Source organism: Ideonella paludis, assembly GCF_018069865.1.
GTDB classification, from domain to species: domain Bacteria; phylum Pseudomonadota; class Gammaproteobacteria; order Burkholderiales; family Burkholderiaceae_C; genus Ideonella; species Ideonella paludis.
In genome coordinates, this window is sequence record NZ_JAGQDG010000006.1 from 283,788 (window position 1) to 338,916 (window position 55,129).

The following is a 55,129-nucleotide window of genomic DNA, read 5'->3' on the forward strand; positions in this document are numbered from 1 at the left end:
GAAGAGCGCTTGCACCAAGGCGGCATGGCCACACTCTGGCGGGTCTCCATCCTGCCCGACACACCGCAAGGCGCCAAGCTGGCCGCTAAGGTGACGCCGGGCATGCCGCTGATCATGAAGGTGCCACGCATCAAGGGCGGCGAGGACCCCGCCACCATCGTGGGCTTCGAGGTCGAGCGCATGATCATGCCCACGCTCACGGGGCCGCATGTGCCCAAGTTCGTGGCCAAGGGTGACTTCACCCGCCAGCCCTTCATCGTGATGGAGCACATCCCCGGCGCGAGCCTGCGGCCCCGGCTGGATGACGCGCCACTGTCGCTGGACGAGGTGGTGGAACTGGGCTCGCGGGTAGCCGCGGCCCTGCACGAGCTGCACCGTCAGCATGTGGTGCACCTGGACATCAAGCCCAGCAACATCCTCTTCCGGCCGGACGGCACTGCCGTGCTGATCGACTTTGGCCTGTCGCGACACGACCACCTGCCCGACCTGCTGGACGAAGAGTTCACCCTGCCCATGGGCACCGGGCCCTATATGTCGCCCGAGCAGGTGCAGTTTGTGCGGAATGACCCGCGCTCTGACCTGTTTGCCCTGGGCGTGATGCTCTATCACCTGACCACCGGTGAGCGGCCCTTCGGGGCGCCCAACTCCGTGCATGGCTTGCGCAAGCGCTTGTTTGTCGAAGCCGTGCCACCGCGTGCCATTCGCCCGGACTGCCCACCCTGGCTGCAAGAGGTCATCCTCAAGTGCTTGGAGGTCAAGCCCGAGAACCGTTATCAGAGCGCGGCGCAGTTGTCACTGGCCCTGCAAGACCCGACGCAGATCCCGCTGACCAAGCGGGCCGAGCGCATGACCCGCAGCGGCGCCCTCACTCGCCTGAAGCGCTGGTTCTTTGCCATTGGCTCCGAGCCGGAGACGCGCGGCGTCAGCGCGACCCAGGTGGTCAACCAGAACCCCATCATCATGGCGGCGGTGGACGTTGAAAACGCGGCGCCCGAGCTGATCGAAAAACTCCGCGAGACCGTCAGCCGCATTGTGCTGACCGAGCCCGGCGCACGCCTGGCCTGCGTCAGTGTGATGAAGATTGCCCGCATTGGCATGGACGAGCTGACCGACGAAAAAGGCCAAAGCGTGCACGTCAAGCAACTCATCAGCCTGAAGCACTGGGCCCGCCCCATCAGCAAGTCGCTCAATCTGCAAGACGGCCGGCTGACCTTTCATGTGCTGGAAGCACCCGACGCTGCCTCGGCGATCGTCGAGTTTGCACGCCGCAACCAGGTGGACCACATCGTCATGGGCGCACGCGGCCAGTCCGCCCTGCGCCGCTACCTGGGCAGCGTCTCTTCCCAAGTCGTGGCGGAAAGCGATTGCACGGTGACCGTGGTGCGCGCCAGTGCCCCCACCGAAGACGCGGGCCAATGAGCGCGCAAGACAACCCTTGTGTGGGCTGCGGTGCGTGCTGCGCCAGCTTCCGCGTGGACTTTGCGCGCCAAGAGCTGCTCAGCGAAGGCGGCAGCGTGCCGGACGGCCTGACGGTCGACTTGAACGACTGGACCTGCCGCATGCGCGGCACCGACCATGCGCAGCCGCGCTGCGCCGCACTGACCGGCCAGGTGGGCGTCAACGCCCAGTGCGGCATCTATGAGTGGCGCCCCGGCCCCTGCCGGGAGTTTGGCGCGCTGTCGCCCCTCGGACGGGGCGATGAGGCCTGCGCCCGGGCACGCCAGCGTCACGGCATGGCCCCTCTGCCCGGCTAACCCGCCGCCACGTTCACCCCGTGTTTTCCCTGGGTGTTGGGGGCAACCGACACCATGAGGCAGCCATTGGCGCTAACTTCGCGCCCATGGATAAATACTTTAGTTGTCAACTAATTGACATCAGCCCGCCGGTGCGCACCGGCTCGCCGGTGTTCCCTGGCGACACGGCCTATCAGCAGCAATGGGGTGCCACCATTTCACCGGGCTGCCCGGTGAATGTGGCCAGCCTGACCCTCTCGCCGCATGTGGGAGCCCATGCAGACGCGCCGCTGCACTATGACCCGCAAGGGCCCTCCATTGGCCAGGTCGACCTGACACCGTATCTGGGCCCCTGCCGCGTCATCCATGTGATGGGCTGCGGCCCTTTGATCGAGCCCCAACATCTGCAGCATGCCTGGGCGGATTTGCCACCACGCGTGCTGGTGCGCAGCTACATCCGGCAGCCGCAAGACCACTTTGACACTGCCCTGCCCGCTTTCGCGCCCGAGACCATCACCGCGCTGGCCGATGCGGGCGTGCTGCTGGTGGGCATCGACTCGGCCAGCGTGGACCCGGCCGACAGCAAGACCCTGCCCAGCCACCAAGTGCTGCGCCAGCGGGGTTTGCGCGTGCTGGAAAACCTGCTGCTCGATGACGTGGCTGAGGGCGACTATGAGCTGATCGCCCTGCCCCTGAAATTGATGGAGGCCGACGCGTCGCCCGTGCGGGCGGTGCTGCGACCCCTGGCTTGAAACTTGAAAGACAGCGATGACACTCACACGACAAGACTGCCTGGCGTTGGACGCCGCCGACCCCCTGGCGCCGTTGCGCGCCCAGTTCCAACTGCCTGAGGGCGTGAACTACCTCGACGGCAACTCGCTCGGCGTGCTGCCGCGCAGCACCGGTCAGCGGGTGGCCGAGGTGATCCAACAAGAATGGGGCGAAGGCCTGATCCGCAGCTGGAACAGCGCTGGGTGGATCACCCTGCCGCAGCGCGTGGGCGACAAGGTCGGCCGCCTGGTGGGCGCCCAGCCGGGCGAGCTGGTGGTGGCTGACTCCACCTCCATCAACCTCTACAAAGTGCTGAGTGCGGCGCTCAGCATCGCCCGCGTCAATCACCCCGAGCGCAAGGTCATCCTCTCTGAGCGCAGCAACTTCCCCACCGACCTCTATATCGCTCAGAGCCTGGCCGCTCAGCACGGCATGACGCTCAAGCTCACTACGGCCGAGCAATTGGCCCAAGACCTGAGTCAGGACGTGGCGGTGCTGATGCTGACCCATGTGAACTACCGCAGTGGCCGCATGTTCGACATGGCCAGCGTCACCGCCCAGGCCCATGCCGTGGGGACGCTGACGGTGTGGGACCTGGCGCACTCGGCCGGCGCCGTGCCGGTCGACCTCAACGGCGCGCAAGCCGACTTCGCCATTGGCTGCGGCTACAAATACCTGAATGGTGGCCCGGGCGCTCCGGCCTTTGTCTGGGCCCATGCACGCCACGCCGACCGCTTCTGGCAGCCGCTCTCGGGCTGGATGGGCCATGCCCATCCCTTCACCTTCGACACCCAGTACGCCCCAGCCGCAGGCATCTCGCGCTATCTCTGCGGCACTCCGGCCGTGCTGGCCATGTCGGCGCTGGAGTGCGGCGTGGACACTTTGCTGGCCGCCGAGCCGCTGGGCGGCATGGCGGCACTGCGGGCCAAGTCGCTGCAGTTGACCGACCTGTTCATCGCCCAGGTGCGCGAGCGCTGCGCGGGCCACGCCCTGCCGGTGGCCACGCCGCCCGCGCACAGCGAGCGCGGCAGCCAGGTCTCTCTGGCCTGCCCTGAACACGGCTACGCCGTGATGCAAGCCTTGATCGCGCGTGGTGTGATCGGCGACTTCCGCGCCGGCGACGGCACCGCCGCCGAGCCCGACTTGCTGCGCTTTGGCTTCACGCCGCTGTATGTGCGCTTTGTGGATGTGTACGACGCGGTCACGGCGCTGGCCACGGTGCTTGACAGCGGCGAATGGCGTGAAGCCCGCTTCAACCAAAAAGCCGCAGTGACCTGAAGGAGCGCGCCATGACTTGCCCTTATCACGCCCCTCACAAGGGCCCTGAAGCTGCGCCCACCGGTGCGGAAGCCATCGTCCACGAAGAAGGCGCACAGCTCGATTTCTCGAGCAGCATGACCTACGGCGATTACCTGCATCTGGACGAAGTGCTGAGCGCCCAGCACCCGCTCTCACCCGATCACAACGAGATGCTGTTCATCGTGCAGCACCAAACGAGTGAGTTGTGGATGAAGCTGATGCTGCACGAGCTGCGTGCCGCCGTCAGCCACTTGGCGCAAGACGAGCTGCCGCCGGCTTTCAAGATGCTGGCCCGCGTCTCCAAAATCATGGAGCAACTGGTGCACGCCTGGGACGTGCTGGCCACCATGACGCCGCCTGAGTACTCGGCCATCCGGCCCTATCTGGCGCAAAGCAGTGGCTTTCAGAGCTGGCAGTACCGCTGCATTGAGTTCAGCCTGGGCAACAAGAATGCCGCCATGCTCAAGCCCCATGCGCATCGGCCCGACCTGCTGGCCCCGGTCGAGCAAGCCTGGCGCGCCCCGTCGCTGTACGACGAAGCGCTGCGCTTGCTGGCCCGCCGCGGCATTGCCGTGCCGCGCAGCCACACCGAGCGCGACTGGACCCAGCCCTACACCGCCAGCCCCGAGGTTGAGGCCGCCTGGCTGCAGGTCTATCGCAACCCCCAGGCTCATTGGGACCTGTATCAACTGGGCGAGGAGCTGACCGATCTAGAAGACGCCTTCCGCCTCTGGCGCTTCCGCCACCTCACCACCGTGCAGCGCGTCATTGGGGTCAAACGCGGCACCGGCGGCACCGGCGGCGTGAGCTACTTGCGCAAGATGCTGGACGTGGTGCTGTTCCCTGAGATCTGGGAGCTGCGAACCGACTTGTAAACCGGCGGCTGCCCAAGGGATGCGACCGTTCAAGCGCGCTGGGTAGGGACTCCCCTATTTGCACCCCCGCGCTGCCGCCGCTGCTCCTAGAATCCGCGCTTCACCCGCACACCTGCCACCCGCTTTCACCCAAGGCGGTGGCCCAACGGAAGCCTGACCATGGACACCCGCACCGCCCCCGCCCGCCTTCGCATTGCCCGCTTGCGCGAGGCCCTGCAAGCCCACCACCTGCACGGCGTGCTGGTGCCCTCCAGTGACCCGCACATTTCCGAGTATCTACCCGGCCACTGGCAGGGGCGTGAGTGGTTCTCGGGCTTCAGTGGCTCGGCCGGCACCTTGGTGGTCACCCTGACAGACGCCGCCCTGTTCGCCGACGGCCGCTACTGGGAGCAAGCCGAGCGCGAGCTGCAAGGCAGCGGCATTGAGCTGGTCAAGATCCCCACGGGCGCTGCGGTGCACCACCTCGACTGGATCGCCAGCCACCTGAAGACCGGCGAGACCCTGGGCGTGGACGGCATGGTGCTGGGCCTGGCCGCGGCACAGCAATTGCGCGCCGCCACCGACCGTGCAGGCATTGTGCTGCGCACCGACCTGGACCCTCTGGCCAGCGCCTGGGACGAGCGCCCTGCCCTGCCCGCCGCGGCCATTTATGACCACGTGGCGCCTTATTCACCCATGAGCCGCGCGGCCAAGCTCGACATCGTGCGTGCCGGCATGGCCCAGCATGGCGCGACCCACCACTTTGTCTCGACGGTGGACGACATTGCCTGGATCACCAACCTGCGCGGCTCGGACGTGGACTACAACCCCGTCTTCCTGGCGCACTTGCTGGTCAGCACCACAGGCGCCACGCTCTATGTCGGCGCGGGCAAAGTGCCTGCCGCCTTGGCGGCCCAACTGGCCAACGAGGGCATCACCCTGGCCGACTATGCCCAAGCCAGCAGCGGCTTGGCCGCATTGCCACGCGACGCCCGGCTGCTGATCGACCCCCGCCGCGTCACCCTGGGCCTGCGCGAAGCCGCCGCCCAAGGTGTGACGTTGATCGAGGCCATCAACCCCAGCACCTTGGCCAAGAGCCGCAAGACGGCTGAAGAAGCGGCCCACATCCGCGAAGCGATGGCCGAAGACGGCGTGGCCATGTGCCACTTCTACGCCTGGTTCGAAAAGGCCAAGGCCAGCGGCGAGCGCATCACCGAGATCACCATCGACGAGAAGCTCACCGCCGAGCGCGCCCGCCGCCCCGGCTTTGTGGGCCTGTCCTTCCCCACCATTGCCGGCTTCAACAGCAACGGCGCCATGCCGCATTACCGCGCTCTGCCCGAGCTGCACTCGGTCATTGAGGGCAATGGCTTGCTGCTGATCGACTCTGGCGGCCAGTACCTGGGCGGCACCACCGACATCACCCGCGTTTGGCCCGTGGGCACCATCACGGCCGATCACCGCCGCGACTTCACCCTGGTGCTCAAAGGCACGCTCAACCTGAGCCGTGCCCGCTTCCCCAAAGGCACACCCTCGCCCATGCTGGACAGTCTGGCCCGCGCGCCGCTGTGGGCCGAAAGCCTGGAGTACGGCCACGGCACCGGCCATGGCGTGGGCTATTTCTTGAACGTGCACGAAGGCCCGCAAAGCATCAGCAAGGCCATCCCCGACGCCCACATGGCCATGCTGCCCGGCATGATCACCTCCATCGAGCCCGGTCTCTACAAGCCCGGCCGCTGGGGGGTGCGCATCGAGAACCTGGTACTCAATGTAGAAGCGCCCAGCAGCGAGTTCGGCGACTTCCTGCAGTTCGAAACCCTGACGCTGTGCCCCATCGACACCCGCTGCATCGACATGAGCCTGATGCGCGCCGATGAAATCGCTTGGCTCAACCAGTACCACGCCATGGTGCGCGAGCGCCTGGCCCCGCGCCTGCAAGCCCCCGAGGACCGCGCCGCGCTGGCTTGGTTGATGGAGCGCACGGCCGCCATTTGATCGGCGCTGCCCCTGACGCAACAAACCCGGCCTTGGCCGGGTTTGCGCGTTCTGGGTGGCCCCTCTGGCCCTCAGTTCAGCGGGTTGCCCCGGCGTGCACCGGGCTCCTTCTCTTCTTGGCGGCGAGGCTGGGGCTGCTCACGGTTGAGCGGGTTGCCATTGGCTGAGGGCGCAGGGCGCGGCTCAGGCGGCCGCACCATCTGCACCTCCGCTTGGCGCGGCGGCTGCACCGGCATGGGCCGCGCCTCTGGGGCGGGCTGGGGCGGCATCACGCGCTGCGGCTCGGGCCGGGGCATCTCCACCACCCGCGGCGGGTTGGGCAGGGCACGAGGCACCTCTACGCGTGCAGGCTCAGTGCGCGGAGCCTCCACGGCCAAGCCGGGTCGCGTTGGGTTGGTGAAGCTCGGCGCCACCGGTGCGGGCACGGGGCTGGCGGGCGGCTGCACCACCTGCACCGGCGCGGTGCCGCGCGGCACCTCCGGACGGACGACACCGTTGCTCCTGCGCTCACCGATGGCCGCGGCACGGTCTGCGGCCACGGCATCACGTTCGCCCTGGGTTTCATAAGGCGGGCGCAGAACCTGGGCTTGCGCCTGGGGCACCGCGCTGACTGGCTTGGCAAAAGGCGGCGCCACAGTGGCTGGCGCCACGGTCACCGCCTGCGGTGTGGTGCCAGGTGCCACTGCGCCCCCCCCCTGCGGCTGAGTGGGGGCCATCAAGGCCGGGCCAGTCTGCACCCCCACGGGCCGCAGCGTGACAGCGCCCGGCGCCGTCGGCGACACATTCACCGCCGGGCGAGCTGAGGGTTGGCTGACCGGCGTCACGGCGGCTGCAGCCGCCGACAAGCCAGCGGGCACAGGGGGCGCCACGGTCACCCACTGAGGGCCTTCACCCGGGCGGCCACGGCCACGCATCACTTCTTCTGCAGGGCGCGGCGCCACACTGCCCACCTGGGTGGCCGCCAAGGCATTGCTGGGCACGACGGAGACCCCCCCGGCCACGCCTTGGTTGGTGTACATCACTGGCTGCCCTGGCGGCGGCACGGGCCGCGTCGGGTTGGGCACGTATGGGGTGTTGATCGCATGCACATAACGCGGGGTGTAGCCGTAGTAAGGCTGGTAGTACTCACGCGGCGCCAGTGGCACCCAGCCCACACTCGGGCCGATGCTCAGGCTGACGCTCAGGTGAGAGCCGCCGACCCAAGCCACCATGGCGGGTGCATACACCGGGCGGCGCACATAAGCGCCCGGCACCCAGCACCACGAGCCGCCCCAGAAGGCCCACCGGCCGTAATGGAAGGGTGCAAAACCCCAAGGTGCGTTGTCCACCCAGGTCCAGCCCCAAGGCGCCACCCAGGTCCAGCGGCCATCTCGATACGGGGCCCAACCGCTGCGCACGGTGGTGGGCACCCAGATGGTGCCGTACTCGGGGTGGCGGTCCCAGCGGCCATAGCGGTCCAGGTCCTCCACACCCGTCATCTCCGGCAGCGCGGGGCGGCCAGACTGCGCATAGCTCGGCGGGCGCAGGTCTTCGGTCTTGGCCCAGCGCTCAAAGTCGTCACCGGGCAAGGTGGCCCAGCTGTAATGAGTGGCTTGGCTGCGCTGGTCCACCCAGAACTCGGCGCGCTGGCCGTTGCTGAGCGTTAGCACGCTGTCCCGGGCGTCAAAGCGCATCTCACCGTTGTAGACGGCCGCAAAACTGCCCCGGTCGGAGTGGTCCACGCGGTAAAGCCCCGTGGTGCGCGGCGAAAAGCGGCCCACGCTGGTTTGCAACTGCACTTCGTCCACCACTTCATGCTCGCGCACCCGCACGCTGACCCCGCCGGCACGGACCAGCAGCTCAATGCGCTCGTCGTCCAGGCGCAGCACTTCCATGTCAGTGCGCTCATCGAGCCGAATCGTGGAAGACCCCACCTGGACGACCAAGCGGCCGTTGGCGTCGGTGGCCAGGCGCTCACCGCTGGTCAGCGGGCGGTTCAGCACCGCAGAAGTCCATTCCTTCTGGCCGCGCTCCAGCAGCCATACCTGGCCCTTGGTTTCGGCCAAGCGGCCCACCCGCCCTGGGGGGTCGTCCACCGCACGCGCCGCGCCAGCACTTAGCACCAGCGCACTGGCCAGCAAGGTCCACAAAAAAACAGCTTTGGTTCGCATGGCGAGATTCTCCTTAGGCGCCTAACGCGCCAACCCCTTCGCACGGCGACGGGCTTTACACCGAGCAACGCGCCTGACGCCCGACAGGGCAGGCTCAATCCAAGTCCAGCAGTGCCCGCGCTGGTGGGCGTCAGTCGTCCGACGCTGGATCCAGACCAGGGAAAAGCACCTCGGTAAAGCCCAAGAGCGTCAAATCGCGCATGCGCGTGGGATAAAGCCGCCCGATCAGATGGTCGCACTCGTGCTGCACCACCCGGGCATGAAAGCCCTCGGCCTCCCGTTCAAGGGGCTGCCCCTGCGGGTCAAAGCCGCTGTAGCGTATGCGCCGAAAGCGCGGCACCTGCCCGCGCAGCCCCGGCACCGAGAGGCACCCCTCCCAGCCCAACTCTTCCTCGGGCTCGCCGTTCGGGCCAGCCAAGGGGGTGATCACCGGGTTGATCAACACCGTGCGCGGCACCGCCGGCGCATCGGGGTAGCGCTCATTGCGCTCAAAGCCAAAAATCACCAGCTGCAAGTCCACCCCAATCTGCGGCGCCGCCAAGCCCGCCCCGTTGGCTGCCGCCATGGTCTCGAACATATCGGCAATCAGCGCATGCAGCTCGGGCGTGTCAAACGCAGTGACGGGCTGAGCGACGCGCAAGAGGCGAGGGTCGCCCATTTTGAGGATGGGGTGGGTGGGCATGAGACGATTATCTGCGGCGGAGTGAGGCCCGCACCACCCCGCTATCATCCCCCGCACCCCAGCCCTCTCTTTGCCCCGCCATGCTCCGAGCCGCTGCCTTCCTCTTGCGCCCTTATCGCGATGACGACGCCCCCGCCATGAGCGCCGGGGTTCGGGAGTCGGTGCAAACGGTGGGCCGTTGGATGAGCTGGGCCAAGGCCGATTTTTCGGACTACGACGCGCTGTGCTGGTTTGCGGCCTGCAATGCGGCAAGAGCCGCTGGTGAGGCGCATGAGTTCGGCATCTTCACGCTGGATGGCCAGTTCGTGGGGGGCTGCGGCCTGAACCAATTCAATGCCGTCAACAAGTTTTGCAACCTGGGCTATTGGGTGCGCAGCTCGAAACAAGGCATGGGCGCAGCGACCTCGGCGACGCTGGCCCTGCGCGACTTGGCCCTACAGAACCTCGGTCAGGCGCGTGTGGAGATTGTGGTGGCCGATGGCAATGAGCCCAGCCTGGCCGTGGCGCGGCGGGCGGGTGCGGCTTATGAGGGCCTGGCTCGCCGTCGACTGCAACTCCATGGGCAGGCGGTCGATGCCCATTTGTTTGCTTTCACTGCTTCTTAACTCATGATGAAAAACACCTTGATCTTGCTGACCCTGAGTGTGGCCCTGTCTGCGTGCCAAGCCTTGGGTGAGGTGGCCTATGACTTGGCGCTCGACGCCCAAGGCGATCAATGCAACTCGACGCTGAGCTATGACGCGCAACGTGCGTGTAAGGCCAAGGTCGAGACCAGCCGCCAACAGGCCGAGAAGGTGCGCGCTGAAGGGAGCAATGGCGGCCTGGAGAGGCCCGCGAAAGGCAAGGACTTGTGCTTCATGCGGGCGGGCGAGCGGGTGTGCCCAAACTGAGCCTGCTGAGCTCAGCCGCAGGCCTCCACATTCACACTCACCAAAGGCTCGGCCCTGGCGCCGCCGTTGATCATGCCGCGCAGCGGGGCCACGTCGGCATAGTCGCGGCCCCAGGCCAGGGTCACGTGGTCGGGGCCGACGACCAGGTCGTTGGTCGGGTCCAGGGCCACCCAGCCATGCAAGGGGCACCACACCTCGACCCAGGCATGAGAGGCATCGGCGCCCACCAGCTTGGGCATGCCCGGCGGCGGCAGGGTCAGCAGGTAGCCACTGACGTAGCGGGCTGACAAGCCCAAGGCGCGCAAGGCGCCCATCATCACGTGGGCTAAGTCTTGGCACACCCCTTGGCCGCCGGCCAGCGCCTCGGGGGCCCGCGTGTAGACCGTCGTGCTGCCAGGCACATAGGCGATGCGCTGGTGCACCAGCTTCATCAGACGCTGCGCCCCGGCCAACAAGGGCACATCCGGGGTGTTGAAGGCCTCGCGTCCAAACGCTGCCAACGCAGGGCTGAGGGGCACGCAGGGCGAGGCCAGGCTGAACTCCACAGCCTCCGAGCGCGTGGCGCCAGCGTGATAACGCAGACCTTCAGCCACTTGCGACCACGCCGGGCTGAGCTGTGGTGACAGACCCGGCACCCAGCCGACGCCCGCTTCAAAACGGCTGGTGACCCGCAGTTGCTCGTGCCGACGGGAATGGCTGAAAGCCAGCCAGCGGTTGCCAAACACATCCTCATGCAGTTGGCCCGGCGGCACAGGGCCGCTCTCGCCCACACCCGCTTGCAGCCACTCATCGGGCGCTGGGCTGATGTGCAATTGCCAGCCGCGCACTTGCTGGCGCGGTGTGCTGCGCGGCAACAGCCAGCCCAGGTGATGACCCAGCTCCACGGGTGGCGCGTAGTCGTAGCGGGTTTCATGCACCACGCTGAGCCAGCGCGCCGGGGCAAAGCTCAAGGTCTTGGGGCTGAGGCTGCTGCTGCTCGTCATCATCACTGCTCCGTGCCACCAAAGCTGAACGAGCGCCGCAGCGGGACCTCGGGGCTGAAGCTCATGCTGACATGGGCAAACAAGCGCTGCGCAATGGCGTCTGACAAGCCGGCCATCTGGGCACTCGCCACGCACAGGGCTTCGCGCAACGCCGCTACACCAGCCTGGTCACCCATGCTTTGCGGCAAGACCCAAGTGCTGGGATTGGGCAGGCGCTGAGCCCAGGCCTCGGCCCAGTCGGGGTCGTGCTGGGCCAGGCGGCGCAGGCGGTTCTTCAGGGTGCTGGCCACCCAGGCCAGCGAGCGCGGGCTGTCGGCGTCGTGTACCAGCAGGTGCAGCAGGGGCAGCATCTCGCGCCGCCCTTGAAACTGCGCCCTGAAGGTGATGGTGGCATCAAACAACTGCAGCAGCGCGGCGGCGCCTTCATCCAGCTCCGGCAGGCCGTGGGCCAAGCCGATGTCCAGCACCTGAGCCAGATAGTCCATGCGCTCGATGTGCCGGCCGACACTGAGCAGGCGCCAGCCATCGTCGCGCATCATGCGGTCGGTCTGGGCGCCGGTGATGGCCGCCAATTGCATGGCCGAGAAAGTCAAGACGGCCAGAGTGTCCGGCGGGTTGGCGGCCTGCTGCGCCAAGGGGCCCAAGCGCTGGCGGACATTGGCCTCGGCCTCATGGATCAAGGCCCAGTGCTCAGACGCTAAGCGGTCGCGCAAACCTGAGGCACAGGCTTTAAGGCACTGCAGGTTGTAGGCTAGGCTGACGCTGCCATGAGGGTCGCCCAACTGCTGGCTCAGGCTGCCCACCAAGGCCGGCACCGAGGGCCACGGCGGCGCTTCTTCGTCCACCAAGCCGGCCATGCGGGCCATGTGCTCCAGCGCAGCCCACAGCGGGGCGGGTGCGTCGGTGTGAGAGGCCACCATCAAGCGGGCCAGCGCCACTTGGGCATCAGCACGCTCGGTGTAGCGGCCCAGCCAGAAGAGGTTTTCTGCGGCGCGGCTGGTGACGATGCGCGGCGCCTCGGCCAGGGCGGCCGGGCTCAGCGGCTCGCGCAGCGGTGGGCGCAAGTCGGCGGGCTCAGGCGTGGCAGGCCCCGCATGGGCCATGGCGGGTTCGCCCACCACCCAGGCGTCAGCACTGGCGCTGCCGCGCTGCATGGAGAGCCAAGGGTCATCGCCCCCATCGCCTTGAGCGGCAATGCGCACCAGCCCGCCAGGCACAGCCTGCCAGCCGCCTTGGCCGTCAGACAGCACAAACACGCGCAGCACGGCGGGGTGCGCTGCCAAATGGCCGCCGCGCCACACCGGTGTCTCAGACGGCCGAACGCGGGCCTGCAAGGTATGGGCGGCCGGGTCAGCGCTGATGGCCTGCACCCATTCGGCGCGGGCGGCGGGGCTCAGTGCATCGGCCACCCGGGGCGCAAAGCTGTGGGTGGTGCTGCTGGCCGTGAAGGTGGGCGCCACCACAAAGCCGCTCAAGTCGCCTTTAAAGGTCTGCCAGACGCTGCCCTCGCCGCACCACCAGGCCTCGGAGGCCGGCAGGCTCAGGGTCTCGCCCAGCAAGCGCTCGGCCACGCCAGGCCAAAAGGCCGCCAAGCCAGGGCTCTCCAGCCAGCCAGCCCCGGGCGCATTGGCCACCACCACCTGGCCGCTGCGCATGGCCTGCAGCAGGCCGGGCACGCCCAAGGTGGAGTCGGCGCGCAGCTCTAGCGGGTCCAAGAATTCATCGTCCACCCGGCGCAGCACCACATGCACCGGCTCCAAGCCGTGCAAGGTCTTGAGGAAGACCCGGTTGGCCCGCACGGTCAAGTCGGACCCTTCCACCAAGGTCAGCCCCAGGTGGCGGGCCAAGAAGACCTGCTCAAAATAGGTTTCGTTATGCCGCCCGGGCGTCAGCAGCACCACGCGGCTGCGCTCGCCCGCCGGGCTCAGGCGCAGCAGACCTTGCATAAAGGCCCGGTAGGCGCCATCCAGCCGCTGCACACGCAAGGCCTGCAAGCTGCCCGGAAACTGCGGCCCCACGATGGCGCGGTTCTCCAGCAGATAACCCAAGCCTGAGGGAGCTTGGGTACGCTGGGCCAGCACCCACCATTGACCTTCAGGGCCGCGGGCCAGATCCAGCGCCAACACATGCAGATGAACGTCGCCCAGGGGCCGCACACCATGCAAGGCGCGCAGATATTGAGGGTGGGCCAGCACCAGTTGGGGCGGCAGCAGGCCTTCATTCAGCAGCAGGCGCGGGCCATAAACATCGGCCATGGCGGCGTTCATCAGCCGGGCGCGCTGCACCGCACCACTGGAAATTTGCGCCCAATCAGTGGGGCTCAGCAGCATGGGCAGCAGCTCCAGCGGCCAGGGGCGCGTGGCCTCATGGCCATCGCCAAAGACGTTGTAGCTGGCGCCGTCCTCCCGCACGCGGTGACGCACCTGCGCCGCGCGCGCATTCAAGCCTTCAGGCTGGGCCACGCCGCTGGCCGCAAAAAACTGTTGCCACAGCGGCGCGGTGGTCGCCCCGCCTTGGCACCACTCGCTGTAATGCAGCGGCTGGCCGGGCAGCACCCAGGGGTGCAGCCAAGCCAGCGCATCTTCAGCAAGGGGTGACAAGGACGATCGCGCGCTCATGCCCACATCATGCACGCCTTCGGGCCGGGGCTTGGAAGGCGGCGGTGCAGCGTGGCTCAATGGGACACAAGAAAGTCGCGGCTGATGCCCATGCCGAGGTCGGACACCCGGTCCAAGAACTGCGTCAGGTAGGCGTGCAGGCCAGTGGCCAGGATCTCGTCAATCCGGCTGTAGGCCAGCTCGGCCTGCAAGCGGCCAGCGCGGCGCAAGGTGTCGGTGGACTGGTCGTTGGCCACCAGCTTGAGGTTTTCCAGCACGCCATTCATGCAAGCCGCCAAGGAGCGCGGCATGTCCGGGCGCAGGATCAGCAGCTCGGCCACTTTCTCCGGCTGAATGACGTTGCGGTAGACCTTGCGATAGACCTCGAAGCCAGACACCGAGCGCAGCAGCGAGGACCAGTGATAGAAGTCGTACTCGCTGTCGTCCGTCTCGGGCGCAGCCTCATCATGCGGCAGCAAGCCGGCCGCCGCCTCTGCAGCATGGAAGTCGCCCTTCAGGGCATGGAACTTCACATCCAGCAGGCGCGCGGTGTTGTCAGCCCGCTCCAAGAAGGAGCCAATGCGCAGGAAATGGAAGGCCTCGTCCTGCAGCATCGTGCCTACCGTCACGCCGCGCGAGAGGTGCGAGCGGAACTTAACCCACTCGAACAAGGCGGAAGGGTCGCGCGTGAGGAGGCCATCAGCCAGCAGGCGGTTGAACTCCAGCCACGTCTGGTTGGTGGTCTCCCAAACCTCGGTGGTCAAGGTGCCGCGCACAGCGCGGGCATTCTCGCGGGCGGCCTTGAGGCAGCTCAGGATGGACGAGGGGTTGCGCTCGTCGCGCACCATGAACTCGGTGACATCGCGCGGGTTGACGGTCTTGTAACGCTGGGCATAAGGGGCCGTCAGCTCAGAGATGCTCAGCACCCCTTGCCAGCCCAGCTCGGCACTTTCAGCCGACTGCGGCAGCAGCGAGGTTTGCACATTGACGTCCAACATGCGCGCGGTGTTCTCGGCACGCTCGATGTAGCGCGACATCCAAAACAAATGGTCGGCGGTTCTTGACAGCATGGTTTTCTCCTTAGGACCGCTCGTTCAATCTTCCAACACCCAGGTGTCTTTGGTGCCACCACCTTGGCTGGAGTTGACCACCAGCGAGCCTTCTTTCAGGGCCACGCGGGTCAAGCCCCCCGGCACCATCTGCACCGTCTTGCCCGAGAGCACAAAGGGCCGCAGGTCGATGTGGCGTGGCGCAATGCCGGCCTCCACAAAGGTCGGGCAGGTGGACAGCGACAGCGTGGGCTGGGCGATGTAGTTAGACGGATTGGCCAGCAGTTGGGTGCGGAACTCGGCGATCTCCGCCTTGGTGGCGGCCGGGCCCACCAACATGCCGTAGCCGCCAGCGCCGTGCACTTCCTTCACCACCAACTCGCCCAGGTGATCCAGCACGTACTGCAGGTCTTTGCTGTCGCGGCACAAGTAGGTGGGCACATTGTTCAAGATGGGCTTCTCGCCCAAATAGAACTCCACCATCTTGGGCACATAGGGGTAGATGGATTTGTCATCGGCAATGCCGGTGCCCACCGCATTGGCCAGGGTGACGTTGCCCGCCTTGTAGGCGCGCAGCAGGCCCGCACAACCCAGGCGTGAGTCGGGGCGGAAGACTTCGGGGTCCAAGAAGTCGTCATCTACGCGGCGGTAGATCACATCCACCCGGCGTGGGCCGCGCGTGGTGCGCATGAAGACGAAGTCGTCTTTGACGAACAGGTCTTGGCCTTCCACCAACTCCACACCCATTTGCTGCGCCAAGAAGGCGTGTTCAAAGTACGCCGAGTTGTACATGCCGGGGGTCAGCACCACCACGGTGGGCTCGTTCACGCCTCCGGGCGACACACTGCGCAGGGTGTCCAACAGCAAGTCGGGATAGTGCGCCACCGGGGCAATGCGGTGCTCGGAGAACAGATCGGGGAAGAGCCGCATGGTCATTTTGCGGTTCTCCAGCATGTAGCTCACGCCGCTGGGCACGCGCAGGTTGTCCTCCAGCACGTAGTAGCTGCCGCTGCCGTCTGGGTTGGCAGCGCGCACGATGTCGATGCCTGCGATCTGCGAGTACACACCACCGGGTACGTCCACGCCCATCATCTGAGGGCGGAACTGCGCATTGCGGGTGATCTGCTCTTCCGGGACGATGCCGGCCTTCAGAATTTCTTGGCCGTGATAGATGTCGTGGATGAAGCGGTTCAAGGCTGTGACGCGCTGGCGCAGGCCTTTCTCCATCTCGCGCCATTCATGGGCGGGGATGATGCGCGGGATCAGGTCAAACGGGATCAGGCGCTCGGTGCCCTCGCCGGCGTCCTTGTCGCCATACACCGCAAAGGTGATGCCGACGCGGCGGAAGATCAGCTCGGCCTCTTCGCGCCGGGCGCGCATCACATCGCGCTCTTGTCGGCCCAGCCAGCGGTCGTAGGTGCGGTAGTGGTCGCGAACCGTGGTGCTGGTCGCGTGCATTTCGTCAAAGCTTGGTCTCATAAAGCGGTCTCCTGCCCGATTGACTGTAGCAACATCCGAGCCAGTTCCTGCCGAGGGCACACCCTAAAGGTGCATAAGCTTTGCAAACGCCGGTGTGTCAGGGCTGCGCCTGCCAATGCCAGTAACGCTGACGCACCACCCGAGTGCAAGCCCCACCCTCGGCGCCCCAAACCCAAGCACCACAGTGGTCGCTGCGCACCACAGGGATGCCTGCCTGGGCATAGCGGGCCAGCACGGCGGGGTGCGGGTGGCCAAAGCGGCTGCGGTAAGCCACCTGGATGATGGCCACGCGCGGCCTCACCGCCTGCAGGAAGGCGGCAGTCGACGAGGTTTGGCTGCCGTGATGCGGCACGACCAGCACCTCGGCCGGCAAGAGGTGAGCACTGTGGGCCAACAGCAGCGCTTCTTGCTCGGCCTCGATGTCGCCCGTGAGCAGCGCGCTGCGGCCTTGGGCATCTGTGACCTTCAACACACAGCTCACGGTATTGGGGCGGGCCAGCGGTGCTGGCGGGCCGGGCTGCGGGTGCAGCACCTCAAAGCGCACGCCATCCCACAGCCAGTGTTGGCCCGCCTCGCAGGGCAGGTGCCGCGCGGCTTTGCGGCGCAGGCCATGGCTGGGCTCCAGGCTGCTGCGCATTTGCAGCACCGGCAGGCCTTCCAACACGGCATCAGCCCCGCCCACATGGTCGGTGTCGCGGTGGCTCAAGATCAGCTCATCCAACTGCCGAATACCCTGGGCTCTCAAGAGCGGCAAGACGATGCGCTGGCCTGCGTCAGCGTCTCGCGCGAACTTGGGGCCAGTGTCGTGAAGCAGCGCATGGTGCGCCGTTCGGACCAGCACCGCACTGCCCTGCCCCACGTCCAAGGCCAGCAACTCAAACTGACCGGGTTCGGGTTTGTTCAGGGGCGGCATCAGCAGCGGCAGCATCAGCAGGCCGGCCAACACACGTCTAGGCCAGTGGCCGGGCCACACCACGCCCAGCGCGCCGATGAGGCCCAGCCCCACCGCCCACCACGGTGCATCGGCCGCCACCCAGCCCGCGCCGCCCCATTGCGCCAAGTGCCCTAAGGCCCACAGCAGGGGCGCCACGGCCCAAGCCGCCAGGCACCAAAAGCCCGACCACAGCATGCCCAGCAAGGCCAGCGGCGTGACCACCAGCGTGACCCAAGGGACGGCGAAGAGATTGGCCACGAAGCCCACCAGAGAGACCTGGTTGAACAAGATCAGCGACAAGGGTGCCAAACCCAAAGAAGCGACCCATTGCGTATGCCACGCTTGGGCCATGCTTCGGCGCAGGCGCTGCGCCCAGCCGAGTGGGGGCTCAGGCGAAGCCTCGGCTTCAGCCAAAGGCGGCGGCTCGGGCGAGGACAGCATCAGCAGGCACACCGCCCCAAACGAGAGCCAGAAGCCGGGTGCCAGCAGCGCCCACGGGTCGCACATCACCACGCCAACCGCCACCCACAGGGCCAGCAGCCAGCCCGGCCAGTTCACGCCCAGACTTTTGAGGCCCGCCCCCAGCGCCAACATGCCCACCGTGCGTTGCGCGGGCACGCCCCAGCCGGCCAACAAGGCATAGCCCACCGCCAAGAGCACACCGCCCCAACGCGCGGCCAGCGGTGCAGGCCACCACAAGCAAAGCCGGGCACTGCGCCGCCAGCCCCAGCCCACGGCGCGCGAAGCCATCCAGGCGAACAAAGTGATGTGCAGACCGCTGATGCTGATGAGATGCGCGATACCGGTGCGCCGAAAGACCTCCCACTGCGGGCCTTCAATGGCCGCTTGGTCCCCCACGCTCAGCGCGGCCAGCACGGCAGCGGCTTGGGCATCGGGCACGGCCAGCAGCACGCGGTCGCGCAAGGCCTGGCGGGCTTGCTCGATGGGCGCGTCCCACAGGCTGGCGGTAGCCAAGAGCCGGGCTGGCAGGGCCGATGGCGCGCGCACAGCCCCCACCGCGCCCAATTGCCGCTCGAACAGCCACAACTCGGCATCAAAGCCGCCAGGGTTCATCACGCCATGCGGGCGCTTCAAGCGCACCGGCAACTGCCAGCGCTCCCCCGCCTGCAGGGCCTCTGGTGGGCCGGCCAGCAGGGCATCCTCTTGCCAGCCGCGCCGCCATGTCAGCCACAAGCGCTGAGGCACCTGCACCACCGCAGAGGGCGCGGCGAGGTCTTGCGCCTGCTCCACCTCGAACACAAACTGCACGCCGTCGGCGGTGACTTGCGGCATGTCCACCACCTTGCCCACCAGCAGCAGCTCTTGGCCTTCCAACTCAGGTTGAAGCACGGCCTGCAAGCGGGCAATGGCGCGGACCTCGGTTTGACCCCAGGCCAGCAAGGCGGTGCCCACCACCATGCACAGCACCGCCAGGGCTTGTGCACCACCGCTGCGCCAACGGCGCCAGGCCCACAGCGCAACAGCCCACAGCCATGCGCCCAACAGCATGCCCGCCTGAGCCCACGGCCCAGACCAGCAGCGCGCCTGGGTCAGTTGAGCAAAACAACCACCCAGTGCTGCCAGCGCGACCAGGGAGAGCACCCATGGCCATCGGATAAGCATCCCCCAGTGTAGGATGACCGGCTTTCAGATTTCCCCTTGGAGAAACCCCATGTCTGTTGCTGCTCGCCTGAAGGAATTGGGCATTGAGCTTCCCCCCATCGCCATCCCTGCTGCGGCCTATGTGCCCTTCGTGCAAACCGGCAATTTGGTCTTTTTGTCCGGCCACATTGCCAAGAAAGACGGCAAACCCTGGGTGGGCCAGTTGGGCCTGACCATGGCCACCGAAGAAGGCAAGGCCGCTGCCCGCGCCATTGCCATCGACCTGCTGGGCACACTGCAAGCCGCCTGCGGCGACCTGGACCGTGTGGCCCGCGTCGTCAAGGTGATGAGCTTGGTCAACTCCACCTCCACCTTCACCGAGCAACACTTGGTCACCAACGGCTGCTCTGAACTGCTGGGCGAAGTGTTTGGCCCCACCGTCGGTGCCCATGCCCGCAGCGCCTTTGGCGTGGCGCAGATCCCTATGGGGGCTTGCGTCGAGATTGAACTGATCGCCGAACTCAAGGCCGACTGACCATGCGTCTGCCCTCTTCACGCCTCGTTTTGCTCGGCATCACCGCAGCCGCCTGGGGCGCGGTGGGGGCCGCCTTGGTGTCGCAGTTTCATTACGATATGCAGCCTTGCCCTTGGTGCACGCTGCAGCGTCTGATCTTCTTGGTGATAGGCGCCCTGACGGCCCTGGCCGCCGCCCTGCCCCACGGCGCTGGCCGCAAAGCCTTGGCTTGGTTGGCCACGCTGATGGCCGGCTGTGGCGTGGCCGCGGCCCTGTGGCAGCACAAGGTGGCCGCACTGGACACCATGGGCTGCGCCCAAACATTGGCCGACAAAATCCTCTCCAAGCTGGGCTTGTTTGACCTGGCCCCGGATGTGTTCGCGCCCACGGCCTCGTGCGCCGAAGCCTCGGTGGACTTGCTGGGCGTGCCTTATGCGCTGTGGAGCTTGGCCTTGTTTGCCTTGTTTGGCCTGACCACCACCGCCTTGGCCCTGCGCCGACATGACTGAGCCGACGACCGACTTCATCCAGGTGGTGGACGGCGCCTTGAGCGCGCCTTTCTGCCAAGCCCTGATCGACGCTTTTGAGGCCAGCCCGCACCGCGTGGCGGGGCAAACCGGCGCGGGGGTGGACGAGAGCAAGAAGATCAGCACCGATCTCTACCTCAACCAACACCCCGAGTGGCGCCCCGCGCTGCAAGAGATCCAAAAGGCCACCACCCTGCATTTGGCCGAGTACTTCAAGCGCCACCACTTTGCGCTGATCGCGCCCATGGCGCTGACAGTGCAACACCCCGAGACGGGTGAACCGACCGCGCTGACCCACGACAACTTCGACACCGTGGGTGCCCCCCAGGCCATGGACCTGATGCGCACGCTCTACCGCTTAGGCCCCATCCAGATGCAGAAGTACCCGCAGGGCCGGGGCAACTACAACTACTGGCACTGCGAGCATTACCCCGACAACGCCCGCTGCGAAACCCTGCACCGCAGCCTGCTGTTCATGTTCTACCTGAACGACGTGGCTGAAGGCGGCGAGACCGACTTCTTCTACCAGCAACGCAGCATCCAGCCCCGCACCGGCCGCATGGTCATGGCTCCCGCCTACTTCACCCACACCCACCGGGGGCGCGTGCCGATCTCGGGCGATAAGGTCATCTTGACGAGTTGGGTGTTGTTGAATCGGGCGGAGGCTTTGTATGGCTGAGGTCGACCGATAAACTACCAGCCTCAACCGGAGCCCGCCATGCCAGACCGCGTCGAAGAACTCGCTGCCCAAGGTTTCTCATTGCCACCTGCCGAGAGGGTGCGGCTGCTGGATTTGTTGCTCGATTCGCTGAATCAGCCCCGTTCAGACGCCGAAGACGAAACCTTGAAGCTGGAGATTGCGCGCCGCGTCGCCGCACATGAACGCGGAGAAGGCCGTCTCTACGAGATGGATGAAGTCTTGGCCGAAGCGGCCCGCATCGCGCCTTGAAGCCACTACTGCTTCGGGAGGAAGCGCGCGCCGAGTTGTTGCGTGAGACGCTTTACTACGAGGGTCAGCGGCCAGGCACTGGCAAGCGCTTCAGGGAGGCCGTGGCCCAGTCCTTCGGCCTCATTCGACGATTTACATCGGGCGGAGCACCCGGACCTGCAGGGACACGTAAGTCCAAGGTGCGCGGCTTTCCGTTCACGGTCGTCTACAGAGACGAGCCCGAGTCCATCATCGTCTTTGCCATCGCACCCGATAGGCAGCAAACCGGCTATTGGCTGCCGCGCATCAGTGATAAAGGCTGAGGCTGCGAGCGCGCTCCAATGACCACCGCCAGGGCCCAAGACAGCTCAATCTTCCGACTCCACCTACCGGTTTTGGCGATGTGGGGCTAGTCTCCTTTCCGTTCACAACCCTGTCGGGCACCATGGCCACCGTCTCCTGCTGTAGCGAAAACAGCCATCAGCGCAATATCCTCACATCGCCAACTACGTGCGTCAGTCATGAGGCCCTGCCGCAACCTTGGCCAGCGACTTGCAGGTAACCGACATCGTCAAGACCTCGGTGCTCAAGCCCGCGATCACGACCATCGAGCAAAGTCTCGCGACCCGCACCATGGGCCAGTTGCGCCCCGATGACGCCCAAGCCTTGCGCGATATCCTCGCTGAGGTCATTGCGTTTGACCCTTAAGGTCATTGATTAAGTTCCGGTGCCATATTGGCCAGACAGCCAACGCCTCGTTGCATCAGCCCAGCCTAATTGGGGGCCAAAGGTTCGAGATCTGGTCCTTTTGACGCACAGGCTCCAACTTACGCAGGTCACGCAAATCTCACTCGTTGTCCTCACGTGCCCATTTCTCAGCCTCTTGGACGCCTTCAGCGCTCTCAACGAGAAAGGCGTACGACTTCGAGAATGAGAAGGCATTGCTCTGCTTGGCAGCAGCAACAGCTTGAGGTGAGTCGCGCGGAACATCAGCTAAGTCAGCCAATCTAGTGAGCTGAGCATAAGAACGCATGAACTTCTTTCCCGTCACTATCGATGTGAAGTTCAATGCAGCTCCCACCGCTCTAGGTTCATAGTACTCACCGCAAGCAGCCAGCGCATCTGCATAGTCTGTGAAAGGAGCGCGGTCACGCAGAACCTCATTGCCCGCCTTGATGGTCAAGAAATACATCGCTTCGTCCGATTGCTGCAAAGATTGATCTTCTGTCCAGGGGGCAACGGGGCCGCCTTAAACACATCCTCAAAGTTTCCCGCGTTCCAGCTCGGCAATCAACGGGCCGACACAACCCAATGACAGATCGACCGCTTTGGCGACGGTGGACACGGTCCAACAGCCGCAAGCGTCAGCGCACCTAAGGGCCCATTTGCAGCGGCAAAGCAGCAAAGCCCCTGCTCAACTCGGCAACACCCTCATCACCTTCACCGCCCCCTCGATCTTCAGCCCCTTGCGGGCGCGCTTGCCTTGGTGGCGGCTGTAGGCCACGCCGCTGATGACTTCGTCTTTGGCCTTGCCGGCGCGGCCGGTGCCCAGCACGCGCACGCTGGCTTGGCAAGCGCTGACCGAGATGAGTGGGTCTTTGGCGTCCACGTCCATCAGGGTCAGTCCACGGCCACCATTGGCTTGGAGCTTCAGCTCAGCCAAGGGGAAGACCAGCAAGCGGCCGGTCAATGAGAGGCAAGCCACTTCCTGGAGTTGCGGCGGCACGGGCGCGGGTGGCAGCAAGGCTTCTGCGGCGTCCAAGGTCAAGAAGCTCTTGCCGCCCTTTTGGCGGCTGTTCAGGTCGCTCAAGCGGGCCAGCAGGCCAAAGCCGCCGGTGTTCGCCAAGAGCAGCACTTGGGTTGCCGGGCCTGCAAAGTAGTGGGCCAGTTGCGTCCCCGCTTCCAGGTCGATCAGGCTGGTGATGGGTTGGCCATCGCCCCGGCCGCCGGGCAGGCCGGCCACGGCCACGCTGTAGACGCGGCCGTTGGAGCCAAAAGCATAGAGCGTCTCGACACTGCGGCAGGCAAAAGTGCCGTAGAGGCCGTCGCCCGCCTTGAAGCTCAGGGTGTTGGCGTCCACCTCGTGGCCTTTGAGGGCACGCACCCAGCCCTTGAGGCTGACCACCACCGTGACGGGCTCGTCCACCACCTTGATCTCGGCCACGGCGCGCTTTTCTTCTTGGATCAGCGTGCGGCGGTCATCGCCATGCTGTTTGGCATCGGCTTCGATCTCTTTGATCACCGTGCGCTTGAGCGCGGCTGGGCTGCCCAAAATCTCTTCGAGCTTGGCCTGCTCTTCGCGCAGCTTGCTGAGCTCTTGCTCGATCTTGATGGCTTCCAAGCGCGCCAGTTGGCGCAGCCGGATGTCCAGGATGTCGTCGGCCTGAATCTCGGTCAGCTTGAAGCGCGCGATCAGCGCTTCTTTGGGCTCGTCCGACTCGCGGATGATGCGGATCACCTCGTCGATGTTCAGCAGCACCAGTTGCCGGCCTTCCAGCACATGGATGCGGTCCAGCACCTTTTGCAGGCGGTGCTGGGTGCGGCGCTGCACCGTGGTTTGGCGGAAGGCCACCCACTCGGTGAGCATCTGGCGCAAGCTCTTTTGCACCGGCCGGCCATCAATGCCGACCATGGTCAGGTTGATGGACGCATTGCTCTCCAAGCTGGTGTGGGCCAGCAAGGTGGAGATCAAATCTTGCTGCTCAATCGTGCGGCTCTTGGGCTCGAACACCAGGCGCACCGCCGCCTCTTTGCTGGACTCGTCGCGCACGGTGTCCAGCACCGCCAGCAGGCTGGCTTTGAGCTGCAATTGCTCGGGCGACAAGGCCTTTTTGCCGGTCTTGACCTTGGGGTTGGAAAGATCCTCGATCTCTTCCAACACGCGCTGGCTGCTGACCCCCGGCGGCAGCTCGGTGACCACCAATTGCCATTGACCGCGCGCCAGCTCTTCAATCTTCCAGCGTGCCCGCACCTTGAGGCTGCCTCGGCCCGAGGCATAAGCCTCGCGGATGTCGGCGCTGCTGGAGATGATTTGCCCACCGCCAGGATAGTCGGGGCCGGGCATCAGGCCATACAACTCGTCGTCGCTGAGTTTGTCGTTACGGATCATGGCCACGGCCGCCGCAGCCACCTCGCGCAGGTTGTGGCTGGGGATCTCGGTGGCCAGGCCCACGGCAATGCCGCTGGCGCCGTTGAGCAGCACAAAGGGCAGGCGCGCGGGCAGCAGCCGGGGCTCCTCAAACGAGCCGTCGTAGTTGGGCACAAAGTCCACCGTGCCCTCGTCCAGCTCATCGAGCAGCAAGCGGGCGATGGGGGCCAGGCGCGCCTCGGTGTAGCGCATGGCGGCGGCGCCGTCGCCGTCGCGGCTGCCGAAATTGCCTTGGCCGTCGATCAGTGGGTAGCGCAGCGCAAAGTCTTGCGCCATGCGCACCATGGCGTCATAGGCGGCCGTGTCGCCGTGCGGGTGGAACTTGCCCAGCACATCCCCCACCACCCGCGCGCTCTTGACCGGCTTGGGCGCCCCACCCGAGCCGCCATGGCCCAGGCCCATGCGCTGCATGGCGTAAAGAATGCGGCGCTGCACCGGCTTGGCGCCGTCGCAGACATCGGGCAAGGCCCGGCCCTTGACCACGCTGAGCGCGTATTCCAAATAGGCCCGCTCGGCATAGTGGGCCAGGGTCACCGCGCTGTCGTCACTGCCACCGGGCGGAGGGGCAAAACTCAAAGGGGTTTGTTCCATTGTTCAGATCATCAGCAGTCTCGAGCGCAGCGTCGCACTCACTCAGCGCAAGGTGGCGGTGGGTGTGGCGGTGGTGGAGACCAAGTTCATGGTTTTGACGTTGCGCTGCTGGCGTTGTTGCAGCAGCTCCCAATAGATTTCAAGCACGAGGTGCACATGGGCCTCGGTTTCGGCAAAGGGGGGCACTTTGCCGCCGTGGCGCTTCACCTTGCCTTCACCCGCATTCCAGGCCGCCAAGGCTGGGGCGATGCCGCCCATGCGGCGCGAGAGGTCGGCCAGCATGCGCGCCCCCGTCATGATGTTGCTGCGCGGGTCGCGCAGGCGCTCTTCCACGGGCCGGGCCGCACGCTCAGCCTTGGTGGCATAGCGCTCGCCGGTGTCGGGGGTGATCTGCATCAGGCCCATCGCGCCTTTGGGCGACACCAAATCTGGCTTAAAGCCGGACTCCACAGCGATCACGGCCTGAAGCAATTCCACATCCACGCCGGTGGCTGCTTCAGCCTCGCGCAGAACGGGCAACAGCGCTTTGACTTCGGGCGCAAAAGCCAGCCACGTCAGCAAGGCTTGGCGAGAGGCCACTTTGCCGGGCACGCGGCCCACGTCTTCGCCACCCTGGCGCAAGACAGGGGTGTAGCGCCTGTCTTCCTTCTTGGACGAAAAATGAGCCACGCCTTGGGCATCGACATAGCCCCACAGAGGCGGCTCAGCTGCGCGCGCACTCACGCCCGACAACCAGACCAGGCTGGCTGCTGCGAGCTGAGGCGCGCCGCACCACTTCATGCGTTCGGGTCCTCTTGGCCCATCGCACGGCGGGCCTGGTATTCGCGGTCGAGCAGGCTCATCACGATCAAATCATCGTAGCCATCGGCACCGTCCACCTGCACGCGCACGCTCTCACGCAGGCGGCCTTCTTCGACAAAGCCTTCGCTGAGGTAAAGATGTTGGGCACGGGTGTTCAGGCCTTTGACATCCAGCCAAAAACGATGGGCCTTGAAGTCTGAAAACGCCATGCGCTTGAGCACCCTCACTGCAGCGCGCCCCAAGCCTTGGCCTTTGGGCTGAAGCACCAAGCGCTTGAGCTCCACGCTGCCATGGGGGTTGCGGCAGCCCTGCAAGATCACAAAGCCCTGGCGCTCGTGGCTCTCGCCGGCCTCGATGATGAAGTGGCGAAAGTCAGGGAAGCGGATCGCGCCTTCATGCTGGGTGCGATCCCAGGGCGTGATGAAGGGCAGGTTGCGGGCATCGTGCTCGATCTCGACCACGGCATCCAGGTCTGAGAGCAGCGTGGGGCGCAGGCGGATGGGCATCAGATGTCCACCTCCACGGCGTCGCCGTGCAGCTCCATCAGGTCACGCCGGGCCTGGGCTTCGCCCTTGCCCATCAGCTTGCTCATCGCGTCTGCGGTGCTCGCAAAATCAAGCTGGCCATACTGCACTTGCAGCAGGCGGCGGGTGTCGGGGTTGAGCGTGGTGTCCCACAACTGCTCCGCACTCATCTCACCCAGGCCTTTGAAGCGGCCAATGCTCCAAGAGCCTTCTTTGACGCCTTCTTTGCGCAGCTTGTCCAGTGCGGCGTCGCGCTCGCCGTCGTCCAGCGCATAAATCTTGGCCGCCGGCTTTTTGCCACGCGCGGGCGCATCCACCCGATAGAGCGGCGGCTTGGCCACATAGACATGGCCGGCTTCGATCAAGCGCGGGAAGTGGCGGAAGAACAGGGTCAGCAGCAGCACTTGGATGTGCGAGCCGTCCACGTCGGCGTCAGAGAGGATGCAAATCTTGCCGTAGCGCAGGCCAGAGAGATCGACGCTGTCGGTGGGGCCATGCGGGTCCACGCCAATGGCCACCGAGATGTCGTGGATCTCGTTGTTCTTGAACAGCAGGTCGCGTTCGACCTCCCAACTGTTCAGCACCTTGCCACGCAGCGGCAAGATGGCTTGGGTTTCTTTGTTGCGGCCCATCTTGGCGCTGCCACCGGCCGAGTCGCCCTCGACCAAGAACAGCTCATTGAGCTGGGTGTCACGGCTTTCGCAGTCGGTCAGCTTGCCGGGCAGCACGGCCACGCCGGAGCCCTTGCGCTTCTCCACCTTTTGACTGGCGCGCTGGCGCGTCTGGGCTTGCTTGATCACCAGCTCGGCCAGCTTTTTGCCGTGCTCCACATGCTGCGAGAGCCACAGCTCCAAGGCCGGCTTCACATAAGCGGACACCAAGCGCAGCGCGTCGCGGCTGTTGAGCCGCTCTTTGGTCTGGCCTTGGAACTGCGGGTCCAAGACCTTGGCGCTCAGCACAAAGCTGGCGCGCGAGAACACGTCCTCCGGCATCAGCTTCACGCCCTTGGGCAGCAGGGAGTGCAGCTCGATAAAGCCCTTGATGGCGCCAAACAGGCCGTCTTTGAGGCCGGCCTCGTGCGTGCCACCGGCCACCGTGGGGATCAGGTTGACATAACTCTCGCGCAGCAAGGCACCGTCCTCGGTGAAGGCCACGCACCAGGCGGCGCCCTCGCCTTCGGCAAAGTTGTCGTCTTCACCGCTGCCTGCGTAGTGCTCGCCCTCAAAGAGCGGGATCATCGGGTCGGCGGGCAGCGACTGCTGCAGATAGTCGCGCAGGCCGCCCTTGTAGAGCCAAGTTTGGACGTCCCCCGATTTTTCGGTGGTCAGCGTCACCGTCACACCCGGCATCAGCACGGCCTTGCTGCGCAACAGGTGCATCAACTCGTGGCGGGGCAGCTCAGCGCTTTCAAAATACTTGGCATCGGGCCACACGCGCACCGAGGTGCCTTTTTTGCGCTCACCGGCTGCCGCCGGGCGCACTGCCAAGGGCTCGATGACATCGCCACCCGAGAAGGTCAAGGCGGCCGCTTGGCCGTCGCGCCACACCGCCACTTGCAAGCGCTTGGCCAAGGCATTGGTCACGCTCACGCCCACGCCATGCAGGCCGCCCGAGAAGCTGTAGGCGCCGCCCGAGCCTTTGTCGAACTTGCCGCCCGCGTGCAGGCGGGTGAACACGATCTCCACCACGGGCACCTTTTCTTCAGGGTGCAGGCCAAAGGGAATGCCGCGGCCGTCGTCGTCCACGCTGACGGAGCCGTCGGCATGCAAGGTCACGGCAATGCGCTTGCCATGCCCGGCCAGGGCTTCGTCGGCCGCGTTGTCGATGACCTCTTGCACGATGTGCAGGGGGTTGTCGGTGCGGGTGTACATGCCGGGCCGTTGCTTGACGGGCTCCAGGCCTTTCAGGACACGGATAGAGGCTTCGCCGTAGGTCGGCTCAAGGGGTGCAGGTCGGGTTGCCATGGCGGGGGATTGTAGGAAGCGCGGTGCCGGGTCAAGCGCCAGACAAGCGCTGAAAAGTCGGCTGTGTTTTCATACAGTCTACGTCAGGAGCTCCCAAAGCCCGCGCCGAGCGCGCCACAAAGTGATCTCGACGGCCGCCTCCCGGGCGGCTGTCACCCGCGCAGCAGCGGCCGCGGCGCGCATGGGCTAAAGTGCCCGCGATGCGCGCGACCTCTTCCCCCACCCCAGCCACGCTGTCGATGTTCCAAGTGCTGCTCTGCGGTGCGGCCATCGTGACGCTGTCCATGGGCATTCGCCACGGCTTTGGCTTGTGGCTGGCCCCCATCACCACCGAGCGCGGCTGGACGCGCGAAACCTTTGCCTTTGCGCTGGCCATCCAAAACCTGGCCTGGGGCGCCGCAGGGCCGGTGGCGGGCATGTTGGCGGATCGCTTCGGCGCCTTCAGGGTCTTGATCATCGGCTCGCTGATGTATGCGGGCGGCCTGGTGCTGATGGGCTTGGCCACCTCGGGGCTGGCCTTCACCGGCAGCGCCGGGGTGTTGCTGGGCATGGCGCAGTCGGGCACCACGTATGCCGTGGTTTATGGCGTGATTGGCCGCAATGTGGCGCATGACAAGCGCTCTTGGGCCATGGGGGTAGCTGCCGCCGCCGGGTCTTTTGGTCAGTTTTTGATGGTGCCGGTGGAGAGCTGGTTGATTGGCTATGCCGGCTGGCAAAACGCGCTGTTTGTGCTGGGCTGCGCCGCGTTGTTCATCATCCCGCTGGCCTTTGGCCTGAAAGAGCCCGCGCTGGCCAGTGGCACGGGCCAGCCCAAGCAGAGTGTGGGCGCAGCGCTCAAGGAGGCCCTGGGCAACCCCAGCTACCGCTGGCTCACGGCCGGGTACTTTGTGTGCGGCTTTCAGGTCGTCTTCATTGCGATTCACATGCCCAGCTACCTCAAAGACAAAGGGCTTGGCCCTGAGGTCGCCACGGCTGCCTTGATGCTGATTGGCCTGTTCAATGTGTTTGGCACGTACATCGCCGGTAGCTTGGGCCAGCGCATGCCTAAAAAGTACATCCTGTCGACCATCTATGCCTTGCGCTCAGTCGCCATCATCATCTTCTTGTTCGCCCCACTGACGCCTTGGAGCGTCTACCTGTTTGCCTCGGTGATGGGCTTTTTGTGGCTGTCCACCGTGCCGCCCACCAATGCCATCGTGGCGCAGATTTTTGGCGTGCAATACATGTCCATGCTGGGCGGCCTGGTGTTTTTCAGCCACCAAATCGGCTCCTTTGCGGGCGTCTGGTTGGGTGGTTTGCTCTATGACGCCACCGGCAGCTACGACATCGTCTGGTGGATCTCCGTCGCCTTGGGCGTGTTTGCCGCCTTGGCCAACTTGCCGGTGCGCGAGGCGGCCCTGCAGCGTGTTCCCGCCGCAGCATGAGCCCCACCATGGCCCACGACCCCACGCCCCAGCGCCGCCGATGGTTGGCGGTGCTGGTGTGGGCGGCCGTCGCGGCTGCCCTGCTGCTGGTGGCCCAGTCCTACCTGAGCCCTCACCTGGTGGTGGACTTGGCGAATCGAGTCTGGAGTTGCTTTTGAGTCTGGTTCATGTGGTGCAGGCCGAGGGCCATGGCGCGGGCGCCGCGCCCTCACCCTGGGTGACGCGCTGGGCGCATTTGGCCCCGCCGGGCTGCCAGGTTTTGGATTTGGCCTGCGGCGCTGGCCGCCATCTGCGCTATTTCGCGGCGTTGGGCCACCCGGTTTTGGGGGTGGACCGCGACGAGATCGCGCTGGCCAGCCTAGCCCGCTTGCCCGAGTTACAAGGTCGCGCGCAGTTCTTGAGCGCTGACATTGAGAACGAGGCTTGGCCTTTGGCGGGCCAGCAGTTTGGTCTGGTGGTGGTCACCAATTACCTGTGGCGGCCCCTTTTGCCGGCCATCGTGGCGGCGGTTGCACCGGGCGGCGTGCTGCTTTACGAAACTTTTGCAATGGGTCACGAGCGGGTCGGCAGGCCCTCTCGGCCCGACTTTTTGCTGCAGCCCGGCGAGCTTTTGAGCGCCTGCGCCACCCTGCGCGTCATCGGCTACGAAGACGGCACCGTTGATCAGCCCTTGCGCGTCATCCAGCGCATCGCGGCGGTGCGCCAGCCCGAGTCTTCTTCTGGCACTCTGGGCTGGCCCCTGGCCAAAGAGGCCTCTGCTGCGGGCTAAAATCAGTGATCCCGAAGGAAACCCAATGAACCGGATTAAAGGCAGCATCCCGGCGCTTGTGACGCCCATGCATGAAGACGGCAGCGTGGACTACACCACTCTGAAGTCCTTGATCGACTGGCACATCGCCGAAGGCACCGACACCATCTGCGTGGTCGGCACCACGGGCGAATCCGCCACCGTCAGTGTGGAAGAGCACTGCGAAATCATCCGCGTGGCCGTGCAGCACGCCGCGGGCCGCCTGCCCATCATGGCGGGCGCCGGGGGCAACAGCACCGCCGAGGCCATCGAGCTGACCAAATTCGCCAAGCAAGTCGGCGCCGACGCTTCGCTGCAAGTCGTACCCTATTACAACAAGCCCTCGCAAGAAGGCATGTACCGCCACTTCAAGGCCATTGCCGAGGCGGTAGACCTGCCGGTCATGCTCTACAACGTGCCCGGTCGCACCGTGGCCGATATGCAGCACGACACCGTGATGCGCCTGACCCAAGTGCCCGGCATCTTTGGCATCAAAGAAGCCACCGGCAATATTGAACGCGCGGCCTGGCTGATCAAGCATGCGCCCAAGGGCTTCAAGATCTTCTCGGGCGATGACAACACCGCCGTCGCCTTGATGCTGCTGGGCGGCCACGGCAACATCAGCGTCACTGCCAACATCGCTCCGCGCCTGATGCATGAACTGTGCGTCGCCGCCACCAGCGGTGAGATCCAACGTGCCCGCGAGATCCACTTCAAGCTGCTCTCGCTGCACCGCGACCTCTTCTGTGAAGCCAGCCCCGCACCGGCCAAATGGGCCCTGCATCGGCTGGGCCGCTGCCGCCCCACCGTGCGCTTGCCCTTGGTGGAGCTGACCGCCGCCGGACAAGCCACTGTTGAGGCCGCCCTCAAAGATTGTGGTCTGATCTGACCTTTCTTTCTCTCTCTCGCCCATTCACGGCTGGGCACTGACCCGGCCTCTCGGAGACGCAACAAGTGACCCAACCGACCGCCAACAAGCCTGTGCGCACCGCCCTTGTGGGCTTGACCCTGGCCCAGGCTCTGGCATTAGGGGGCTGCTCTGCCCTCAGCGATCTGACCTCGGGTGACCGCATCGATTACCGCAGCGGTGCAGCCAAGACCAACCCCTTGGAAGTGCCCCCGGACCTGACACCGCTGGCCAAAGACAGCCGCTATCTGCCGCAGGCAGGCGCCATCAGCGCCAATGCCTTGCAGCAAGGCGCTGGCAAGCCGGCCAACGCCAGTCAATCGGTGGCTTTGAACCAATCGTCCGATGTCCGCATCGAGCGTTCGGGCAGCCAGCGCTGGTTGGTCAGCAGCCGCACGCCAGAGCAACTCTGGCCCCTGGTCAAACAGTTTTGGCTGGACCGCGGCTTCACCCTCAGCACCGAAACCCCCGAAGCCGGCGTGATGGAAACCGACTGGGCCGAGAACCGCGCCAAGCTGCCGAATGACTTGATCCGCAACACCCTGGGCCGCTTGATCGACTCGCTCTACTCCACCGGCGAGCGCGACAAGTTCCGCGTGCGCCTGGAGCGCAGCAAGACCGGCACCGAGATCTACCTGAGCCATAAAGGCCTCGAGGAAGTCTTGACCGGCGACCGAGTGCGTGACGGCTCGACCGCTTGGACCCAGCGCGCCCCGGACGCCAACCTTGAAGCCGAAATGCTGACCCGGCTGATGATCAGCCTGGGCGTGCGTGAAGAAGCCGCTCGCACCGCCGTGGCAGCCACCACTGCTCCTGTGGTGGCCAAGGCCCGCGTGATTGCGGGCGACAGCGCGGCACTGCAAGTGGATGACACCATTGAGCGCGCATGGCGCCGTGTGGGCCTGGCCCTGGATCGTGGCGGCTTCACCGTGGAAGACCGCGATCGCGCTCAAGGCATTTACTTTGTGCGCTTTGTGGACGCCAAGGAAGCCGCCAAGGACGACGGTTTCTTTGCCCGCCTCTTCAGCAGCAAAGACGCTGTCAACCCGCTGAGCCGCTACCGCATCGTGGTGACGGCCGATGGCAGCAATACCCGCGTCAGTGTGCAAAACAGCCAGGGTCAACCCGATAACTCGGCCAACGCCCAAAAGATTGTGGCGCTGTTGGTTGAAGAGCTGAAGCTCTGACACCGGCGGTCTCGCACGATGCATCAGGGGCCTCTCGGGGCCCCTTTTTCATGCCCGCGCGTGAGGCCTCAGCCGCCGCATTGCGCGGGTCAGGCTACTGAGCGAAGGCCGGACGCAAAAAAGCCGCCCGAAGGCGGCTTTTTGAGCCCGGTACAGCCTGGGCCGTACCGAAGTGCTGAGCAGCTTACTTGGAAGCAGCAGAAGCAGCAGCGTCAACCACGGCCGAAGCGGCAGCGGTAGCAGCAGAAGCAGCAGCGCCGACAGCGGTAGCAGCGGAAGCAGCAGCGTCAACAGCAGGAGCAGCAGCCGAAGCAGCCACGGCAGCAGCCGAAGCGGCCATGTCGGCAGCAGCAGCCTCAGGCTTCTTGCCGCAAGCGGCCAAAGAAGCAACAGCGATCAGGGAAGCCAACAGGAGCGACTTGTTCATGGGAATCCTCAATATAGGTCGAACGAAATTACCAGTAATTTTGGAAGCCCGCTCTTTGGCGCGCCTCCTCCTCACAACTCACAGAGAACCAAAGACCAGAAACGACACTGATCACCAGAGTTAGTGTCTCCAGCGAGGTACTTTCCTGAGCCTAGCCTCTGATTATAGCCACATTAGGGAACAACCCTATACAGCCATGAAACCCACGATCAAGGTGGTCTCTCTATGTTGCAAAACTGCGTCAAGAGAGCCACTCTCGTCGACAAAAGTCCCTCATTCAAAGGGTTTGGGCCTCAATCCCATAAGGCTATTCAAGACCGTGTAGCCAACCACTGCAGGCCCAATCATTGAGCAACTCAAAGGCATCGGGGCTCAATGCAGCCACTTCTTTGGCGCTGAGTCGCCGCTCATTGGCCAAGCGCTGCATCAAGCGGGCATCTTTGCCACCGGCGCGGAAGGACTCGCCGTTGATGTAGATGCAACGCGCATCAAACATCATCCGGGTTCGCGCGTCCAAGCGAGCGCCCTGACCCGGCTCCACCGGCTCACCGGAAGCAAACCAGACAATGTCCTTGGGCTCGGTCAGCGTCTCGCCCAAGGCACAGTGCAGGCTGTGCATGTCGTTCAGCGCCTCGATCACCGCTTTGGCCGCAAAGGTCTGCAGCGCCTCTGGGATCAAGCCCGGCTGGTCGGTGGCGCTTTGAGCGGGGTCGCGATAGTGCGGCTCTTGCTCGGGCGCCTCTAGCGCATCAATCATGCGCTGCAAGACCTCACGCGCGGTTTGCGTGGGCGTGGGCGTGCGGAAGCCCACCGAGCAGGTCATGCAATCCTCGCTCTCGGCGATGCCGTCGTGGCCCCAGCGCGGCGGCACATAGAGCATGTCGCCCGGCTCCAGCACCCACTCTTCGGTCGGCTCAAACTGTGCGAGCAGCTTGACTGGCATGCCCGGCACCAGGCTGTGGTCCTTGACGGGCCCCACACGCCAGCGACGCCGGCCGCTGACCTGCAGCAAAAACACATCGTAGGAGTCGGTGTGCGGGCCCACGCCGCCGCCGGGCGTGGCATAGGAGATCATCACATCGTCGAGCCGTGCCTCGGGCACAAAGCGGAACTGCTGCAAGAGCTCATGCGCGGCGGGCACATGCAAATCCAAACCTTGCACCAGCAGGGTCCAATCCGCCTGCTTGGTCGAGGGCAATTGGCGCCGCCCAAACGGGCCGTGACGCAGCTTCCAAGCGCCGCCCTTGCGGGTGATCAGCCGAGACTCCACATCCTCGCTGCCGGCCAGGTCAAACAATGCGCTGCGCGCCAAAGGGGGCTGCACGCCGGGGATGGCTTGCCGGATGAGGCAAGGCTTTTTCTGCCAATAGCGGCGCATGAACTGCGCGGGCGAGAGGCCCCCCAACAGGGGCAAAGTGCGTGTGGGATCGATGCTCATGGGCTCGATTGTCCACGGCCTTGTGCGATCATCCCTGGATGAACATCACTTCTCCTTGCGTGGTGACGCTCACTTGGGTACTTTCTGATGCCCAAGGCCAGCTCATCGATGAATTGACCGATCCCGTGGAGTTCTTCTACGGCGGCGAAGACCTGCTCCCCAAGGTCGAAGAGGTCCTGCTGGGCCAACACGAGGGCTTTGAAGCCCATCTGCACCTGGAGCCTGAGCACGCCTTTGGCGACTACAACCCTGAGTTGGTGTGCTTTGAAGAGCGCGCTCTGTTCCCAGAACAGATCGAAGCCGGCATGCAGGTCGAAGGCCTGCCTGAAGGCGCGCAAAGCGCCGACATGCCGCAGGACCTGATCTACACCATCACCGAGGTCTACCCCACCCACGTGGTGCTGGACGCCAACCACCCGCTGGCCGGCATGGCCCTGCGCATTGCCCTCAAGGTGGTCGATGTGCGTGAAGCCACCGAGGACGAGCAAAGCGCCGGCTCGGTCAGCGAAACACCGCTGTCCCTGATGCGTGGCGCACCACCCGACGCCTCACTACACTGAGCCCCGATTGCGCCACTGCATGACGCCCTCCTTCAAGACCCCTGCGCCCAAACTTCGGTGCCTGCGCTGGGCTGCGACCGCCCTTGCAACGGCCTGCGCTGCACTGGCGACGCAGGCCGCACCGCCCGCCTCTCCCACGCCCCTGGCGGCGGCTGATGCCGCCTCCACCGCCGTGACGGAGATCGCCCCGCCCACCGACGCCGCACCGCCCTCGTCGCTGGGCCAGCGCATCTACAGCCAAACCAAGCCGCGCCTGCTGCAGGTGCGCACCTTGCTCAAGACCCAAGACAGCCAGTCCTCAGTCGGTTCAGGCTTTTTGGTGAGCAATGACGGCCACCTGATCACCAACTACCACGTGGTCAGCCAGTACGCGCTCAAGCCTGACCGACACCGCTTGGTCTATGTCTCGGCGGACGGCCAGCAAGGCGCGCTGGAGCTGCTGGCCGTGGATGTGATCCACGATTTGGCCCTGCTCAAGCCGGCCGACCCTAAGGCCTTGACGGGGCGTGGCGCGATCAGCTTCCGGCCCAGCAGCCTGCCACTGGAGCGTGGGGCGCGCATGTTCGCCTTGGGTAACCCGCTGGATGTGGGCTTTGCCGTCAACGAAGGCGCCTTTAACGGCCCTGTCGAGCGCAGCTTCACCGAAACCCTGTTCTTTGGCGGCGCCATGAGCCCCGGCATGAGCGGCGGCCCGGCCCTGGACGAGCAAGGCCGCTTGGTGGGGGTGAACGTGGCCAAGCGCTTGGATGGCGAGCAGGTCAGCTTTTTGATCCCGGCCAAGTTCGCCGAGAGCCTGCTGAACAATGCCCGCAACGGCAAGCCGATCACGACACCGGCCTATCCGCAGCTCACCGAGCAAATCACCGCCCACCAGCAAAAGCTGACTGAACGCTTCATGGCCCAGCCGTGGCGCTCGGCCGGGCACAGCCGCTACACCATCCCAGTGCCTCAAGAAACCTTTATGCGCTGCTGGGGCCAAGGTGCGGGCAACAGTGGCAACCGTGGCCTGCAGTTTGAGCACACGAACTGCGAGATGGACAGCCGCTTGTTCATCAATGGCAGTTTGGACATTGGCCACATTGGCGTGCGCCACGAGGTCTATGACGGCAAGCGTATTGGCCCGCTGCGCTTTGCCCAGCGGCACTCCGGCAGCTTTGGCAACGAGCACTTTGGCTTTAAGTCCAGCCAAACCACGGCGCCCCAGTGCAAAGAACGGACCGTGCATGCGGGCGACAACGCCAGTGGCCTGCCACTGCGCGCGGTGGTCTGCATCTCGGCCTACAAAAAGCTGCCCGGTCTCTATCGCATGGGCGTGCTGGTGGCCACGCTCGACCAAAGCACAGGCGGCGTTCAAGGCCGCTTGGATGCGGTCGGTGTCAGCTTCGACAACGGCCTGAAACTGGCTCAACACTACATCAACGGATTCGGATGGATCGCCCCACAGAACGCGTCGCGCTGATCGAGGTGCTGGACCGTGACGGCCAAGTGCTGCGCACGGTGGATGTCCACACCTGGCCCATCAGCCTGGGCCGCAGCCTCAGCAACGTGGTGGTCTTGGACGACCCACACGTTTCAGCCTCTCATGCGGTGTTGGAGCGTGCGGCTGACGGCACGGTGCTGCTGCGCGTGGGCGACACGCTCAACGGCGTGCAGGTCGGCCGCCGACGCCTGAGCGCAGGCAGCCAAGCCGCCTTGCAAGACGGTGTCGACACCTTCACGCTGGGCCAAAGCCGCATTCGCCTTCGTCTGGCCGAAACCCCGCTGGCGCCCGAGCAAGCGCTGACCACGGCCGAGACGCCGCTGGCCGTGATGACCGGCCTGATGCTGGCCCTGGTGCTGATGGCCGTGGCCGAGCATTGGGTGTCCACCGACCCCGGCGGTGAATGGACGCAATGGCTGGGCGTGGTGCTGGGCTTGCCCCTGGCCCTGGCTGGCTGGTGCTTGATCTGGGCCTTGGCCTCCAAGCTCTTCAGGCACGGTTTTGACTTCCGCGGCCACATGGCCACGGTGCTCAAGGTGCTGGTGCCGGTGCAGGTGGCCGAGTTGTTGCTGCCCCAGTTGGCCGCCAGCCTGGACTGGCCGGTGCTGTGGCAAGCAGTGCACCTGATGGCGCCGCTGGCTTTAGCCGTCTTGGTGTGGCAGCACGGCCAGCGCGTGCTGCCCAGCCGTAGCCGCACCGTCAGCCTGACGGTAGGCGCCCTGACCCTGGCCGGTGTGGGTGTGACAGCCGTGATGCAGCACCAGCGCACTGAGAGCCTGAAGCAAGCGCCCTATATGAGCACCCTGCCCCTGCCCGCCTTGCGCTGGCATGCCAGCGTGCCCGCAGAGCAGTTCATGAACGAGGCCCGCAGCCTGGAAGAAGGCCTGAAGGCCCGGGTGGCAACGGCGCAAACCGACGACAGCGACGACGAGCTCGACGAAGAGTAAGCACGCGCCCAGCGCGTACTCAGCGCCAGCTCAGCGCGTGCCCGTGGAGCCAAAGCCCCCCACGCCGCGCTCGCTCTCGCCAAAGGCCTCCACCCGCCGGAAGGCCACCTGCACCACCGGCACGATAACCATTTGCGCAATGCGCTCCATGGGCTCGATGGTGAAGGCCGTGGAGCCACGGTTCCAGCAGCTCACCATCAACTGGCCTTGGTAATCGGAGTCGATCAAGCCGACCAAATTGCCCAGCACGATGCCGTGCTTATGGCCCAGGCCCGAGCGCGGCAAGATCATCGCCGCCAAGCCAGGATCGGCAATGTGCACGGCCAAGCCGGTGGGGATGAGCTGGGTTTGGCCCGGCTCTAGCACCAAGGGCGCATCCAGGCAGGCGCGCAGGTCCAGCCCCGCACTGCCAGGCGTGGCATAGGCGGGCAAATGGGCGTCCATGCGTGCGTCCAGCACGCGCAGGTCAACAGTGGTCATGGTTGGAATGAGGTTCAGGTCGGGTCAAGCTCAGGCCTTGGGCAGCCTGCGCGCAATGTCGGCCACCAGGGCGCGGGCCAGGGCCAGCTTGGGCGCACGGCTGCCATCAGCGGGCAAAGGCTGGTCGCCCTGGGCATCCACCAGCAGCAGTGCGTTATTGTCTTGGCCAAAGGTGGCGGGGCCGATGTTGCCCACCACGAGGGCCACTTTTTTGCGCTGTAGTTTCTGCCGGGCATGGTGGGCCACGTCTTGGCTCTCGGCCGCAAAGCCCACACACAGCGGCGGCTGGGGCAAGGCCGCCACGGTGGCCAGGATGTCGGGGTTCTCGCTCATCGCGATCTGCGGCACTTGGCCTGAGCCGTCTTTCTTGATCTTGTGCTCGGCCAGTTGTGCCGGCCGCCAATCGGCCACGGCTGCGGTGGCAATGAACACATCGTGGGCGGCGGCCAGGGGCAGCACGGCGTCCAGCATTTGTTGGGCGCTTTTCACGTTCAATCGGGTCACGCCTTGGGGCGTTTCCAGGTGCACCGGCCCGGCCACCAGGGTCACCCGGGCCCCGGCTTCAGCCGCCGCACGCGCCAGGGCGAAGCCCATCTTGCCGCTCGACAAATTGGTGATGCCGCGCACCGGGTCAATGGCCTCGTAGGTGGGGCCTGCGGTGATCAACACCCGCCGCCCCGCCAAGACCTTGGGCTGAAAAAACGCCACCAAGCCCTGCAGCAGTTCTTCAGGCTCTTGCATGCGGCCTTCGCCCACTTCGCCGCAGGCTTGCGCGCCCGAGGCCGGGGCCAACACATGCGCGCCATCGGCCTGCACCTGGGCCATATTGCGCTGGGTGGCGGGGTGGCTCCACATCTCGCGGTTCATGGCCGGGGCCAACAGCAGGGGCACGGTGTCGCGCGGGCGGGCCAGGCACAGCAGGCTCAGCAGGTCGTCTGTCACGCCAGCCACCAGCCGCGCGATGAAGTCGGCGCTGGCGGGGGCCACCACAATGGCATCTGCCTCTCGCGAGAGGTTGATGTGGGCCATGTTGTTGCCCTCGCGCGCATCCCAGGTGCTGGTGTAGACCGGCCGGTTGCTCAGTGCTTGCATCGTCACCGGCGTGATGAAGGCCTGCGCGCCTTCGGTCATCACCACCTGCACCGTGGCGCCGGCCTTGGTGAGCAGGCGCGTCAGCTCGGCCGCCTTGTAGCAGGCGATGCCGCCGGTCAGGCCCAGCACGATGTGGCGGCCGGCCAGGTCTTGAAGGTCTTGAAGGGGCTCGCTCATGCCTGCACTCTCTGGCTGCTTCACTGCATCTGTGCGCCGTGGCACTTCTTGAACTTTTTGCCGCTGCCGCAGGGGCAAGGGTCATTGCGGCCGGGCAGCTCACCCACCCGGCGCTGCGGCGGCTTGGGCTGGTGGCTCAGCCAATAAACGCGCAGGTCTTGGGCGCCGTAAAGCGCCTCCTCCACCCACTCATCCCGGGTCAGTTCCTCGCCCTCGTAGAGGTCCTCGGCCACCTCTTTCAGCTCTTCAGCATTCAGGGTCAGCGAAATGATGCGCATCAGGCATTCATCGTAGAACTGGCCGTCTTCGGTCTCCACATCGGGCTCGGGCCAATCGGCGGGGAAGTCGCGCGTGGCCTCCATGAAGCCATAGGCCCAGACCTCGCCGGTGGGCTCCAGCAGGTCCAGCTCTTCGGGCTTGATATGGCCCTCGGCGACCAAGCGTTGTTTGTCTTCGTCGGTCAGCTCGATCATCAGCGGCGCCAGGCGCATCACGTCTTCGTGCTCGACCAACTCTTCCGGGTCCATCTGCTCCAGGATGATCTCCCAGCGCTGCTCCAGGGCCGCGCGCGCGGGCACGGCCACTTCCGGGTCCGCAAAGGCGCGGGCAAACACGCCCCCGGCCATTTTTTCCAGCCACTCATCCACGGGGATGCGCCGCGGCCCCGCAGCCAGGGCCGTCATATAGCCGTCCAGCCACTCCACGGACACCGCCTCTTCAAACCCCGCCATTTGGCGGCAGACGTCGTCCAGGGCTTCGATCTCTTCGGGGGTGCTCATGCGGGGCTCGGCCACGGGGTGCTCCAGGCGGTGGGGGAAGGCCGACAGTGTCTCATGGGCAGCAGGCCGGACACCCACCGGGGCACTTACAAGCCGCCACACACTTAATATTTCATTCAGTTCTAATATTTATCATGTGCAATATGCACTTTCTTGAAACTGACAGACCCGCTGCCAGCCGCCAAGACTTCACCGGAGACCCCCTCATGCGTATTCCTCAGCTCTTAGGCGCGGCATTGGCCAGCCTGACCCTCAGCACGGCCTTGCAGGCGGCCGGCGTGTCTGCCGTCCCGGCGGGCCGCCTCTTGGCCTCGAACTGCTTTCAGTGCCACGGCACCAACGGTGCTGGCCCGGGCTTTGACCGCCTGGCCGGCAAGTCGGCCAACGAGATTTTTGAAGAAATGAAAGACTTTCAGGCCGGCAAAGAGGGCAACGGCATCATGGCCAAGCACGCTTGGGGCTACACCGACGAGCAACTGCGCGCCCTCTCCACCTGGCTGTCGCAACAACCTAAAACCGCCTTGAGGAGCGCCCCATGAGCCACCCGACCCTGAACCGCCGCCAATGGCTGATGGCCGCTGCCGCCGCTGGCCTGCTGCCCCTGAGCTATGCGCAAACCGGCCCGCTGAAGGCCAACGCCCGCGTCATCATCATCGGTGGCGGCATGGCCGGCACCACGCTGGCCAAGTACCTGCGCCTGTGGGGCACCAACATTGATGTCACGCTGATCGACCGGAACGCCAAGTACACCAGCAACATCATGAGCAGCCTGGTGCTGACTGGGCAGCGCACGATCACCAGCCTGCAATACGCCTACACCACGCTGAAGCAAAAGTACGGCGTCAAGGTGCTGACCGATGAAGTGCTGGCCGTGGACCCTGCGGCCAAAAAAGTGACGCTGGCCAGCGGCAAAGTGCTGGTGGCTGACCGCATCGTCATGGCGCCCGGCATCAGCTTTGACCCCGTCCCCGGCCTCACCGACCCGCTGGCCATGCCCCACGCCTGGCAAGCCGGTGTGCAAACCACCACCCTGCGTAAGCAACTGCTGGCCATGCCCGCCAACGGCACCGTGGTGATGAGCATCCCCAAAGTGCCTTACCGCTGCCCCCCTGGGCCGTATGAGCGCGCCTGCCTGCTGGCCGACTGGCTGAAGAAAAACAAGCGCCAAGCCAAGCTCTTGGTGCTGGACGCCAACCCCGACTTTGTGACCGAGAAGGACAACTTCTCGAACGCCTTCTTCAACCTGCACGGCAGCGTCATTGAGTACCGCACCAGCACCGAGGTGCTCTCGGCCGACGCCGCCACCATGACGCTGCAAACCACCACCGGCGCGGTGGCAGGCCACGTGATCAACCTGATCCCGCGCCAGCGCTGCGGCCCCATCGTGGCGGCCACCGGCTTGGCCAATGCCACCGAAGGCCGCTTTGCGGGTGTCAGCGTGCTGAACTATGAAAGCACCGTCAGCCCTGGCGTGCACATCATTGGCGACAGCAGCGCCACCACCCAGCCCAAGGCCGGCCACATTGCCAACCAAGAGGCCAAGGTCTGTGCAGACGCCATCGTGCGGGCCTTTGCGGGCGAGCAGCCTGACCCAGCACCCGTCACCAACTCGGCCTGCTTCTCCACCATCACCATGACGCAGGCCTCATGGCTGGAGGCGGTGTTCCAGTACGACCCGGTGACCCGCCTGATGACGCCGGTGGCCAACGCCACGGGGGCCTCCATCGGCTGGAGTGGCGACAACTTTGACCAGATGAACACCTGGTTCAAAGCGCTGATGGCGGACAGCTTTGCCTAAGCCTTGGGCGGCTCGTCGTTGACCAGACGCTTGCCCAGGCTCACCACGCCGTCATTGGTAAAGCCAATGGCGGCGTAAAAGCCCAGCACCGGCTCATTGCCCTCGCGCACCTGCAGGTTGATCTTGGGGCAGCCGGCTTCGGCCAGGCGGGCCTCGGCCCAGTTCATCAGCGCCCGGCCCAGTCCGTGGCGCTGGGCGGCGGGGTCCACCGCCAGGTAGTTGATCCAACCCCGGTGGCCCTCATAACCGGCCATCACCGTGCCCAGCACCGCCGCTTCGCTGCCAGGGCGCGCGTCCACCATCACGCCAAACAGATCAGGCTGCACCGCCAGCTTGCGGGCAATGTCCTTGGCCGGGTCGTTCCAGGCGCGCACCAAGCCGCAGCGGTGCCACAGGGCTATCACCGCCGCCTCATCTTGGGGCTCAAAAGGCCGTATCAACGGGCCTGGGGCTTGGGGCATGAGGGCTCCTTCACTTTTTCTGTGCTGTAGGCGGGCAATGCTCAAGCCTGGGGGGTGACCCGGCCAATCAAGCCAGCGCCTGCGCACCGGCCAAATAGTCAGCCTTGCCCAAGTCCACCCCGTTGTGGCGCAGCAGCGCATAGGCCGTGGTGACATGGAAGTAGACATTGGGGATGGCCCAATGCTTCAGATAAGCCTCGCCCTTCATGGTGCGCGTGGCCTCTTTGCCCACCGGGAAGGTGATGTCCTGCTCTTCGCGCCCATCAAACGCATCAGCCGGCACGGTGTCCAGCCAAGCCAGCGTCTTAGCAATGCGCTCTTGCAGTTGCGCCAACGTGGTTTCGTCGTCCGCAAACTTGGGTGCCGCCAGCCCACTCACCCGCGCCGTGCCGTTCTTGGCCGCATCGCACGCAATGCGCACTTGCGAGGCAAAGGGCAGCATGTCTGGCGCCAAGCGCAGCCCCACAAATACATCCGGGTTGAACTGCCGCATGTGGGCGTTGGCCTCGGCCTTGCTGAGGCAATGCGCCAGGTTGGCCAGGGCGGTTTTGAAAACGGGCAAGGCGGCGGAGGTGAGGGTGATGGGCATGGGGGCAAGTTCCTTAGGTATGTCAGTGGTAACTGAGGGGCCATCTTAGTCAAGGACTGCACCGTTTGCTCAGTGAGGGCCAAGGCCGCTCTCAGAAAGACAATAGCGGTGCGTTCCTTCGCCCTTTAGGGCTGAGCCGCATAGCCGTGGCGTTCTAGTGCCTTGCTGATGGGCATTGCTGACCAGCGCACAAGAAACTTGAAAGCGAGCGCGCCATCCATGACGCCATGCATCGTCAAACGCACGCGGCCGAGCACAGGCCTCGACGATGGAAGAACGATACATCCCGCCTAACTTTTCGGACTCGTCTTTGGCACAAATCCGATGCAGTCTGACCGCTGAGGAAAAGGGCTCCTCACGTGTTTGTTATGCCCTGTGTGACTAGCCGCAACGCTCAGAGCCCTGCCCACTCCCTCACCACCCCCGGCAACTCCGCCGCCGCGCCCTCCACCGCCACGCCTTGCCCGCTGGCCCATTGGCGGGCGGTGTGGTGGCGGTCTTGGGTGTGGGGGTGGCTGTTCAGCCAGGCGGGGGCTTGGGGGGGGGGCGTGGTGGCCTGCTGGGTTTGCAGGGTGGTGAAGAGGCGCAGCACGCCGCCCACATGGCCATAGCGCTGGGCCACGGCGCGGGTGGCGTCGGCGTCGGCTTGGGCTTCTTGCTCGCGGCTATAGCCTTGCAGCAGCAGGCCTGCGCCTTGGCCCAAGGCGCCGCTGGCCACCTCGCTGCCGGCGCTGGCCGAGAACACGCTGAGCAGCAGGGCCACGCCCACGCCGCGGCCCATGCTGGCGGCCACGTGGCGGTGTTTGACATGGGCCATCTCGTGGGCCAGCAGGGCGGCCAGTTCGTCTTCGCGCTGCATCTTGGCCAGCAGGCCTTTGAAGACCACGATGCGCCCGCCCAGGGTGGCATAGGCGTTGACATGCGGCTCGTCTTGCACGCGCACCTGTATGGGCATGTCGGGCGGCACGCCCAGGGGCTGGCGCAGGCTGTCGGCCAGGGCTTGCAGGGCCTGGTTGGCGGCTTGCTCTGGGGCCGGGCGGCTGGTGTCTGGGCCGGCGGGGCCCCAGAGTTGCTCGGCCAAGGCCACTTCATAGGCAAAGGGCACGCGGGGCGCCAGCCAGGTGGCGCCCACATGCAGCAGGCTCACCAGGGCCACCAGCACGCCCACCGTGCCCAGCACCAGCCACACGGCCTCGGGCAGCAGGCGCTCGGGTTGGGCGTTGATGCCTTCGGCCGGGGGGCGGTTTTCAAACTCCATGGGGGTGGTTGGTTGGGGGCTGAGCGGCTGGGCGCCTTCAAGGCTTGAGCGCGGTGCCGTAGGCCAGCACTTCCATGCAGGGGGTTTGGCTGCCCGCAATGCGCGAGCTCTCAAACCGCAGGCCAATGACCATGGTGGCGCCTTGGGCGGCGGCCTCGGCCTTGAGGCGCAGCAGGGCCTCGCGGCGGCCGCGCTCCATCAGCGTCTCATAGCTCTTGAAGTTGCCGCCCACCAGGTTGCGCAAGCCCGCGACAAAGGTCTTGAAGTAGTCCGAGGAGACCACCACGCTGCCTGTCACCAGGCTGCTGCGGTGCTGGGCCACGCCGGGCGGTGGCAAGCGGGTAGAAAACACCAGCACATGGGCCAGGGCTTGTTCGCGCTCTCGGATGGAGGCGTAGTGCCGCTTCTCCAAGATGCGGCCCACCACCCAGCCCAGTAACACCAGAATGAGCGGCAGAATGAACTGCGCAAAGTTGAGCCATTGCATGAGCGGGCTCCGATCAGGCTTGAGGCGGCTCGCCGCCTTCTGCCGCAGCCGCCACCACCACGGCCGAGCCATAGGCCAGGATCTCGGCCGCGCCCATGGTGATGGAGGTGCTGGCAAAGCGCACGTTCAGCACGGCGTTCGCCCCCATGGATTGCGCCTCGGCGACCATGCGGCGCACGGCTTCTTCGCGAGCGTCTTGCATCAGCTCTGTATAGGCCTTGAGCTCGCCGCCGACGATGTTCTTGAGCCCGGCCAAAAAGTCTTTACCCACATGCTTGGCCTTGACGGTGCTGCCTTGGGCCAGCCCCAGGTGTTTGACGATGCGCTGGCCGGGCAAGGCTTCGAGGTTGGAGACAATCATGGTGTTTGTGGCAGTTCAAATGCGTTAGAGAGGGGTGGGGCCAGTATGCCAGCGCCCTCCCCGGCGCTACTGCCCCCTCCAGAACAGCAGCCAGAAAGTCGTTGAACCATGCACGCCCACACCACCACCCCGCCCTCCCCTGTTGAAGCCTGGGCCCAGCGCTTGGCCGGTGGGCCGCACATTGCGGGGGCGGTGTACGGCACCATCATTGCCATGGCGGTGATGGGCGCCTGGCTGGCGGACCCGACCTCTGGCGCCTGGGAGACCCTGGCCAGTGTGGCCGCCACCTTGGTGGTGTTTTGGATTGCCCACGTGTATGCCCATATGGTGGGCCAGGGCCTGAGTGGGCCGCAGGGCGTGGCGCATGAGTTGAAGCACGCGCTGCAGCATGACTGGCCCATTGTGCAAGCCGGCCTGCTGCCGGCGCTGGTGCTGACGGTGGGCGGGCTGGAATGGGTGGATGAACGCCTGGCCATGAAGGCCGCCATCGCCACCTCGGGCGCGGTGCTGCTGGCCATCAGCCTGGCCATGTCGCGCGCAGCGGGCCGCTCTTGGGGCACCTCTGTGCTGTTGGCCCTGTTGCTGGTGGCCTTGGGTGTGTTGGTGGCAGTGTTGGAGGTGATGCTGGGTTGAGCCACTCAGCGGTGGTCAAAGCTCAAGACCCGATACAGCTTCCAGCGCCCTTCCACCAACAGCCAGGTGTGCACAAAGCGCGCGCGTGAGCCATAGCGCGGCGCTTGGCCTTTGGTGGTTTCAAAAAACTCATGCTCGCCCATCTGCACGGCGCCATAGAGCTGACCATTGTTCTTGAGCGGATAGACCTGCATGCTGCCGGGAATGAGCCTGCGGGTGGATTGATAGTCCGCGCGGCCACACAAGCCGGTGCTGAAAGACTGCAGAAAGTCATCGTGGCGGCTGGTGCCGCTGAGGTCGTGCATGAACTCCAGTTCGGGGTGCAGGGCGCTGGCCATGGCGGGGATGTTGCAGCGGTTGAAGCCTTGCTCAAACATCTGCTCGTCCATGGCTTGCAGGCTGGCGGCCAGGGCTGCGGGGGTGTTCAGGTCTGCTGCAGGCTGGAGCGCTGGCGATGCAGCGCTGGTTTGGGCATGGGCAGTGCTGACGGCGGCCGCTGCGGCCCACAGCAAGAGCACGATCCTCCAGGGGTCGATGGCCGGTGTCGTCATGGGCTGGGGCTCCAGGCAGTGAGTGAACGCGCAGTGTGGCCCACAGCGCACGCCCCGTCTGCCCTGAGGCGACAGGACGGCGCTGGGGCCGATGGAGGGCCTTATTGCGGCAGTGCCATGGGCTCTGGCCGCCAACGCGCCATGTTCAGGCAGTCGGCATATTCACCGTGGCGGATGGCATAGCCGCGCAGGCGGCCCTCTTCCACAAAGCCGTGGCGTCGGTAGAGCGCAATGGCGCGGGCGTTGTCGGCAAACACCGTCAGCTCAATGCGCTGCAGCGTCGTCCAGTGGTCCGCGTAGTCGGTCAGCGCAGCCATCAGCGCGTCGCCCACGCCTTTGCCTTGTGCGGGCACGGCCACGGAGATACCCAGGCCGATGGCATGCCGGCGCCGCAGCAGGGGCGAGCTGCCAAACAAGCCCGCACTGGCCACCACCTGCCCGCCCAGTTCTGCCACCAGTGAGATATCCATGCTGCCCGGCGCCACCGGGGTGGACAGGCGCTCGCGCCACATCGCCTCGCTGGGGTGCGGCAGTTGCAGCAGTTGGCCAAACACCGCAGGGTCCGCCATGTAGGCGGCCAGGGCTGCGGCGTCGTCAGGGCGGCTGCGGCGGATGTTGATCTCAGAGGATGGGGCAGATCGGGCGGGTTTCACATCAAAGCTCCTTCAGGGTTTGGAGGCACAAACAAAAGGCTTGCTGGTTGGCGGGCAGAAAAACAAAAGGCCCGCTGGTGAGCGGGCCTTGGTGGGTGGCAGGGTCACTGCCGGGAAAGCTGCGGGCTCGCTACGCGCTGGAGGGGCTTGGGGTGTGAAACATCGTCTGGGTGACGATGGCGCACACGTGCGCAAACACACCACCAAAGAGGTGGGCCGCTAGCAGGGCCAGACGGGGAGTGGTGTGCAGAGAGCTCATCAGGCCAGTATGAGGGGCCGGCTGCGGGCTTGTCAATGCGATGCGGTGCCAGGCACGGCCAACGCGTTGCGCAGAACCTGCAGCAGCAACGCCTCTGAAGCTGCCAAGGCCGCAGGCTGGCCGCCCACATGCACGCCTTGGCCCGGTCGGGTGCCGTTGGGCACATCGCGGCGCAGGCGCACTGGGGCGGTGCTGTCAAAGCCATGCACTGCGCCTTCAAACAACTGGGCTTGTACGGCATGGGGGCCTTGGGCTTCGCGGGCCAGGGCCACGCAGGGCTCGGGGGCGGTCCAGTCGTCGTCGGCGCCCAGCATCAGCCACAGCGGCGCACTGGGCTCAAAGCCGCGTTGGCGCTCAGCCTCGCAACCGGGGTAATAGGCCACGGCGGCGGCGGGGCGCACCGGGCTTTGGCGCACCTCTGGGTAGCGGGCGTTCAGCGAGGAGAGCACCGCACTGCCGCCATGCGACCAGCCCATCAGCGCCAAGCGCTGTGGGTCCACCCCGGGCTGTTGGGCCGCCCAGCGCAGCGCCGCCAGCGCATCGGCCCGGCGGTGGCCTTGGTGCACACGGCGCTGGCTCAGGCGCTGAGTGCACAGCTCACGCTCGCCACGGGGTGTGAGCGAATCGACGATCAGCACCTGCCAACCTTGGGCATGCAGCAGCGCGGCATAGTGTTTGAAGCGCGTCGACAAAGCACGCTCACTGCCCACGCGCTGCTCGCCCCGCTCAGACCCGCTGAACATGCCCCCGCAGCCATGCAAGAGCACCACCAAGGGGCTGGGCTGCGCGCTGGACACCGGCCACCACCATGCAGGAAGCATCGGGGTGGTGGCGTCGCCCGAGGGCAGCTGAACCCATTGCGGCTCGAACGATGTGGGCGGCGCCGCGGCACTGGCGGGTGGCGCGCTGGTGCTGTCGTGTGGGGCGACTTCGGGCCAATGGCTGCATCCCACCAAGGTGGCCCCTAGAAGCAGCAAGCCCAGCACGGGCGTCAGACGAGAAGGCATGGAGCGCATGGGCCGATGCTACGCCGATGGGCCGGGCCGCTCACTCGGCTCCAGCGCTGCCAGCACCGCCGCCACACGGCCGGCCACAGGGCCTCGCACGTGCAGATAGGGCATGCCCCGCTGGGCCAGCGCCTGCAGCGTCCAAGCATGTTGGCCTTGCTGCCAGCTCAGGTCGCGCCGAGTGCCGTCTTGCACCAGGCCAAAGTCCGGCTCACACAGCACGTTGAGCGCATACGGGCGCAACGCCCAAGGCCGCAGTGCAGACGCTGCGGGGCTGCTGTCCAGCTCGGCATAGCCCAGTGTCGTCAAGGGCGAGGTGTCGCAGACCAGCACGCGCCCGCCCGCGCGGGCCACGCGCAGCGCGGCCTCGTCTTCCAGGCGGCATTGCTCCTGGGCAATTTGCAGCAGGTCGTCGGGGCCGAGTTGTCCGCCCCGCTGCTCCCACCACTGGCGGCCAAACTCGGGCACCCATTCGGTGTGCAGCGCCTGGGCCAAGGCCTGCGCCAAGGTGGTCTTGCCGCTGGACTCGCCGCTCAGCAACACCACACGAGGCAGCCAGTCGGCCCAGACTTCGGGGGCCAGGTGTTGGGCATGGGATGCGGGCTGGGCGCGAATGCGGCTGGCAGAGATCGGGTGGGCGCTTCGGGCTTCATCCACAAGCACCGCCTGCATGGGCTGGCCCAAGGCGGCAGACAGCACGCGGGCGCAGGCCGGGCCCCAAGGCTCGCTGCAAAACAGGGCCTCGGGCGACGCGTACAGCTCAGCCCTCAACACCGCCGTTATAAGCCATGCCAAATAGTGCTGATGACTGGCATCGTCGGCGTCATTTTCAGGCATGGGGCGACACGCCAAGCCCAGGGCTTGGCAGCGTTGGGCCACCCAGGCGTCGTCAAAGGCCAGTGCCCTCACGTTCGCGTGGCGCTGGGCCGCGCGGGCATCGAGCCAGCTTTGGCGCCGGGTTCGGCTGCAGCCGGCCTGCTCAGGTTGGCTGTAGCCCAACACCAGCAGGTGCTGGCAGGCCTGTGCGGCCTGCTCGATCAAGAACTCATGGCCCAAGTGCAGCGGAGAGAACTTGCCGACCACCAGGCCTTGCTTGAAGCGCGGTGGGATCATGCGCCCTGCCCAGGCTGCAGGCGCCACTCGCGCCACCAACGCCATCCCCCCCACCACGCATTGAGCCAATAGGCGGCATAGAGCACGGCGGTGAGGTGCAGCTCGCGCTGCCAAAACAGCGGCACGCTCAAGGTGTTGACCAGCAGCCAAAAGGCCCAAGTCTCCAGGCGGCGCGTCATCAGCAGGCCTTGGGCCACTAGCGAGAGGCTCATCACCGCCGCGTCTTGATACGGCAGGAAGGCCTGGGTGTGGTGAAACAGCAAGCTGCCATAGCCCCAGGTGAGCAAGCCTGCGGCCACCGCCAGGCCCAACAGCAAGGGCCAACGCGTGCGGGTGATGGGGCGCGGCGTGGCGGCCACCCCGCGCCAGTACCACCAGCCCCAGAGACTGCTCAGCAGAAACAAGCCTTGCAGCGTGGCATCGGCATAGAGTTGGTTTTGATAGAACAGCACCCCAAACAAAGCGCAGCCAACGACACCTGTCCACCAGGTCGCCACATGATTGCGCGCAGCCAGGAAAATCGACAAGGTGGTGACCGCGTTGGCGGTCATCTCCAAAGGGCTCATGTCTCGTCTCGCGTGTATTGGCGGACCTTGTCGTCTGCCGTCAAGGCGCTGGTGTGCAGCGGCCAAGGGCCTAGCAAATGCCGCAGGCCCTGCTCAATCCCTTGCAGCGTGGGGCCGCTGGGCAGCGGGTCCAGCCGCAGGTGCAGGGCACCGCTGCTGGCCTGATGCACCGCCCAACGGCGCAGGGGGTGGCGCTGCAGCAGGTGGGTCAGCTCGATGTTGTTGAGCCACTGGCCTTGGGTGGTGACAAAGCGCACCGGGCTGCGGCCGTGCAGGTCGGCCAGCATCCAGCCGCTGGGGCGGCGCACCCAGCGGGCATGGTCACCCGTACGGTAGCGCAACAGAGGCAGCAGCGGGTTGAAGCCGCCGGTCAGCGTGATCTCGCCCAGCTCGCCTTCGGGCAGTGCTTGGCCCCGCTCGTCGACGATCTCGATGAACAGGCCCGGCTGCAAGGGCTGCCAAGCCTGCTCTGCCGGGTGCCACACGGCCATGGGGCCGGCCTCGTTCATGGAATAGAGGTCCAGTACGGGGCAGGCCAAGCGCGCCTCCAGGTGCTGGCGCAGGCCCTGGCTCAGGGCCATGGAGGTGGAGAGCAGCGCGCGCGGCCGGTGCTGCAGGGGCAGCTGGGCCAGCTCGGCCAAAGACACCGGGTCGCCTGAGATCAGCTCCGGCGCCAAGGCGTCCAAATAAGCGGCGCGGTCCTCGGGCTGGCGCCACTCGTGCGGCGCCAGGTTGAGCTTGACCACGCCGCAATCGCCCTGCAGCGGGTTGACCGAGGCATAGGTGAAGCAGCGCTGCTGAAAGCCGGCCAGCACCACCCCCACCTGCCCTGCGCCCGCCCGCAGGTGGATGCCAAAGTGCGCCAGGGCCCGCTGGTGAAAGGCGCGGTAGTCGGCCGCCACGCTGGGCAGGGACGGCACTTTGAGCGGGTGGCCGGTGGCGCCCGAAGTGCTGAAACAGATCAGCGGCTCTTGCGCCGCGCGGGGGTGGGTGGCCCAAACATGGCGGGCCAGGTCGGCGCTCAGGTCGGCACGCTGATGGGTCGGCATTTGTGGCCACGGCAAGGGCCTAGGGGCCAAGCCCGCCCAGGCCGGGATGTGGCCCCAGCGGCGGGCCAGCCAGGCATGCAGCCACCAAGGCCGGCGGCCCGGCAGGCCGGGCGGTGGCAGCGGCGCGTGCCGCCACAGCACTTGGCGCCAGCGGCAAGCCTGCTGGGCCGCCGCCGAGAGGCGCGGCCCGCTTTGGTTGCGAAACAGCGGGGCCTGAGGGTGCTGGCACATCCGGCGCCAAAGGGCCAGGCCTTGCGGGCTGAGCGTGGGGAACAGGGCCGCAGGCGGCTCGCCACTCAAGGCCGCCCAGGCGCCCTCATTCCCGGGTGTATTTGTCTGCGCCATCTTGGGCATCGGGCTCGTCGAGGCGGGCCTGCCATTCAGCAGTCGTGCGGGCTAGAGGGGGCGGCGGCGCAGGCTTGGCACTGCTGCGCACCAAGCCCCACATCAGTGATCCGGCAGAGAGCCACAGCAACAGGCTGGCCAGTGGTGTCATCCAAGCGGTGCCAAGCTTGGCCAGCAGCATGCTGGCCCCCACCACCCCCATGACGAAGGCCCAACCCGCGCGGTTGGAGTCCAGCACCAGCATCACGGCCGCGACAGCCAACAGCAACCAGCCCATGCCGGGCGAAGCGCGCCACAGGCCCATCAGCCCGCCAGTCAGCGCCAAGACTACGGCCAAAAAGGTGGCCGAGATGGCGCAGGCCACGGGCCCTGTCGGCAAGACTCGGCGTTTCTCAGCCTGATGCACGGCAAAGCCCAGGCCCAAGACCCAGCAGAACCACATCCACCAGGGCATGTGGGCAAGGTTCAGCAGCTCAGCCACACCAGCCCCTTAGGCAGCGGGCGGATCGTCCTTGCCGCGGGTGGGGCTGGGCAGTGGCATCGCGGGCTCATCCACCGTGCGCGCCTCCACGTCCACCACCTCGCTGTCCACCGGCCCAGGGCCGGGGCGCTGCCAGGCAAAGCCGCCTCTGAAGCCGCCTTTGCCGCTGCCGAAGGCAAAACCGTTGGCGGCGGCCGGGTCGGGCTTGGTGAAGAAGCAGCCCCAGATCGTCAGGGCCAGCGCGATGAGCAACAGAATGCTGTTGATGGCGCGCAGATCGAGCAGCAGCCCGAAAAACGCCGTTAAGGCCACGAGGCCAAACAGCGGCCAGGAGATCAGCGCCAGCATCATCACGCCCCACCAGCCCTTGCGGGCGGCAAAGGCCGTCAGCACGGGGGCCAAGGCCACGCCGATGACCGCCGTGGCTTTGGGGCCGGGGTAGATGCCCACCAACTCACGGCCAAAGCTCAGCACGGCCGCAAAAACGAACAGTGCAAAGCCCGCGCCGCGCAGCTTGAGGGCCAAGGCTGAGCGCGGCATGCCGCTGCGGGCGTTGACCCAGAAAAAGGCGGCCAGCCAGACCAGCCACCAGACAAAGTGCATGTCTGAGAGCTGGGCCAGGCTGCTCCAGGTGGAGGAATCAGGCATGCTCAAACGCGCTCGGCCACCCAGCCACGCACCGAGGCCAGGGCCTCAGGCAGCTTGCTGGCATCGGTGCCGCCGGCCATGGCCATGTCAGGCTTGCCGCCGCCCTTGCCGCCCACTTGCTGGGCCACAAAGTTGACCAACTCACCGGCCTTGACCTTGCCCAAGGCGTCGGCCGTCACGCCGGCAGCGATCTGCACCTTGGCGCCGTCCACGGCCGCCAGCACGATGGCCGCCGTCTTGAGCTTGTTCTTCAACTGGTCCATGGTGGTGCGCAGCGTGGCGGCATCCGCGCCTTGCAGCGTGGCGGCCAGCACTTTCAGGCCGTTCACATCGACAGCTTGGTTCACCAGCTCGTCGCCCTGGGCCGAGGCCAGCTTGCCCTTGAGCGCGGCCACTTCCTTTTCCAGGGCGCGCACTTGGTCTTGCAGGCTGCCAATGCGCTGGGCCACTTCGGCCGGAGCGGCTTTCAGGGCGCCGGCCACGTCGTTGACGGTGGCTTCCAAGTTTTGCAGATAGGCCAAGGCGTTGTCGCCGGTGACGGCTTCGACACGGCGGATGCCGGCGGCCACGCCGCTCTCGGCCACGATCTTGAACAGGCCGATGTCGCCCGTCGCCTTGACGTGCGTGCCGCCGCACAGCTCTTTGGAGCTACCGATGGACAGCACGCGCACGGTCTCGCCGTACTTCTCGCCAAACAGCATCATCGCGCCGCTCTTTTGCGCGTCGTCCAGGGCCATCACCTGGGCCTGGGCTTGGGCATTGGCCAGCACTTCAGCGTTCACCAAGGCCTCCACCTGGGCGATCTGGGCCGCGGTCATCGGGGCGGTGTGGGCAAAGTCAAAACGGGTGCGGTCGGCGTTGACCAAGCTGCCCTTTTGCTGCACATGGCCGCCCAGCACTTCGCGCAGGGCTTTGTGCATCAGGTGGGTGGCGCTGTGGTTGCGCACGGTCTTGGCGCGTTGCTCGACATTGACCTTGGCGGTGAAGACATCACCCACCTTGACGCTGCCTTCGGCAATGTGGCCATGGTGGCCAAACACATCGGCCTGGATCTTGAAGGTGTCGCTCACCTCGACCTTGGTGGAGGCATTGCGCAGCTCGCCCGCGTCACCCGCCTGGCCGCCGCTCTCGGCATAGAAAGGCGTGTGGTCCAGCACGATGACGGCATCGTCACCGGCCTGGGCCTCGGCCACGGGGCTGCCGTCCACATAGACGGCCACGACCTTGGAGGTCTCGCACACCAAGTGCTCATAGCCATGGAAGGCGGTGGCGACACCGCTGTACTCCAGGCCTGCCGCCATCTTGAATTTGCCGGCGGCGCGGGCTTGCTCGCGCTGGCGGTTCATGGCCACTTCAAACCCGGCTTGGTCCACCGTCACGCCGCGCTCGCGGCAGACATCGGCCGTCAAATCGACCGGGAAGCCATAGGTGTCGTGCAGCTTGAAGGCGGTTTCGCCGTCGATCTGCTGGGCGCCGGTGTTCAGGGCGTCTTCCAGAATTTCCATGCCGCGGGCGATGGTCTGGAAGAAGCGCTCTTCTTCTTGCTTCAGCACCTCAAAAATGCGGTTAGCGCCTTGTTTAAGCTCAGGATAGGCCTCGCCCATCTCCACGGCCAAGGGGTGCACCAGGGTGTGGAAGAACGGGGCGCGCGCGCCCAGCTTGTAGCCATGGCGAATGGCGCGGCGGGCAATGCGGCGCAGCACAAAGCCACGGCCAGCGTTGCCGGGGATCACGCCGTCGGCCACCGTGAAGGAGCAGGCGCGGATGTGGTCGGCAATGACCTTGAGGCTCGGGCTGTCGGCGTCGCAACCCGCCTCGCCGGGCTTCACGCCTGACGCGAAGTCCACCGCGTTCTTGGCGGCGGCCAGCAGCTTGACGAAGAGGTCGATCTCGTAATTGCTGTGCACATGCTGCAGCACCGCGGTGATGCGCTCCAGGCCCATGCCCGTGTCCACGCTGGGCTTGGGCAGCTTGTGCATCACACCGTCTTCGGTGCGGTTGAACTGCATGAAGACGTTGTTCCAGATCTCGATGTAGCGGTCGCCGTCTTCGTTGGGGCTGCCCGGGGGGCCGCCGGCCACATCGGGGCCGTGGTCGTAGAAGATTTCGGTGCAGGGGCCGCAGGGGCCGGTGTCGCCCATCATCCAGAAGTTGTCGGACATGTAGCGGCCGCCCTTGTTGTCGCCGATGCGCACAATGCGCTCGGCGGGCACGCCCACCACCTTGTTCCAAATCTCATAGGCCTCATCGTCTTCGGAGTAGACGGTGACCCACAGCTTCTCGGCCGGCAGCTTGAACTCTTTGGTCAGCAGCTCCCAGGCATATTGAATGGCGTCATGCTTGAAGTAGTCGCCGAAGCTGAAGTTACCCAGCATCTCAAAGAAGGTGTGGTGCCGCGCGGTGTAGCCCACGTTGTCCAGGTCGTTGTGCTTGCCGCCAGCGCGGATGCACTTCTGGCTGGTGGTAGCCCGGCTGTAGGGCCGCTTGTCAAAGCCCAGGAACACATCCTTGAACTGGTTCATGCCCGCGTTGGTGAACAACAGCGTCGGGTCGTCCCCCGGCACCACGGGGCTGGAGCCCACAATGGTGTGGCCCTTGGACTCGAAGTACTTCAGGAACGTGTTGCGGATCTCGGAGGCTTTCATCCGGCAGTCTTTCAGCGCTGTGCCACCACGCGCAGCGCAGCAGGCATTTGAGAGGTTGGACGGGGCCTGACACGAAGGCCGAGAGGCCACCGTGAGGCGAAGCGACGATTATAGGGAGCGGCCCCACGGCCCCCTTGTTTGATGCCCTGAGCACCGGTGCTTTGGCGCGCCGCTGCAACGAGAATCAAGGCTATCGGGGCACAGACCCCAAGAAGCGAGTTGATATTGAGGAGGTTCCCCATGGAGATGGCGCAGTTTGAGCGCATGGTTGCGCGCCTAGAAACCAGCAGCCAGCAGCGGCCCTGGCTGTATATCGCCCAGGTGATGGGCCTGGTGCTGCTGGGTTTTGTGATTCTGCTGGCCATGACCGGCTTGGCCGGGCTGGTGCTGCTGGCTGCGGTGGGCGGCTTGATCTGGGTGCTGGCTGTCGGGCCCGGGGCTGTGTGGCTGCTGGTGGCCAAGCTCGGTAAGTTGCTGATTTTTGCGCTGATTCCCTTGTGGATGCTGCTTCAGAACTCCTTCAAG

Annotated in this window: 57 protein-coding genes (2 of these 57 only partly in view); 26 read left to right on the top strand and 31 right to left on the bottom strand. The window is 65.7% G+C overall.

Annotation, left to right across the window (positions count from 1 at the left end):
• The 6 genes from KAK11_RS16525 to KAK11_RS16550 all read left to right on the top strand — a co-directional run.
• Window positions 1-1,419 carry the 3' portion of a bifunctional serine/threonine-protein kinase/universal stress protein gene (locus KAK11_RS16525; protein WP_210810337.1) on the top strand. 96 nt of this gene lie to the left of the window's left edge, so the window shows 1,419 of its 1,515 coding nt (coding positions 97-1,515); its start codon lies off the left edge, out of view; the stop codon is at window positions 1,417-1,419.
• On the top strand, window positions 1,416-1,754 hold the full coding sequence (locus KAK11_RS16530) for a YkgJ family cysteine cluster protein (protein WP_210810338.1): 339 nt from the start codon (window positions 1,416-1,418) through the stop codon (window positions 1,752-1,754). Before KAK11_RS16525 ends, KAK11_RS16530 begins: the two co-directional genes overlap by 4 nt.
• Before the next feature lie 86 nt (window positions 1,755-1,840).
• Window positions 1,841-2,485 (top strand): arylformamidase, encoded by a 645-nt coding sequence (kynB, locus tag KAK11_RS16535; protein WP_210810339.1) that lies wholly within the window; start codon window positions 1,841-1,843, stop codon window positions 2,483-2,485.
• Window positions 2,486-2,501: 16 nt separating this feature from the next.
• Window positions 2,502-3,782 carry a kynureninase gene (gene kynU, locus KAK11_RS16540; RefSeq protein WP_210810340.1) on the top strand — a complete coding sequence of 427 codons (1,281 nt, stop codon included), beginning with the start codon at window positions 2,502-2,504 and terminating at the stop codon, window positions 3,780-3,782.
• An 11-nt stretch (window positions 3,783-3,793) separates the two neighbouring features.
• Window positions 3,794-4,678 (top strand): tryptophan 2,3-dioxygenase, encoded by an 885-nt coding sequence (kynA, locus tag KAK11_RS16545; RefSeq protein WP_210810341.1) that lies wholly within the window; start codon window positions 3,794-3,796, stop codon window positions 4,676-4,678.
• A gap of 159 nt (window positions 4,679-4,837) precedes the next feature.
• Entirely contained in the window at window positions 4,838-6,652 is a 1,815-nt protein-coding gene (locus tag KAK11_RS16550) for an aminopeptidase P family protein (protein ID WP_210810343.1), read from the top strand.
• Window positions 6,653-6,723: 71 nt separating this feature from the next.
• Here the strand turns inward: KAK11_RS16550 and KAK11_RS16555 are convergent, their stop codons facing one another.
• Together KAK11_RS16555 and def are read right to left on the bottom strand one after the other, a co-directional pair.
• Entirely contained in the window at window positions 6,724-8,802 is a 2,079-nt protein-coding gene (locus tag KAK11_RS16555; RefSeq protein ID WP_210810344.1) for a DUF6600 domain-containing protein, read from the bottom strand.
• 130 nt (window positions 8,803-8,932) lie between these two features.
• Entirely contained in the window at window positions 8,933-9,484 is a 552-nt protein-coding gene (gene def, locus KAK11_RS16560; protein ID WP_210810345.1) for a peptide deformylase, read from the bottom strand.
• Between the two features lie 80 nt (window positions 9,485-9,564).
• Here def and KAK11_RS16565 point away from each other — a divergent pair, with 80 nt between their 5' ends.
• Both KAK11_RS16565 and KAK11_RS16570 read left to right on the top strand, forming a co-directional pair.
• Window positions 9,565-10,089 carry a GNAT family N-acetyltransferase gene (locus tag KAK11_RS16565; protein ID WP_210810346.1) on the top strand — a complete coding sequence of 175 codons (525 nt, stop codon included), beginning with the start codon at window positions 9,565-9,567 and terminating at the stop codon, window positions 10,087-10,089.
• A gap of 3 nt (window positions 10,090-10,092) precedes the next feature.
• Window positions 10,093-10,374, top strand: a complete 282-nt coding sequence (locus KAK11_RS16570; protein WP_210810347.1) for a hypothetical protein — start codon at window positions 10,093-10,095, stop codon at window positions 10,372-10,374.
• Between the two features lie 11 nt (window positions 10,375-10,385).
• On the opposite strand, the gene KAK11_RS16575 is transcribed toward KAK11_RS16570, so the two are convergent.
• The 5 genes from KAK11_RS16575 to KAK11_RS16595 all read right to left on the bottom strand — a co-directional run bounded on the left by KAK11_RS16575 (window position 10,386) and on the right by KAK11_RS16595 (window position 19,018).
• A complete protein-coding gene (locus tag KAK11_RS16575) occupies window positions 10,386-11,360 on the bottom strand; it encodes a transglutaminase family protein (RefSeq protein ID WP_246499059.1) in 975 nt (324 codons plus the stop codon).
• Entirely contained in the window at window positions 11,360-13,975 is a 2,616-nt protein-coding gene (locus KAK11_RS16580) for a circularly permuted type 2 ATP-grasp protein (protein WP_210810348.1), read from the bottom strand. Before KAK11_RS16580 ends, KAK11_RS16575 begins: the two co-directional genes overlap by 1 nt.
• A gap of 56 nt (window positions 13,976-14,031) precedes the next feature.
• A complete protein-coding gene (locus tag KAK11_RS16585) occupies window positions 14,032-15,024 on the bottom strand; it encodes an alpha-E domain-containing protein (RefSeq protein WP_210810350.1) in 993 nt (330 codons plus the stop codon).
• Between the two features lie 24 nt (window positions 15,025-15,048).
• Window positions 15,049-16,482 (bottom strand): circularly permuted type 2 ATP-grasp protein, encoded by a 1,434-nt coding sequence (locus tag KAK11_RS16590; RefSeq protein WP_210810351.1) that lies wholly within the window; start codon window positions 16,480-16,482, stop codon window positions 15,049-15,051.
• 97 nt (window positions 16,483-16,579) lie between these two features.
• Window positions 16,580-19,018 (bottom strand): DNA internalization-related competence protein ComEC/Rec2, encoded by a 2,439-nt coding sequence (locus tag KAK11_RS16595; protein WP_210810352.1) that lies wholly within the window; start codon window positions 19,016-19,018, stop codon window positions 16,580-16,582.
• 70 nt (window positions 19,019-19,088) lie between these two features.
• On the opposite strand from KAK11_RS16595, the gene KAK11_RS16600 reads away from it, so the two are divergent.
• From KAK11_RS16600 to KAK11_RS16625, 6 genes are all read left to right on the top strand, one after another.
• Window positions 19,089-19,553 (top strand): RidA family protein, encoded by a 465-nt coding sequence (locus KAK11_RS16600; protein WP_210810354.1) that lies wholly within the window; start codon window positions 19,089-19,091, stop codon window positions 19,551-19,553.
• Between the two features lie 2 nt (window positions 19,554-19,555).
• Entirely contained in the window at window positions 19,556-20,041 is a 486-nt protein-coding gene (locus KAK11_RS16605; RefSeq protein WP_210810355.1) for a disulfide bond formation protein B, read from the top strand.
• A complete protein-coding gene (locus tag KAK11_RS16610) occupies window positions 20,034-20,738 on the top strand; it encodes a 2OG-Fe(II) oxygenase (protein ID WP_210810356.1) in 705 nt (234 codons plus the stop codon). The genes KAK11_RS16605 and KAK11_RS16610 overlap by 8 nt, the downstream gene beginning before the upstream one ends.
• A 39-nt stretch (window positions 20,739-20,777) precedes the next feature.
• Entirely contained in the window at window positions 20,778-21,008 is a 231-nt protein-coding gene (locus KAK11_RS16615) for an addiction module protein (protein ID WP_210810357.1), read from the top strand.
• Window positions 21,005-21,310: a type II toxin-antitoxin system RelE/ParE family toxin gene (locus KAK11_RS16620; protein ID WP_210810358.1), complete on the top strand. Its 306-nt coding sequence runs from the start codon at window positions 21,005-21,007 to the stop codon at window positions 21,308-21,310. Before KAK11_RS16615 ends, KAK11_RS16620 begins: the two co-directional genes overlap by 4 nt.
• 229 nt (window positions 21,311-21,539) lie before the next feature.
• On the top strand, window positions 21,540-21,695 hold the full coding sequence (locus KAK11_RS16625) for a hypothetical protein (protein WP_210810359.1): 156 nt from the start codon (window positions 21,540-21,542) through the stop codon (window positions 21,693-21,695).
• A gap of 139 nt (window positions 21,696-21,834) precedes the next feature.
• On the opposite strand, the gene KAK11_RS16630 is transcribed toward KAK11_RS16625, so the two are convergent.
• From KAK11_RS16630 to KAK11_RS16650, 5 genes are all read right to left on the bottom strand, one after another.
• Window positions 21,835-22,200, bottom strand: coding sequence for a hypothetical protein (locus KAK11_RS16630; protein ID WP_210810360.1), 366 nt, complete (start codon window positions 22,198-22,200; stop codon window positions 21,835-21,837).
• 201 nt (window positions 22,201-22,401) lie between these two features.
• Window positions 22,402-24,726: a DNA topoisomerase IV subunit A gene (gene parC, locus KAK11_RS16635; protein ID WP_210810361.1), complete on the bottom strand. Its 2,325-nt coding sequence runs from the start codon at window positions 24,724-24,726 to the stop codon at window positions 22,402-22,404.
• A gap of 42 nt (window positions 24,727-24,768) precedes the next feature.
• Complete coding sequence (locus tag KAK11_RS16640; RefSeq protein ID WP_210810362.1) at window positions 24,769-25,506, bottom strand: lytic transglycosylase domain-containing protein; 738 nt, start codon at window positions 25,504-25,506, stop codon at window positions 24,769-24,771.
• Complete coding sequence (locus KAK11_RS16645; RefSeq protein ID WP_210810363.1) at window positions 25,503-26,033, bottom strand: GNAT family N-acetyltransferase; 531 nt, start codon at window positions 26,031-26,033, stop codon at window positions 25,503-25,505. The genes KAK11_RS16640 and KAK11_RS16645 overlap by 4 nt, the downstream gene beginning before the upstream one ends.
• Window positions 26,033-28,015, bottom strand: a complete 1,983-nt coding sequence (locus KAK11_RS16650) for a DNA topoisomerase IV subunit B (RefSeq protein WP_210810364.1) — start codon at window positions 28,013-28,015, stop codon at window positions 26,033-26,035. Before KAK11_RS16650 ends, KAK11_RS16645 begins: the two co-directional genes overlap by 1 nt.
• 200 nt (window positions 28,016-28,215) lie before the next feature.
• On the opposite strand from KAK11_RS16650, the gene KAK11_RS16655 reads away from it, so the two are divergent.
• From KAK11_RS16655 to bamC, 5 genes are all read left to right on the top strand, one after another.
• A complete protein-coding gene (locus tag KAK11_RS16655) occupies window positions 28,216-29,439 on the top strand; it encodes an MFS transporter (protein WP_246499061.1) in 1,224 nt (407 codons plus the stop codon).
• 8 nt (window positions 29,440-29,447) lie between these two features.
• On the top strand, window positions 29,448-29,597 hold the full coding sequence (locus KAK11_RS16660) for a hypothetical protein (RefSeq protein WP_210810365.1): 150 nt from the start codon (window positions 29,448-29,450) through the stop codon (window positions 29,595-29,597).
• The gene (locus KAK11_RS16665; RefSeq protein ID WP_246499063.1) at window positions 29,594-30,208 is read left to right on the top strand and encodes a class I SAM-dependent methyltransferase; all 615 of its coding nucleotides are present in this window, start codon (window positions 29,594-29,596) and stop codon (window positions 30,206-30,208) included. The genes KAK11_RS16660 and KAK11_RS16665 overlap by 4 nt, the downstream gene beginning before the upstream one ends.
• A 25-nt stretch (window positions 30,209-30,233) precedes the next feature.
• Window positions 30,234-31,115 (top strand): 4-hydroxy-tetrahydrodipicolinate synthase, encoded by an 882-nt coding sequence (gene dapA / locus KAK11_RS16670; RefSeq protein WP_210810366.1) that lies wholly within the window; start codon window positions 30,234-30,236, stop codon window positions 31,113-31,115.
• A gap of 65 nt (window positions 31,116-31,180) precedes the next feature.
• Window positions 31,181-32,320, top strand: a complete 1,140-nt coding sequence (gene bamC, locus KAK11_RS16675) for an NlpB/DapX family lipoprotein (protein WP_210810367.1) — start codon at window positions 31,181-31,183, stop codon at window positions 32,318-32,320.
• A 184-nt stretch (window positions 32,321-32,504) separates the two neighbouring features.
• On the opposite strand, the gene KAK11_RS16680 is transcribed toward bamC, so the two are convergent.
• On the bottom strand, window positions 32,505-32,747 hold the full coding sequence (locus KAK11_RS16680; RefSeq protein ID WP_210810368.1) for a hypothetical protein: 243 nt from the start codon (window positions 32,745-32,747) through the stop codon (window positions 32,505-32,507).
• A 307-nt stretch (window positions 32,748-33,054) separates the two neighbouring features.
• A complete protein-coding gene (locus tag KAK11_RS16685; protein WP_375140697.1) occupies window positions 33,055-34,179 on the bottom strand; it encodes a JmjC domain-containing protein in 1,125 nt (374 codons plus the stop codon).
• Between the two features lie 44 nt (window positions 34,180-34,223).
• Between KAK11_RS16685 and KAK11_RS16690 the strand changes: the two genes are divergently transcribed.
• Genes KAK11_RS16690 through KAK11_RS16700 form a run of 3 tightly spaced genes read left to right on the top strand, consistent with a single transcriptional unit; the run spans window position 34,224 to window position 37,172 of the window.
• Window positions 34,224-34,745, top strand: a complete 522-nt coding sequence (locus tag KAK11_RS16690) for an FKBP-type peptidyl-prolyl cis-trans isomerase (protein WP_210810370.1) — start codon at window positions 34,224-34,226, stop codon at window positions 34,743-34,745.
• Window positions 34,746-34,764: 19 nt separating this feature from the next.
• Window positions 34,765-36,204, top strand: coding sequence for a S1 family peptidase (locus KAK11_RS16695; RefSeq protein WP_210810371.1), 1,440 nt, complete (start codon window positions 34,765-34,767; stop codon window positions 36,202-36,204).
• Window positions 36,174-37,172: an FHA domain-containing protein gene (locus tag KAK11_RS16700; RefSeq protein ID WP_210810372.1), complete on the top strand. Its 999-nt coding sequence runs from the start codon at window positions 36,174-36,176 to the stop codon at window positions 37,170-37,172. The genes KAK11_RS16695 and KAK11_RS16700 overlap by 31 nt, the downstream gene beginning before the upstream one ends.
• Window positions 37,173-37,202: 30 nt before the next feature.
• Here KAK11_RS16700 and dut read toward each other — a convergent pair whose 3' ends face one another.
• From dut to KAK11_RS16715, 3 genes are read right to left on the bottom strand one after another with little or no spacing between them, the layout of a single operon-like run.
• A complete protein-coding gene (gene dut / locus KAK11_RS16705; RefSeq protein WP_210810373.1) occupies window positions 37,203-37,652 on the bottom strand; it encodes a dUTP diphosphatase in 450 nt (149 codons plus the stop codon).
• Window positions 37,653-37,682: 30 nt separating this feature from the next.
• Window positions 37,683-38,921: a bifunctional phosphopantothenoylcysteine decarboxylase/phosphopantothenate--cysteine ligase CoaBC gene (gene coaBC / locus KAK11_RS16710; RefSeq protein ID WP_210810374.1), complete on the bottom strand. Its 1,239-nt coding sequence runs from the start codon at window positions 38,919-38,921 to the stop codon at window positions 37,683-37,685.
• 20 nt (window positions 38,922-38,941) lie between these two features.
• Window positions 38,942-39,700 carry a UPF0149 family protein gene (locus tag KAK11_RS16715; protein WP_210810375.1) on the bottom strand — a complete coding sequence of 253 codons (759 nt, stop codon included), beginning with the start codon at window positions 39,698-39,700 and terminating at the stop codon, window positions 38,942-38,944.
• Between the two features lie 206 nt (window positions 39,701-39,906).
• Between KAK11_RS16715 and KAK11_RS16720 the strand changes: the two genes are divergently transcribed.
• Both KAK11_RS16720 and KAK11_RS16725 read left to right on the top strand, forming a co-directional pair.
• Window positions 39,907-40,239 (top strand): c-type cytochrome, encoded by a 333-nt coding sequence (locus KAK11_RS16720; RefSeq protein WP_210810376.1) that lies wholly within the window; start codon window positions 39,907-39,909, stop codon window positions 40,237-40,239.
• Window positions 40,236-41,498, top strand: a complete 1,263-nt coding sequence (locus KAK11_RS16725; RefSeq protein WP_210810377.1) for an NAD(P)/FAD-dependent oxidoreductase — start codon at window positions 40,236-40,238, stop codon at window positions 41,496-41,498. The genes KAK11_RS16720 and KAK11_RS16725 overlap by 4 nt, the downstream gene beginning before the upstream one ends.
• Here KAK11_RS16725 and KAK11_RS16730 read toward each other — a convergent pair.
• The 5 genes from KAK11_RS16730 to KAK11_RS16750 all read right to left on the bottom strand — a co-directional run bounded on the left by KAK11_RS16730 (window position 41,495) and on the right by KAK11_RS16750 (window position 44,654).
• Window positions 41,495-41,959 carry a GNAT family acetyltransferase gene (locus KAK11_RS16730; protein ID WP_210810378.1) on the bottom strand — a complete coding sequence of 155 codons (465 nt, stop codon included), beginning with the start codon at window positions 41,957-41,959 and terminating at the stop codon, window positions 41,495-41,497. The genes KAK11_RS16725 and KAK11_RS16730 overlap by 4 nt on opposite strands.
• 67 nt (window positions 41,960-42,026) lie before the next feature.
• Window positions 42,027-42,548: a DUF1993 domain-containing protein gene (locus KAK11_RS16735; protein ID WP_210810379.1), complete on the bottom strand. Its 522-nt coding sequence runs from the start codon at window positions 42,546-42,548 to the stop codon at window positions 42,027-42,029.
• Between the two features lie 394 nt (window positions 42,549-42,942).
• Complete coding sequence (locus tag KAK11_RS16740) at window positions 42,943-43,806, bottom strand: M48 family metallopeptidase (RefSeq protein ID WP_210810380.1); 864 nt, start codon at window positions 43,804-43,806, stop codon at window positions 42,943-42,945.
• A 37-nt stretch (window positions 43,807-43,843) separates the two neighbouring features.
• Complete coding sequence (locus KAK11_RS16745; RefSeq protein WP_210810381.1) at window positions 43,844-44,293, bottom strand: YbjQ family protein; 450 nt, start codon at window positions 44,291-44,293, stop codon at window positions 43,844-43,846.
• A gap of 13 nt (window positions 44,294-44,306) precedes the next feature.
• Entirely contained in the window at window positions 44,307-44,654 is a 348-nt protein-coding gene (locus tag KAK11_RS16750; protein WP_210810382.1) for a YbjQ family protein, read from the bottom strand.
• Window positions 44,655-44,762: 108 nt separating this feature from the next.
• Here KAK11_RS16750 and KAK11_RS16755 point away from each other — a divergent pair, with 108 nt between their 5' ends.
• The gene (locus KAK11_RS16755; protein WP_210810383.1) at window positions 44,763-45,287 is read left to right on the top strand and encodes a hypothetical protein; all 525 of its coding nucleotides are present in this window, start codon (window positions 44,763-44,765) and stop codon (window positions 45,285-45,287) included.
• Between the two features lie 5 nt (window positions 45,288-45,292).
• Here the strand turns inward: KAK11_RS16755 and KAK11_RS16760 are convergent, their stop codons facing one another.
• From KAK11_RS16760 to alaS, 9 genes are all read right to left on the bottom strand, one after another.
• Window positions 45,293-45,838 carry a nuclear transport factor 2 family protein gene (locus tag KAK11_RS16760; protein ID WP_210810384.1) on the bottom strand — a complete coding sequence of 182 codons (546 nt, stop codon included), beginning with the start codon at window positions 45,836-45,838 and terminating at the stop codon, window positions 45,293-45,295.
• A 101-nt stretch (window positions 45,839-45,939) separates the two neighbouring features.
• Window positions 45,940-46,491, bottom strand: a complete 552-nt coding sequence (locus tag KAK11_RS16765) for a GNAT family N-acetyltransferase (protein WP_210810385.1) — start codon at window positions 46,489-46,491, stop codon at window positions 45,940-45,942.
• Window positions 46,492-46,782: 291 nt separating this feature from the next.
• Window positions 46,783-47,766, bottom strand: coding sequence for a dienelactone hydrolase family protein (locus KAK11_RS16770; RefSeq protein WP_210810386.1), 984 nt, complete (start codon window positions 47,764-47,766; stop codon window positions 46,783-46,785).
• Window positions 47,767-47,775: 9 nt separating this feature from the next.
• Complete coding sequence (locus tag KAK11_RS16775; protein WP_210810387.1) at window positions 47,776-48,870, bottom strand: AAA family ATPase; 1,095 nt, start codon at window positions 48,868-48,870, stop codon at window positions 47,776-47,778.
• Window positions 48,867-49,436, bottom strand: coding sequence for a nicotinamide riboside transporter PnuC (gene pnuC / locus KAK11_RS16780; protein ID WP_210810388.1), 570 nt, complete (start codon window positions 49,434-49,436; stop codon window positions 48,867-48,869). Before pnuC ends, KAK11_RS16775 begins: the two co-directional genes overlap by 4 nt.
• Window positions 49,433-50,830 (bottom strand): phenylacetate--CoA ligase family protein, encoded by a 1,398-nt coding sequence (locus tag KAK11_RS16785; protein ID WP_210810389.1) that lies wholly within the window; start codon window positions 50,828-50,830, stop codon window positions 49,433-49,435. Before KAK11_RS16785 ends, pnuC begins: the two co-directional genes overlap by 4 nt.
• Entirely contained in the window at window positions 50,802-51,311 is a 510-nt protein-coding gene (locus KAK11_RS16790; protein WP_210810390.1) for a hypothetical protein, read from the bottom strand. Before KAK11_RS16790 ends, KAK11_RS16785 begins: the two co-directional genes overlap by 29 nt.
• Window positions 51,312-51,320: 9 nt before the next feature.
• Window positions 51,321-51,959 carry a hypothetical protein gene (locus KAK11_RS16795; RefSeq protein WP_210810392.1) on the bottom strand — a complete coding sequence of 213 codons (639 nt, stop codon included), beginning with the start codon at window positions 51,957-51,959 and terminating at the stop codon, window positions 51,321-51,323.
• 2 nt (window positions 51,960-51,961) lie between these two features.
• Window positions 51,962-54,604: an alanine--tRNA ligase gene (gene alaS / locus KAK11_RS16800; protein ID WP_210810393.1), complete on the bottom strand. Its 2,643-nt coding sequence runs from the start codon at window positions 54,602-54,604 to the stop codon at window positions 51,962-51,964.
• Window positions 54,605-54,844: 240 nt separating this feature from the next.
• Between alaS and KAK11_RS16805 the strand changes: the two genes are divergently transcribed.
• Window positions 54,845-55,129: the start of a M48 family metallopeptidase gene (locus KAK11_RS16805; RefSeq protein WP_210810394.1), read on the top strand. The gene runs 1,602 nt beyond the window's last position; the window shows 285 of its 1,887 coding nt (coding positions 1-285); its start codon is at window positions 54,845-54,847; its stop codon lies beyond the right edge, outside the window.

Excerpts from the sequence above, each read along its gene's own strand:
- KAK11_RS16795 (WP_210810392.1), bottom strand. The coding sequence starts at position 51,959 with ATGCCTGATTCCTCCACCTGGAGCAGCCTGGCCCAGCTCTCAGACATG.
- dapA (WP_210810366.1), top strand. The coding sequence starts at position 30,234 with ATGAACCGGATTAAAGGCAGCATCCCGGCGCTTGTGACGCCCATGCAT.
- KAK11_RS16730 (WP_210810378.1), bottom strand. The coding sequence starts at position 41,959 with ATGCCCCAAGCCCCAGGCCCGTTGATACGGCCTTTTGAGCCCCAAGAT.
- KAK11_RS16555 (WP_210810344.1), bottom strand. The coding sequence starts at position 8,802 with ATGCGAACCAAAGCTGTTTTTTTGTGGACCTTGCTGGCCAGTGCGCTG.
- pnuC (WP_210810388.1), bottom strand. The coding sequence starts at position 49,436 with ATGAGCCCTTTGGAGATGACCGCCAACGCGGTCACCACCTTGTCGATT.
- KAK11_RS16700 (WP_210810372.1), top strand. The coding sequence starts at position 36,174 with ATGGATCGCCCCACAGAACGCGTCGCGCTGATCGAGGTGCTGGACCGT.
- KAK11_RS16760 (WP_210810384.1), bottom strand. The coding sequence starts at position 45,838 with ATGACGACACCGGCCATCGACCCCTGGAGGATCGTGCTCTTGCTGTGG.
- KAK11_RS16530 (WP_210810338.1), top strand. The coding sequence starts at position 1,416 with ATGAGCGCGCAAGACAACCCTTGTGTGGGCTGCGGTGCGTGCTGCGCC.
- KAK11_RS16755 (WP_210810383.1), top strand. The coding sequence starts at position 44,763 with ATGCACGCCCACACCACCACCCCGCCCTCCCCTGTTGAAGCCTGGGCC.
- def (WP_210810345.1), bottom strand. The coding sequence starts at position 9,484 with ATGCCCACCCACCCCATCCTCAAAATGGGCGACCCTCGCCTCTTGCGC.
- KAK11_RS16550 (WP_210810343.1), top strand. The coding sequence starts at position 4,838 with ATGGACACCCGCACCGCCCCCGCCCGCCTTCGCATTGCCCGCTTGCGC.
- KAK11_RS16735 (WP_210810379.1), bottom strand. The coding sequence starts at position 42,548 with ATGCCCATCACCCTCACCTCCGCCGCCTTGCCCGTTTTCAAAACCGCC.
- KAK11_RS16570 (WP_210810347.1), top strand. The coding sequence starts at position 10,093 with ATGATGAAAAACACCTTGATCTTGCTGACCCTGAGTGTGGCCCTGTCT.
- KAK11_RS16750 (WP_210810382.1), bottom strand. The coding sequence starts at position 44,654 with ATGATTGTCTCCAACCTCGAAGCCTTGCCCGGCCAGCGCATCGTCAAA.
- KAK11_RS16650 (WP_210810364.1), bottom strand. The coding sequence starts at position 28,015 with ATGGCAACCCGACCTGCACCCCTTGAGCCGACCTACGGCGAAGCCTCT.
- alaS (WP_210810393.1), bottom strand. The coding sequence starts at position 54,604 with ATGAAAGCCTCCGAGATCCGCAACACGTTCCTGAAGTACTTCGAGTCC.
- KAK11_RS16575 (WP_246499059.1), bottom strand. The coding sequence starts at position 11,360 with ATGATGACGAGCAGCAGCAGCCTCAGCCCCAAGACCTTGAGCTTTGCC.
- KAK11_RS16610 (WP_210810356.1), top strand. The coding sequence starts at position 20,034 with ATGACTGAGCCGACGACCGACTTCATCCAGGTGGTGGACGGCGCCTTG.
- KAK11_RS16695 (WP_210810371.1), top strand. The coding sequence starts at position 34,765 with ATGACGCCCTCCTTCAAGACCCCTGCGCCCAAACTTCGGTGCCTGCGC.
- KAK11_RS16615 (WP_210810357.1), top strand. The coding sequence starts at position 20,778 with ATGCCAGACCGCGTCGAAGAACTCGCTGCCCAAGGTTTCTCATTGCCA.
- KAK11_RS16580 (WP_210810348.1), bottom strand. The coding sequence starts at position 13,975 with ATGAGCGCGCGATCGTCCTTGTCACCCCTTGCTGAAGATGCGCTGGCT.
- KAK11_RS16725 (WP_210810377.1), top strand. The coding sequence starts at position 40,236 with ATGAGCCACCCGACCCTGAACCGCCGCCAATGGCTGATGGCCGCTGCC.
- KAK11_RS16680 (WP_210810368.1), bottom strand. The coding sequence starts at position 32,747 with ATGAACAAGTCGCTCCTGTTGGCTTCCCTGATCGCTGTTGCTTCTTTG.
- KAK11_RS16655 (WP_246499061.1), top strand. The coding sequence starts at position 28,216 with ATGCGCGCGACCTCTTCCCCCACCCCAGCCACGCTGTCGATGTTCCAA.
- KAK11_RS16565 (WP_210810346.1), top strand. The coding sequence starts at position 9,565 with ATGCTCCGAGCCGCTGCCTTCCTCTTGCGCCCTTATCGCGATGACGAC.
- parC (WP_210810361.1), bottom strand. The coding sequence starts at position 24,726 with ATGGAACAAACCCCTTTGAGTTTTGCCCCTCCGCCCGGTGGCAGTGAC.
- kynB (WP_210810339.1), top strand. The coding sequence starts at position 1,841 with ATGGATAAATACTTTAGTTGTCAACTAATTGACATCAGCCCGCCGGTG.
- KAK11_RS16715 (WP_210810375.1), bottom strand. The coding sequence starts at position 39,700 with ATGAGCACCCCCGAAGAGATCGAAGCCCTGGACGACGTCTGCCGCCAA.
- KAK11_RS16690 (WP_210810370.1), top strand. The coding sequence starts at position 34,224 with ATGAACATCACTTCTCCTTGCGTGGTGACGCTCACTTGGGTACTTTCT.
- KAK11_RS16775 (WP_210810387.1), bottom strand. The coding sequence starts at position 48,870 with ATGATCCCACCGCGCTTCAAGCAAGGCCTGGTGGTCGGCAAGTTCTCT.
- KAK11_RS16740 (WP_210810380.1), bottom strand. The coding sequence starts at position 43,806 with ATGGAGTTTGAAAACCGCCCCCCGGCCGAAGGCATCAACGCCCAACCC.
- KAK11_RS16605 (WP_210810355.1), top strand. The coding sequence starts at position 19,556 with ATGCGTCTGCCCTCTTCACGCCTCGTTTTGCTCGGCATCACCGCAGCC.
- coaBC (WP_210810374.1), bottom strand. The coding sequence starts at position 38,921 with ATGAGCGAGCCCCTTCAAGACCTTCAAGACCTGGCCGGCCGCCACATC.
- kynA (WP_210810341.1), top strand. The coding sequence starts at position 3,794 with ATGACTTGCCCTTATCACGCCCCTCACAAGGGCCCTGAAGCTGCGCCC.
- KAK11_RS16770 (WP_210810386.1), bottom strand. The coding sequence starts at position 47,766 with ATGCGCTCCATGCCTTCTCGTCTGACGCCCGTGCTGGGCTTGCTGCTT.
- KAK11_RS16720 (WP_210810376.1), top strand. The coding sequence starts at position 39,907 with ATGCGTATTCCTCAGCTCTTAGGCGCGGCATTGGCCAGCCTGACCCTC.
- KAK11_RS16660 (WP_210810365.1), top strand. The coding sequence starts at position 29,448 with ATGGCCCACGACCCCACGCCCCAGCGCCGCCGATGGTTGGCGGTGCTG.
- kynU (WP_210810340.1), top strand. The coding sequence starts at position 2,502 with ATGACACTCACACGACAAGACTGCCTGGCGTTGGACGCCGCCGACCCC.
- dut (WP_210810373.1), bottom strand. The coding sequence starts at position 37,652 with ATGACCACTGTTGACCTGCGCGTGCTGGACGCACGCATGGACGCCCAT.
- KAK11_RS16645 (WP_210810363.1), bottom strand. The coding sequence starts at position 26,033 with ATGCCCATCCGCCTGCGCCCCACGCTGCTCTCAGACCTGGATGCCGTG.
- KAK11_RS16745 (WP_210810381.1), bottom strand. The coding sequence starts at position 44,293 with ATGCAATGGCTCAACTTTGCGCAGTTCATTCTGCCGCTCATTCTGGTG.
- KAK11_RS16785 (WP_210810389.1), bottom strand. The coding sequence starts at position 50,830 with ATGGCGCAGACAAATACACCCGGGAATGAGGGCGCCTGGGCGGCCTTG.
- KAK11_RS16585 (WP_210810350.1), bottom strand. The coding sequence starts at position 15,024 with ATGCTGTCAAGAACCGCCGACCATTTGTTTTGGATGTCGCGCTACATC.
- KAK11_RS16590 (WP_210810351.1), bottom strand. The coding sequence starts at position 16,482 with ATGAGACCAAGCTTTGACGAAATGCACGCGACCAGCACCACGGTTCGC.
- KAK11_RS16640 (WP_210810362.1), bottom strand. The coding sequence starts at position 25,506 with ATGAAGTGGTGCGGCGCGCCTCAGCTCGCAGCAGCCAGCCTGGTCTGG.
- KAK11_RS16600 (WP_210810354.1), top strand. The coding sequence starts at position 19,089 with ATGTCTGTTGCTGCTCGCCTGAAGGAATTGGGCATTGAGCTTCCCCCC.